Source organism: Rhodopseudomonas telluris, from assembly GCF_042432815.1.
GTDB lineage: Bacteria > Pseudomonadota > Alphaproteobacteria > Rhizobiales > Xanthobacteraceae > Rhodopseudomonas > Rhodopseudomonas telluris.
Map to the genome: position 1 here is coordinate 648,215 of NZ_JBHLWM010000008.1, position 54,003 is coordinate 702,217.

At 65.3% G+C, this 54,003-nt stretch carries 56 protein-coding genes (2 of these 56 only partly in view); 31 read left to right on the top strand and 25 right to left on the bottom strand.

Annotation, left to right across the window (positions count from 1 at the left end):
* On the top strand, positions 1 to 499 hold the 3' portion of the coding sequence (locus ACFFJ6_RS20425; protein ID WP_378391244.1) for an invasion associated locus B family protein. The gene continues 293 nt to the left of window position 1, outside the view; the window shows 499 of its 792 coding nt (coding positions 294-792); the start codon falls outside the window, past its left edge; its stop codon occupies positions 497 to 499.
* A 108-nt stretch (positions 500 to 607) separates the two neighbouring features.
* Here ACFFJ6_RS20425 and hspQ read toward each other — a convergent pair whose 3' ends face one another.
* Positions 608 to 940, bottom strand: a complete 333-nt coding sequence (hspQ, locus tag ACFFJ6_RS20430; protein WP_378391246.1) for a heat shock protein HspQ — start codon at positions 938 to 940, stop codon at positions 608 to 610.
* 219 nt (positions 941 to 1,159) lie between these two features.
* Here hspQ and ACFFJ6_RS20435 point away from each other — a divergent pair, with 219 nt between their 5' ends.
* Positions 1,160 to 2,113 carry an AEC family transporter gene (locus tag ACFFJ6_RS20435; RefSeq protein ID WP_378391248.1) on the top strand — a complete coding sequence of 318 codons (954 nt, stop codon included), beginning with the start codon at positions 1,160 to 1,162 and terminating at the stop codon, positions 2,111 to 2,113.
* Positions 2,114 to 2,116: 3 nt separating this feature from the next.
* Here ACFFJ6_RS20435 and ACFFJ6_RS20440 read toward each other — a convergent pair whose 3' ends face one another.
* Positions 2,117 to 3,313: a UbiH/UbiF family hydroxylase gene (locus ACFFJ6_RS20440; protein WP_378391250.1), complete on the bottom strand. Its 1,197-nt coding sequence runs from the start codon at positions 3,311 to 3,313 to the stop codon at positions 2,117 to 2,119.
* A gap of 131 nt (positions 3,314 to 3,444) precedes the next feature.
* Between ACFFJ6_RS20440 and pcsA the strand changes: the two genes are divergently transcribed.
* The 3 genes from pcsA (at position 3,445) to ACFFJ6_RS20455 (ending at position 5,974) form a co-directional block, all read left to right on the top strand.
* Entirely contained in the window at positions 3,445 to 4,179 is a 735-nt protein-coding gene (pcsA, locus tag ACFFJ6_RS20445) for a phosphatidylcholine synthase (protein WP_378391252.1), read from the top strand.
* The gene (locus ACFFJ6_RS20450; RefSeq protein ID WP_378391254.1) at positions 4,176 to 4,898 is read left to right on the top strand and encodes a TerC family protein; all 723 of its coding nucleotides are present in this window, start codon (positions 4,176 to 4,178) and stop codon (positions 4,896 to 4,898) included. The genes pcsA and ACFFJ6_RS20450 overlap by 4 nt, the downstream gene beginning before the upstream one ends.
* Positions 4,899 to 4,999: 101 nt before the next feature.
* Positions 5,000 to 5,974: a quinone oxidoreductase family protein gene (locus tag ACFFJ6_RS20455; RefSeq protein ID WP_378391256.1), complete on the top strand. Its 975-nt coding sequence runs from the start codon at positions 5,000 to 5,002 to the stop codon at positions 5,972 to 5,974.
* Between the two features lie 200 nt (positions 5,975 to 6,174).
* On the opposite strand, the gene rimO is transcribed toward ACFFJ6_RS20455, so the two are convergent.
* Positions 6,175 to 7,500 carry a 30S ribosomal protein S12 methylthiotransferase RimO gene (gene rimO / locus ACFFJ6_RS20460; RefSeq protein ID WP_378391258.1) on the bottom strand — a complete coding sequence of 442 codons (1,326 nt, stop codon included), beginning with the start codon at positions 7,498 to 7,500 and terminating at the stop codon, positions 6,175 to 6,177.
* 227 nt (positions 7,501 to 7,727) lie between these two features.
* Here rimO and ACFFJ6_RS20465 point away from each other — a divergent pair, with 227 nt between their 5' ends.
* Positions 7,728 to 7,883, top strand: coding sequence for a hypothetical protein (locus ACFFJ6_RS20465; protein WP_378391260.1), 156 nt, complete (start codon positions 7,728 to 7,730; stop codon positions 7,881 to 7,883).
* A 9-nt stretch (positions 7,884 to 7,892) separates the two neighbouring features.
* On the opposite strand, the gene ACFFJ6_RS20470 is transcribed toward ACFFJ6_RS20465, so the two are convergent.
* A complete protein-coding gene (locus ACFFJ6_RS20470; RefSeq protein ID WP_378391262.1) occupies positions 7,893 to 8,807 on the bottom strand; it encodes a LysR substrate-binding domain-containing protein in 915 nt (304 codons plus the stop codon).
* Between the two features lie 101 nt (positions 8,808 to 8,908).
* Here ACFFJ6_RS20470 and ACFFJ6_RS20475 point away from each other — a divergent pair, with 101 nt between their 5' ends.
* From ACFFJ6_RS20475 to ACFFJ6_RS20490, 4 genes are read left to right on the top strand one after another with little or no spacing between them, the layout of a single operon-like run.
* On the top strand, positions 8,909 to 9,865 hold the full coding sequence (locus ACFFJ6_RS20475) for an ABC transporter substrate-binding protein (RefSeq protein ID WP_378391264.1): 957 nt from the start codon (positions 8,909 to 8,911) through the stop codon (positions 9,863 to 9,865).
* Between the two features lie 7 nt (positions 9,866 to 9,872).
* Complete coding sequence (locus tag ACFFJ6_RS20480) at positions 9,873 to 10,760, top strand: ABC transporter permease (RefSeq protein ID WP_378391266.1); 888 nt, start codon at positions 9,873 to 9,875, stop codon at positions 10,758 to 10,760.
* Complete coding sequence (locus tag ACFFJ6_RS20485) at positions 10,753 to 11,571, top strand: ABC transporter ATP-binding protein (RefSeq protein WP_378391268.1); 819 nt, start codon at positions 10,753 to 10,755, stop codon at positions 11,569 to 11,571. The genes ACFFJ6_RS20480 and ACFFJ6_RS20485 overlap by 8 nt, the downstream gene beginning before the upstream one ends.
* 45 nt (positions 11,572 to 11,616) lie before the next feature.
* A complete protein-coding gene (locus ACFFJ6_RS20490; protein ID WP_378392231.1) occupies positions 11,617 to 12,423 on the top strand; it encodes an alpha/beta hydrolase in 807 nt (268 codons plus the stop codon).
* A gap of 14 nt (positions 12,424 to 12,437) precedes the next feature.
* Here the strand turns inward: ACFFJ6_RS20490 and ACFFJ6_RS20495 are convergent, their stop codons facing one another.
* Genes ACFFJ6_RS20495 through pxpB form a run of 3 tightly spaced genes read right to left on the bottom strand, consistent with a single transcriptional unit; the run spans position 12,438 to position 14,961 of the window.
* Positions 12,438 to 13,202: a LamB/YcsF family protein gene (locus ACFFJ6_RS20495; protein ID WP_378391270.1), complete on the bottom strand. Its 765-nt coding sequence runs from the start codon at positions 13,200 to 13,202 to the stop codon at positions 12,438 to 12,440.
* Between the two features lie 26 nt (positions 13,203 to 13,228).
* Complete coding sequence (locus tag ACFFJ6_RS20500; protein WP_378391272.1) at positions 13,229 to 14,236, bottom strand: 5-oxoprolinase subunit C family protein; 1,008 nt, start codon at positions 14,234 to 14,236, stop codon at positions 13,229 to 13,231.
* On the bottom strand, positions 14,233 to 14,961 hold the full coding sequence (gene pxpB, locus ACFFJ6_RS20505; RefSeq protein WP_378391274.1) for a 5-oxoprolinase subunit PxpB: 729 nt from the start codon (positions 14,959 to 14,961) through the stop codon (positions 14,233 to 14,235). The genes ACFFJ6_RS20500 and pxpB overlap by 4 nt, the downstream gene beginning before the upstream one ends.
* A 221-nt stretch (positions 14,962 to 15,182) precedes the next feature.
* Here pxpB and ACFFJ6_RS20510 point away from each other — a divergent pair, with 221 nt between their 5' ends.
* The 6 genes from ACFFJ6_RS20510 (at position 15,183) to ACFFJ6_RS20535 (ending at position 19,086) form a co-directional block, all read left to right on the top strand.
* A complete protein-coding gene (locus ACFFJ6_RS20510; RefSeq protein WP_378391276.1) occupies positions 15,183 to 15,896 on the top strand; it encodes a ribonuclease activity regulator RraA in 714 nt (237 codons plus the stop codon).
* Between the two features lie 18 nt (positions 15,897 to 15,914).
* Positions 15,915 to 16,322 carry a (R)-mandelonitrile lyase gene (locus tag ACFFJ6_RS20515; protein WP_378391278.1) on the top strand — a complete coding sequence of 136 codons (408 nt, stop codon included), beginning with the start codon at positions 15,915 to 15,917 and terminating at the stop codon, positions 16,320 to 16,322.
* A gap of 233 nt (positions 16,323 to 16,555) precedes the next feature.
* Positions 16,556 to 17,449: a 4-hydroxy-tetrahydrodipicolinate synthase gene (dapA, locus tag ACFFJ6_RS20520; RefSeq protein ID WP_378391280.1), complete on the top strand. Its 894-nt coding sequence runs from the start codon at positions 16,556 to 16,558 to the stop codon at positions 17,447 to 17,449.
* A gap of 55 nt (positions 17,450 to 17,504) precedes the next feature.
* On the top strand, positions 17,505 to 17,936 hold the full coding sequence (gene mscL / locus ACFFJ6_RS20525) for a large conductance mechanosensitive channel protein MscL (RefSeq protein WP_378391282.1): 432 nt from the start codon (positions 17,505 to 17,507) through the stop codon (positions 17,934 to 17,936).
* 33 nt (positions 17,937 to 17,969) lie between these two features.
* Positions 17,970 to 18,443: an SsrA-binding protein SmpB gene (gene smpB, locus ACFFJ6_RS20530; protein WP_378391285.1), complete on the top strand. Its 474-nt coding sequence runs from the start codon at positions 17,970 to 17,972 to the stop codon at positions 18,441 to 18,443.
* 67 nt (positions 18,444 to 18,510) lie between these two features.
* A complete protein-coding gene (locus tag ACFFJ6_RS20535; protein ID WP_378391287.1) occupies positions 18,511 to 19,086 on the top strand; it encodes a peroxiredoxin in 576 nt (191 codons plus the stop codon).
* Between the two features lie 27 nt (positions 19,087 to 19,113).
* On the opposite strand, the gene lexA is transcribed toward ACFFJ6_RS20535, so the two are convergent.
* A complete protein-coding gene (gene lexA, locus ACFFJ6_RS20540; RefSeq protein WP_378391289.1) occupies positions 19,114 to 19,821 on the bottom strand; it encodes a transcriptional repressor LexA in 708 nt (235 codons plus the stop codon).
* Between the two features lie 191 nt (positions 19,822 to 20,012).
* Positions 20,013 to 21,224, bottom strand: coding sequence for a molybdopterin molybdotransferase MoeA (locus ACFFJ6_RS20545; RefSeq protein ID WP_378391291.1), 1,212 nt, complete (start codon positions 21,222 to 21,224; stop codon positions 20,013 to 20,015).
* 210 nt (positions 21,225 to 21,434) lie between these two features.
* Between ACFFJ6_RS20545 and ACFFJ6_RS20550 the strand changes: the two genes are divergently transcribed.
* On the top strand, positions 21,435 to 21,782 hold the full coding sequence (locus ACFFJ6_RS20550) for a hypothetical protein (RefSeq protein WP_378391293.1): 348 nt from the start codon (positions 21,435 to 21,437) through the stop codon (positions 21,780 to 21,782).
* A 10-nt stretch (positions 21,783 to 21,792) separates the two neighbouring features.
* On the opposite strand, the gene ACFFJ6_RS20555 is transcribed toward ACFFJ6_RS20550, so the two are convergent.
* Entirely contained in the window at positions 21,793 to 22,275 is a 483-nt protein-coding gene (locus ACFFJ6_RS20555) for an acyl-CoA thioesterase (RefSeq protein WP_378391295.1), read from the bottom strand.
* 29 nt (positions 22,276 to 22,304) lie between these two features.
* Positions 22,305 to 22,934, bottom strand: a complete 630-nt coding sequence (locus ACFFJ6_RS20560) for an HAD family hydrolase (RefSeq protein ID WP_378391297.1) — start codon at positions 22,932 to 22,934, stop codon at positions 22,305 to 22,307.
* A gap of 243 nt (positions 22,935 to 23,177) precedes the next feature.
* Here ACFFJ6_RS20560 and ACFFJ6_RS20565 point away from each other — a divergent pair, with 243 nt between their 5' ends.
* Positions 23,178 to 24,032: an OmpA/MotB family protein gene (locus tag ACFFJ6_RS20565; RefSeq protein WP_378392233.1), complete on the top strand. Its 855-nt coding sequence runs from the start codon at positions 23,178 to 23,180 to the stop codon at positions 24,030 to 24,032.
* Positions 24,033 to 24,043: 11 nt separating this feature from the next.
* Here the strand turns inward: ACFFJ6_RS20565 and ACFFJ6_RS20570 are convergent, their stop codons facing one another.
* Together ACFFJ6_RS20570 and ACFFJ6_RS20575 are read right to left on the bottom strand one after the other, a co-directional pair.
* Positions 24,044 to 24,283, bottom strand: coding sequence for a PilZ domain-containing protein (locus tag ACFFJ6_RS20570; protein WP_378391299.1), 240 nt, complete (start codon positions 24,281 to 24,283; stop codon positions 24,044 to 24,046).
* 162 nt (positions 24,284 to 24,445) lie between these two features.
* The gene (locus ACFFJ6_RS20575; RefSeq protein WP_378392235.1) at positions 24,446 to 24,943 is read right to left on the bottom strand and encodes an Hsp20/alpha crystallin family protein; all 498 of its coding nucleotides are present in this window, start codon (positions 24,941 to 24,943) and stop codon (positions 24,446 to 24,448) included.
* Between the two features lie 230 nt (positions 24,944 to 25,173).
* On the opposite strand from ACFFJ6_RS20575, the gene ACFFJ6_RS20580 reads away from it, so the two are divergent.
* Positions 25,174 to 25,662: a hypothetical protein gene (locus ACFFJ6_RS20580; protein ID WP_378391301.1), complete on the top strand. Its 489-nt coding sequence runs from the start codon at positions 25,174 to 25,176 to the stop codon at positions 25,660 to 25,662.
* Between the two features lie 112 nt (positions 25,663 to 25,774).
* Here the strand turns inward: ACFFJ6_RS20580 and ACFFJ6_RS20585 are convergent, their stop codons facing one another.
* The 5 genes from ACFFJ6_RS20585 to ACFFJ6_RS20605 all read right to left on the bottom strand — a co-directional run bounded on the left by ACFFJ6_RS20585 (position 25,775) and on the right by ACFFJ6_RS20605 (position 32,817).
* Positions 25,775 to 28,348, bottom strand: coding sequence for a cation-translocating P-type ATPase (locus ACFFJ6_RS20585; protein WP_378391303.1), 2,574 nt, complete (start codon positions 28,346 to 28,348; stop codon positions 25,775 to 25,777).
* Between the two features lie 36 nt (positions 28,349 to 28,384).
* The gene (gene moaC, locus ACFFJ6_RS20590; protein WP_378391305.1) at positions 28,385 to 28,921 is read right to left on the bottom strand and encodes a cyclic pyranopterin monophosphate synthase MoaC; all 537 of its coding nucleotides are present in this window, start codon (positions 28,919 to 28,921) and stop codon (positions 28,385 to 28,387) included.
* Between the two features lie 8 nt (positions 28,922 to 28,929).
* On the bottom strand, positions 28,930 to 29,727 hold the full coding sequence (gene trpC, locus ACFFJ6_RS20595; RefSeq protein ID WP_378391307.1) for an indole-3-glycerol phosphate synthase TrpC: 798 nt from the start codon (positions 29,725 to 29,727) through the stop codon (positions 28,930 to 28,932).
* A 138-nt stretch (positions 29,728 to 29,865) separates the two neighbouring features.
* On the bottom strand, positions 29,866 to 30,882 hold the full coding sequence (gene trpD / locus ACFFJ6_RS20600; RefSeq protein ID WP_378391309.1) for an anthranilate phosphoribosyltransferase: 1,017 nt from the start codon (positions 30,880 to 30,882) through the stop codon (positions 29,866 to 29,868).
* A gap of 36 nt (positions 30,883 to 30,918) precedes the next feature.
* Positions 30,919 to 32,817, bottom strand: a complete 1,899-nt coding sequence (locus ACFFJ6_RS20605; protein ID WP_378391311.1) for a peptidyl-prolyl cis-trans isomerase — start codon at positions 32,815 to 32,817, stop codon at positions 30,919 to 30,921.
* Positions 32,818 to 33,072: 255 nt separating this feature from the next.
* On the opposite strand from ACFFJ6_RS20605, the gene tpiA reads away from it, so the two are divergent.
* The 3 genes from tpiA to pyrG all read left to right on the top strand — a co-directional run bounded on the left by tpiA (position 33,073) and on the right by pyrG (position 36,205).
* Entirely contained in the window at positions 33,073 to 33,849 is a 777-nt protein-coding gene (tpiA, locus tag ACFFJ6_RS20610; protein WP_378391313.1) for a triose-phosphate isomerase, read from the top strand.
* 175 nt (positions 33,850 to 34,024) lie between these two features.
* Entirely contained in the window at positions 34,025 to 34,408 is a 384-nt protein-coding gene (gene secG / locus ACFFJ6_RS20615; RefSeq protein ID WP_378391315.1) for a preprotein translocase subunit SecG, read from the top strand.
* 165 nt (positions 34,409 to 34,573) lie between these two features.
* On the top strand, positions 34,574 to 36,205 hold the full coding sequence (gene pyrG, locus ACFFJ6_RS20620; RefSeq protein WP_378391318.1) for a CTP synthase: 1,632 nt from the start codon (positions 34,574 to 34,576) through the stop codon (positions 36,203 to 36,205).
* Between the two features lie 184 nt (positions 36,206 to 36,389).
* Here the strand turns inward: pyrG and ACFFJ6_RS20625 are convergent, their stop codons facing one another.
* Both ACFFJ6_RS20625 and ACFFJ6_RS20630 read right to left on the bottom strand, forming a co-directional pair.
* Positions 36,390 to 38,996, bottom strand: a complete 2,607-nt coding sequence (locus tag ACFFJ6_RS20625; RefSeq protein ID WP_378391332.1) for a CHAT domain-containing protein — start codon at positions 38,994 to 38,996, stop codon at positions 36,390 to 36,392.
* Between the two features lie 124 nt (positions 38,997 to 39,120).
* Positions 39,121 to 39,432 carry a PAAR domain-containing protein gene (locus tag ACFFJ6_RS20630; RefSeq protein WP_378391334.1) on the bottom strand — a complete coding sequence of 104 codons (312 nt, stop codon included), beginning with the start codon at positions 39,430 to 39,432 and terminating at the stop codon, positions 39,121 to 39,123.
* A 218-nt stretch (positions 39,433 to 39,650) separates the two neighbouring features.
* On the opposite strand from ACFFJ6_RS20630, the gene ACFFJ6_RS20635 reads away from it, so the two are divergent.
* The 5 genes from ACFFJ6_RS20635 (at position 39,651) to ACFFJ6_RS20655 (ending at position 43,968) form a co-directional block, all read left to right on the top strand.
* On the top strand, positions 39,651 to 40,508 hold the full coding sequence (locus ACFFJ6_RS20635) for a hypothetical protein (protein ID WP_378391336.1): 858 nt from the start codon (positions 39,651 to 39,653) through the stop codon (positions 40,506 to 40,508).
* Positions 40,509 to 40,655: 147 nt separating this feature from the next.
* Positions 40,656 to 40,982 (top strand): NIPSNAP family protein, encoded by a 327-nt coding sequence (locus ACFFJ6_RS20640; RefSeq protein WP_378391338.1) that lies wholly within the window; start codon positions 40,656 to 40,658, stop codon positions 40,980 to 40,982.
* Positions 40,983 to 41,012: 30 nt separating this feature from the next.
* Positions 41,013 to 41,882, top strand: coding sequence for a VOC family protein (locus tag ACFFJ6_RS20645; RefSeq protein ID WP_378391340.1), 870 nt, complete (start codon positions 41,013 to 41,015; stop codon positions 41,880 to 41,882).
* Positions 41,879 to 42,742, top strand: coding sequence for a 3-deoxy-8-phosphooctulonate synthase (gene kdsA / locus ACFFJ6_RS20650; protein ID WP_378391342.1), 864 nt, complete (start codon positions 41,879 to 41,881; stop codon positions 42,740 to 42,742). Before ACFFJ6_RS20645 ends, kdsA begins: the two co-directional genes overlap by 4 nt.
* Positions 42,742 to 43,968, top strand: a complete 1,227-nt coding sequence (locus tag ACFFJ6_RS20655; protein WP_378391344.1) for an MFS transporter — start codon at positions 42,742 to 42,744, stop codon at positions 43,966 to 43,968. The genes kdsA and ACFFJ6_RS20655 overlap by 1 nt, the downstream gene beginning before the upstream one ends.
* Positions 43,969 to 43,986: 18 nt before the next feature.
* On the opposite strand, the gene ACFFJ6_RS20660 is transcribed toward ACFFJ6_RS20655, so the two are convergent.
* Positions 43,987 to 45,084: an excisionase family DNA-binding protein gene (locus ACFFJ6_RS20660; RefSeq protein ID WP_378391346.1), complete on the bottom strand. Its 1,098-nt coding sequence runs from the start codon at positions 45,082 to 45,084 to the stop codon at positions 43,987 to 43,989.
* 151 nt (positions 45,085 to 45,235) lie between these two features.
* Here ACFFJ6_RS20660 and ACFFJ6_RS20665 point away from each other — a divergent pair, with 151 nt between their 5' ends.
* From ACFFJ6_RS20665 to ACFFJ6_RS20675, 3 genes are all read left to right on the top strand, one after another.
* Positions 45,236 to 45,472 (top strand): hypothetical protein, encoded by a 237-nt coding sequence (locus tag ACFFJ6_RS20665; RefSeq protein ID WP_378391348.1) that lies wholly within the window; start codon positions 45,236 to 45,238, stop codon positions 45,470 to 45,472.
* Between the two features lie 87 nt (positions 45,473 to 45,559).
* On the top strand, positions 45,560 to 47,131 hold the full coding sequence (locus ACFFJ6_RS20670) for a GMC family oxidoreductase (RefSeq protein WP_378392237.1): 1,572 nt from the start codon (positions 45,560 to 45,562) through the stop codon (positions 47,129 to 47,131).
* 255 nt (positions 47,132 to 47,386) lie between these two features.
* The gene (locus tag ACFFJ6_RS20675) at positions 47,387 to 48,949 is read left to right on the top strand and encodes a L,D-transpeptidase (RefSeq protein WP_378391350.1); all 1,563 of its coding nucleotides are present in this window, start codon (positions 47,387 to 47,389) and stop codon (positions 48,947 to 48,949) included.
* Positions 48,950 to 48,959: 10 nt separating this feature from the next.
* Here the strand turns inward: ACFFJ6_RS20675 and ACFFJ6_RS20680 are convergent, their stop codons facing one another.
* The 4 genes from ACFFJ6_RS20680 to queF all read right to left on the bottom strand — a co-directional run bounded on the left by ACFFJ6_RS20680 (position 48,960) and on the right by queF (position 53,611).
* On the bottom strand, positions 48,960 to 49,301 hold the full coding sequence (locus ACFFJ6_RS20680) for a hypothetical protein (protein WP_378391352.1): 342 nt from the start codon (positions 49,299 to 49,301) through the stop codon (positions 48,960 to 48,962).
* Between the two features lie 84 nt (positions 49,302 to 49,385).
* Positions 49,386 to 51,542 (bottom strand): glucans biosynthesis glucosyltransferase MdoH, encoded by a 2,157-nt coding sequence (gene mdoH / locus ACFFJ6_RS20685; protein WP_378391354.1) that lies wholly within the window; start codon positions 51,540 to 51,542, stop codon positions 49,386 to 49,388.
* The gene (locus ACFFJ6_RS20690) at positions 51,530 to 53,041 is read right to left on the bottom strand and encodes a glucan biosynthesis protein G (RefSeq protein ID WP_378391356.1); all 1,512 of its coding nucleotides are present in this window, start codon (positions 53,039 to 53,041) and stop codon (positions 51,530 to 51,532) included. Before ACFFJ6_RS20690 ends, mdoH begins: the two co-directional genes overlap by 13 nt.
* A gap of 93 nt (positions 53,042 to 53,134) precedes the next feature.
* The gene (gene queF, locus ACFFJ6_RS20695) at positions 53,135 to 53,611 is read right to left on the bottom strand and encodes a preQ(1) synthase (protein WP_378391358.1); all 477 of its coding nucleotides are present in this window, start codon (positions 53,609 to 53,611) and stop codon (positions 53,135 to 53,137) included.
* A 180-nt stretch (positions 53,612 to 53,791) separates the two neighbouring features.
* Here queF and eno point away from each other — a divergent pair, with 180 nt between their 5' ends.
* On the top strand, positions 53,792 to 54,003 hold the 5' end (the start) of the coding sequence (gene eno, locus ACFFJ6_RS20700; RefSeq protein ID WP_378391360.1) for a phosphopyruvate hydratase. It continues 1,072 nt past the right edge of the window; only the first 212 of its 1,284 coding nucleotides appear in the window; the start codon lies at positions 53,792 to 53,794; its stop codon lies beyond the right edge, outside the window.

The following is a 54,003-nucleotide window of genomic DNA, read 5'->3' on the forward strand; positions in this document are numbered from 1 at the left end:
GCAGGATGCAAACGCCAAGCAGGTCTGCTTTACCGGTAAGGACGGCCGCATCGAATCCGGCCAGCCGGTGATCGCCGCCGTGATCATCGAGCCGGAAGGCGAGCCGAAGAAGATCCTGCGCGTGACGCTGCCGCTCGGCATGCAGCTCGTCCACGGCACCCGCATCATCGTCGACAACAACCCGCCGCAGCAGAGCCCTTATGTGATCTGCTTCGCAAACGGCTGCATGTCCGACTACGAAGCCACGCCCGAAATGATCGCCAACATGAAGAAGGGCCAGAACCTGGTCGTTCAGGCGATCAACTCCAACGGCGCGCCGCTGACGCTGCCGCTGCCGCTGGCCGAATTCGCCAAGGCCTATGACGGTCCGCCGACCGACCCGAAGCAGTTCGAAGAGACGCAGAAGAAGCTGCAGGAAGAGCTGCAGAAGCGTGCCGAAGAGCAGCGCAAGAAGCTCGAGGCCCAGGCTCCTGCGGGCAGCAATCCGGCGGCGAAGTAACCGCGGATCATTCGCAAACGAAAAGGGCGCCCATGGGGGCGCCCTTTGTCGTTCTGGCGGGCCGGCCGGCGGAACGTGATCGCGTTCACGCCGGTGTAAGCGCCCGAACTAATTCAGCGAGGAATTGCGCGGGCGATAGCCGCCGGCCTTGTCCTTGATGAAAATCTCCGCCACCTGCGAATGCCGGATCGGCTCGCCGGAATCGTCGGGGAGCAGATTCTGCTCGGACACATAGGCGACGTACTCCGACTCGGCGTTTTCCGCGAGCAGGTGGTAAAACGGCTGGTCCTTGTGCGGCCGGACCTCTTCGGGGATCGACAGCCACCATTCTTCGGTGTTGTTGAACTCCGGATCGATGTCGAACACCACGCCGCGGAACGAAAAGATCCGGTGGCGGACGATCTGCCCGATCTGAAATTTGGCGGTTCTCGTCTTGATCATCAGAGTCGCATAAACCAGGATTGCGGCCGATGCTAGGGCCTCGGTCCGGACGATCTTGAAACTGACCCCATAGATTATTGTTTTCGTGCGTTTTCTTGCCGCCGGCGCAAGCCTTTTCGGCGTTCGGCCGGTTCGACGGCCAGCCATGTCACGTTCCCGTGGCTGGGGCGCCAATTCCCTGTTACCGGTCATTTCCCTCCTGACCGTGATCCCTGTCGCATGATCGATATCCTCAACCTGGCGCTTCCGTATTTCGGGCTGATCTTCGTCGGCTTCGCCTGCGGCCGGCTGAAGCGGTTGCCGGAAAACGGCCTCGCCTGGATGAACTTCTTCCTGCTGTACGTCTCGTTGCCGGCGCTGTTCTTCCGGATCATGTCGAAGACGCCGTTCGAGGAACTCAACAACCTGCCGTTCGTGCTGGCGACCACGCTGGGCACCGCGATCGCGTTCTTCCTCTCGGGCGCGATCGGGCGGATGATTGGCGGGCTGTCGGTTCGGGAGGCCACGATGGCGAGCCTCGCTGGCGGCTACGGCAACATCGGCTACATGGGGCCGGGGCTGGCGTTGGCCGTGCTGGGGCCCAAGGCAGCTGTCCCCGTGGCGCTGATCTTCTGTTTCGACAGCATCTTCCTGTTCTCGATCGTGCCGGTCGCGATGGCGCTCACCGCGGGCCATCGTCGGCCGCTGCTGCCGACGATTCTCCATGTCGTTCGTGAGATCGTGCTGCATCCGCTGATCGTCGCGGCCTATCTCGGCGCTGCCGCAGCGGCCCTGCATCTGCATCTGCCCGCCGCGGTCGATAATACGCTGCAGTTTCTACAGAACGCCGCCGCGCCGGTGGCGCTGTTCACGCTCGGCGTCACCGTCGCGCTGCGCCCGTTCGGGCGGGTGCCGTGGGAGATCCCGAGCCTGATTGGCGTGAAGCTTCTGCTGCATCCGGTAATCGCGCTCGGCCTGATGCTGGCGTTCGGTCCGTTCACGCCGGAATGGGCCGGGACCGCCGTGCTGATGGCGTCGCTGCCGCCCGCGCTCAACGTGTTCGTGATTGCGCGTCAGTACAACACCTGGGTCGAGCCGGCGTCTGTCGCGGTGCTGATCGGCACCTTCGTGTCGGTGGTCACGCTGACGACGGTGATGTGGCTGATCAAAACCGGCCACATGCCGTTGCTGTGAGCTTCAGAGCGATCGCCAGAATGGCGACAGGCCTTCGCGCATCGCGATCCGTCGCAGCGGCCCCACAGAGCTGAGCAGCTGCATCCCGGCGGCACGCATCGCCTGCGCCGGCAACAGGTCGCTGAGCAGCGTACGGTTGGCCATGTCGATCGCGAAGGTGCGGCTGGCAACGTCGGCGCCGCGCGCCCGGCCGAAGCGCGCGATCACGGCGTCGCTTCCGGGATCCTGGTCCCGTGCCATCGCGTCCTCGACGATCTCGGCGACGTCGCCGGCATCACGCAGGCCCATGTTCAAGCCCTGGGCGCCGATCGGTGGCACCACATGCGCGGCTTCGCCCACCAAGATGATTCGATTACGGCCGTAGGCGCTGGGCTTCTCGATTGCGAGCGGAAACAGGTTGCGGCCGGGCGCGACGCTGACCTTGCCGTAGATTGAATGGGACTGTTTTTCAGCGGCCGCCGAGAGTTCTTCGTCGCTCAGCGCCATCAGCCGTTGAGCCTCTTTGGGCGATGCGACCCAGACGATGCTCATGTGGCGGCCGGGCAAAGGCACGAAGACGCACGGCCCTTCGGCGGTGTGAAATTCAGTCGAGACCTCGTTGTGCGGACGCGACGTGGTGATGTTGAAGGTGAGGGCGGATTGGTTCAGGGCGCGGCTGCGTACGGTGATGCCAGCGGCCTGCCGGCACTGCGACTGGCGACCATCGGCGCCGATCACCAGCCGTCCCGCCAGGGTCTGGCCCTGCCGGGTGCGCACGATCGCGGCTTCTTCGCTGGGCATAATCGACTCTGCCTCGTCATCGAAGCGATCGAGATTGCCGACCTCGGCCGCAGCGGCTTCCAGCGCGACCATCAGTTTGCGGTTTTCGATGTTGTAGCCGAAGGCGTCCATGCCGATTTCGCTGGACGCGAACCGCACCTCGGGCGCCCGGATCAGCCGATCTGTGACGTCGACCAGCCGCATCGTCCGAAGGGCGGCCGCCTGACCTGCGCAGCGCGCCCAGACGCCGAGTTTCTCCAGCAGGTCGATCGAATCGCCGAGCAGGGCCGTGGTGCGGTTGTCCGCATAGGGCACCTTGCGGGCGACGAGGGCGGTGAGCGCCCCGGTGTTGGCCACCGCGATTGCGGCTGCCAGACCGGCGGGGCCGCCGCCGACCACGATGACGTCGTAACTGTTGGGTTCGAGCAGGGTCTGGGTCATGGCCAAGACAATCGTCAGTCGCAGCCCCGATTTCAAGTCCGCATCGGAACATTAACGCTGCCGCGGCTCGGGCAGGCCATTCCAGTCGCCGGATATGCAAAGTTGCGCCGGACCTGATATGTCGGAGGCCGATGATCCCGCTGGACCAGACGTCGCTGCCGCCGGCTTCGCGCTCCCGTCGCCTGGCCGCGTTTGCCGTTCACCTGCTGACCGCCGCCGGCGCCGGAGTCGCGCTGCTGGCGATGCTCGAGGCGGTTCGCGAGCACTGGGCGGCGATGTTCGGCTGGCTCGGCCTTGCGCTCCTGATCGACGGCATCGACGGGCCGCTCGCACGTCGGCTTGATGTCGGCCGGCTGCAGCCGGACTGGTCGGGCGACGTACTCGACCTCGTGGTCGACTTCCTGACCTACGTGTTCGTACCAGCCTACGCGATAGCCGCCAGCGGACTGCTGTTGCCGATTGCCGCCCCGTTGCTCGGCGTCGGCATCGTGGTCAGTTCGGCCCTGTATTTCGCGGACCGGCGGATGAAGACCGCCGACAATCACTTTCGCGGCTTCCCGGCGCTGTGGAACGCGGCGGCGTTCTACTTGTTCTTGCTGCACCCGCCTGCCGTCGTCGGAAGCCTCGCCATCGCCGCCCTGATCGTGCTGACCTTCGTTCCCGTGCATGTGCTGCATCCGGTTCGGGTAGCGCGGTTGCGCGGATTCAACCTGACGATGATGGCGGTCTGGAGCGTGCTGGCGGCTTACGCCCTCGTGCGACACTTCGCCGTGCCGGCTCCGGTGACTATCACGCTTTGTGCGATAGCGATCTATATAGTCGCAGCCGACGCTGCCATCCGATTGATCCAACGAGCGAGACGATGATCGACCTGATCTACAGCCCGGAAGCCTGGGCTGCCCTGCTGACCCTGACCGCGCTCGAAATCGTGCTCGGGATTGACAACGTCATCTTTCTCTCCGTCCTCGTTTCCCGCATCCCCGAGCCGCAGGCGACGCGCGCTCGGCGGATCGGCCTGGCGCTGGCGCTGGTGTTCCGACTGATCCTGCTCAGCCTGCTGGTGTGGCTGACGGGCCTGACCGCGCCAGTGTTCACCATCGCCGAGCAGGCGTTCTCGTGGCGCGACATCATCCTGATCGTCGGCGGTCTGTTCCTGATCGCCAAGGCGACGCACGAGATCCACGCCGAGGTTGAAGCGCGCGAGACCGAGCACAAGGGCTCGGATGTGCAGAAGGCTTTCTTCTGGGTAATCGTGCAGATCGTGATCGTCGACCTGGTGTTTTCGGTCGACTCGATCATCACGGCGATCGGCATGGCCGAGCACATCGAGATCATGGTCGCCGCGGTGCTGATCGCGATGGCGGTGATGTACATCTCGTCGGGGCCGGTGGCCCATTTCGTTTCCGAGCATCCGACCACCAAGATGCTGGCGCTTGCCTTCCTGGTGCTGATCGGCGTCGCGCTGGTCGCGGACGGCTTCCAGTTTCACATTCCGCGCGGCTATATTTACTTCGCCATCCTGTTCTCGGCGGCGGTGGAGCTGTTCAACGTGCTGGCCAAACGCAACCGCAGCAAAACGACTTAACGCTTTGTTGCCGAAGCAGGCGAACCGCGTGGCGGTCGGTTGACAACGTCGCGCGGATGGCATTCGGTTGCCTCCACGCGTAAACTCCCGAGGGAATGAGAATGACGAAAGCGGTGCGGGTGCATCAGGTTGGCGGCCCGGAAGCCCTGGTCTACGAGGCTGTCGAGCTGCCGCCGCCGGGCGACGGCGAAGTCCGCATCCGCCAGCATGCCGTCGGTCTCAACTACATCGACGTTTACTATCGGACCGGCTTGTACAAGGCCCCGACGATGCCGTTCGTGGCCGGCAACGAGGCCTCGGGCGAGGTGGTCTCCGTGGGGCCGCACGTCACCAATTTCCATCCCGGCGACCGCGTCGCCTATTACTCCAACCTCGGCGGCTACGCGACCGAGCGCAACATCGAAGCCGCCAAGCTGGTGAAGCTGCCCGACCACATCACCTACGAGCAGGGTGCCGTGCTGATGCTCAAGGGCCTGACGGTGTGGTACCTGCTGCACAAGACCTTCAAGGTCGAGCCCGGCCATCGCGTCCTGATCCACGCTGCCGCCGGTGGCATCGGCCTGCTGGCCTGCCAGTGGGCGCGGGCGCTCGGCGCCCATGTGATCGGCACCGTTGGGTCGAAGGCCAAGGCCGATCTCGCGCTCGCCAATGGCTGCGATCACGTCATCCTCTATAACGAGGAAGACTTCGTTGCGCGGGTCAAGCAGATCAGCCGCAACGAGCTGTGCGATGTCGTCTATGACGGCGTCGGCAAGACGACGTTCCCCGGCTCGCTGAAGTGCATCAAGCCGCGCGGGCTGTTTGTGTCGTTCGGCAATGCCTCGGGTCCTGTGCCGCCGTTCTCGCTCGCCGAACTGAACGCTCACGGCTCGCTGTTCGCCACCCGGCCGAAGCTCAACGACTACATCGGCACCCGCAAGGAACTGATCGAAGGCGCCGACACGCTGTTCTCGGCAGTGATCGAGGGCAAGCTCCACGTCCCGATCAACCACGCCTACGCGCTGAAGGACGCCGCCAAGGCGCATATCGATCTGGAAGGGCGCGTGACGACCGGCGCGTCGATTTTGAAGCCGTAAACACGGGCGTCGAGAGCACAGCGACCCCTCTCACACCAGCCGTCATCCCCCGCGAAGGCGGGGGACCCAGTATTCCAGAGCTCCCATTAGTTCATGCGAACGCTCTGGAATACTGGGTCGCCCGGTCAAGCCGGGCGATGACGTCCGAGCATGTAGCAGCGCTTGAGACCTTGCGCTGGGCGGTGCGAGGCTTGTATTGCTCAGAACCCCGCTACCGTCCCGTGCAGATCGTACGCGTCAGCCCGGTCGATCTTGGCGGTGACGATTTCGCCGACGCGGAGCGGGCGGCGGCTCGACAGGTACACGCTGCCGTCGATCTCGGGCGCGTCTGACTTTGAGCGGCCCTTTGCGACAGTCGGGCCGATCTCGTCGATGATCACCTGCTGCCGCGTGCCGACCTTGCGCTTGAGCCGCCGCGCGGAGATCGCCTGCTGCCGCGCCATCAACCGGTTCCAGCGTTCCTGCTTGACCTCGTTGCTGATCTGATCGGGCAGGGCGTTCGACGGCGCGCCCGCGACCGGCTCGTATTTGAAGGCACCCAGGCGATCGATCTCGGCTTCATCGAGCCAGTCGAGCAGGAATTCGAAATCGCGCTCGGTCTCGCCGGGGAAGCCGACGATGAAGGTCGACCGCAGCGTCAGATCGGGACATTCGGCGCGCCAGCGCTTGATGCGGTCGAGCGTCTTGTCCTGCGCGGCCGGGCGCTTCATCAGCTTGAGCACATCGGGGCTGGCGTGCTGGAACGGGATGTCGAGATACGGCAGCACCTTGCCCTCGGCCATCAAGCCGATGACTTCGTCGACGTGCGGATAGGGATAGACGTAGTGCAGCCGCACCCAGGCGCCGAGGTCGCCGAGTTCGCGGGCGAGGTCGATGAACTTGGCGCGGACTGCGCGGTCCTTCCACGCGCTCTCGGCGTATTTGAGATCGACGCCGTAAGCCGAGGTGTCCTGCGAGATGACCAGCAGTTCCTTGACGCCGGCCGCCACGAGCTTCTCCGCTTCGCGCAGCACGTCGGCGGCGGGCCGTGAAGCAAGGTCGCCGCGCAGCTTGGGGATGATGCAGAAGCTGCAGCGATTGTTGCAGCCCTCTGAAATCTTCAGATACGCGTAGTGCCGCGGCGTCAGCCGGATGCCTTGCTCCGGCACGAGATCAAGGTGCGGATTGTGCAGCGCCGGCTTGGCGCGGTGCACCGCGTCGAGCACGCTCTCGTATTGCTGAGGGCCGGTGATCGACAGCACGCCCGGATAGGCCTGCTCGATCTGCTCCGGCTCGGCGCCCATGCAGCCGGTGACGATCACCTTGCCGTTGGCGGCCATCGCCTCGCCGATCGCCGCCAGAGACTCCTGCTTGGCACTGTCGAGGAAGCCGCAGGTGTTCACGATCACGAGGTCGGCGCCATCGTGCTGACGCGCGAGTTCGTAGCCTTCGGCGCGCAGGCGCGTGATGATCCGCTCGGAATCCACCAGCGCTTTGGGGCATCCCAGCGAGACAAAACTGATTTTAGGCGCGGCGGCCTGCTGCATCGGTCCAAAACTGCCTGATTGAAGGCCCCGAGCTAAACCTGATTGGGCGTCCTGACAAGCCTGCCGGAATGGGACAGGCGAGAACGGACGTCTCTTACGCCGACGCGCGAGAGAGAATTCGTCTTCCGACGGGGACCTGTACGGCAGCTTCGTTGTTATTTTCCCGGCCGCCTTGCGGGAGGAGGCGTTCAGGCTTTTCTGTTCCCCGGAACACAGGAGTGCGGACGATGCGCCGGCAGGTTTCGACGACCCAAAGCAAGACAGCCGAGCATGCGCGCGCGTGGCCAGCGTTTCTCGTCAATGCCGAGGTGCTGATGCTCAGCGCGGCCTTTGGCCTGATTGCAGCCGTCGTCATTGGTGCACCGCACCTCCGGCTTCCATAACGCGTCACTCTAGTCGTGGGAGCCGCTTCCCGCCTGTGTGCGAACGACGCGCGCGGCGGGCGCAAGAGCCGAATTGGCGAAGTGTCGAACGATCACGCTGGCAAGGGCTTCCGCAGCCGCATTGGAACTTCGAGCCGACCGATACAGCACCAGATCGACCTTCGGTAGCGCCGGAAACGTGTCTCCTCGGCCCAATATACGCATCCCCGGCAACACTGAACTCTTCCCCACCACGCTGACGGCAATGCCTGCAAACACCGCGGCCTGAATGCCGCTGATGCTTTCGCTCACGCAGCTGAGCCGCCAGGTTCGGCCGATGCTTTCGAGGGCGGCCAATCCGAAATCACGAAAGATATTGCCGGGTGGCAGCATCGCCAGCGGAACCGGATTGTCGAGGTGCACCGAGCCGCGTTCGGAGGCCACCCACACCAAGGCCTCCTGCGCCACCAATTCTCCGACCTTGAACGCCGGCATGCCCGTGACGATCGCGAGATCGATCTCCGCGCGCTCGACCGATGCCATCAGCTTGCTCGACAGAGCGCATCTGAGTTCGACGTCGACGTTCGGATAGGCACTGCGAAACTCGGCCAGAATCCCGGGTAGCAAATAGGCCGCGTAGAGGTCCGGCATCCCGAGAACGACGACGCCGTCGAGCTTGGGCGCCGCGAGCCGTGCGCGCAGCTCGTCCTGAAGCCCCATGATCGTGCGCGCGTAGCCGAGCACCAACTCGCCATGGTTGGTCAACACCAGCCTGCGGCCGACCTTCGAAAACAGCGGCGCGCCGGTCGCTTCCTCGAGCCGGTTGAGCTGCAGGCTGACCGCCGGCTGCGTTCGCCCGAGGCGGCGCGAGGTTTCTGAAAAGCTGCCGGTCTGGACCAGGACGATGAACGTCTGAAGGAGGCGAAGATCGAGGGGCGCGAGCATCGTTCTATTAAGCTCGCTTATCAAAACGATATAAACAATAAATTTCGTCTGTTGTTGCGTCGCACATACAGTGGCTTTGCCGGTCCATCAGCGAGGAAGCCATGTACACCACCAGCCGACGCCACTTCATCCGCCTCGCGGCCAGCGCGACCGCACTGGCCGCCACGCGACTTCCAGCCATTGCGGAAGAGCGTGTCATCAAGGTGGGGACGCTGAAGCTGATCCACGGCATCACGCCGTATTTCTACGAAAAGTTCGTGCCGGCCGGTACCAAAGTGGTCGTGATTCCGTTCGAGAGCCCGACGGATGGCAAGAACGCGGTCGTCACCGGCTCGGTCGATTTCGGTATCTTCGGTCTGGCGGCGGCAACTCTCGGTGGCGCGAATGGCGAGCCGGTGGTGGTGGTTGCTGCGGCTTGCAACCGCGGCATGGCGGTGGTTGCCGGCAAAGACTCGGGCATTTCCAGCATCAAGGATCTCAAGGGCAAGCGGGTCGCGATCTGGCCCGGTTCGACGCAGGAGGTCGTGATCCTCGACAGGTTGGCCGCCGAGGGGATGACGGTGAAGGACGTTCAGGCGGTTCGCGTCTCGTTCAGCGACATGGCGCCGGCGCTCGCGCGCGGCGACATCGATGCCTATGTGGGCGCCGAACCGGCGGCCGGGATCAGCCTCGCCAGCGGCGTCGGCAAGATCGTCGAGTATCCGTATTCGACGCCGACCGGCTCGCTCAACATGGTGCTCAGCATTCGGCGCGAGTTGATCGAGAAAGATCCGGAGTTGATCCGGTCGCTGCTCAAGGTCCATCGCAAAGCCAGCGAATTCGCCATGGGCAATCGCGACGCTTTCGTCGAGATGGCCATGCAGAAACTCGGTCAGCAGAAGCCGTCGATCGAGGCCGCCGCCCCGAACGTCGAGCTCACCTGGAATATCGACGATCAGTTCATGAAGCAGGCGCAGTACTACGGCGCGCAGATGCTCGACAAGAAGCAGATCCGGCAATTGCCCGACTACAAGACCTTCATCGATCCGAGCTTCGTCCGAGCGATCTCGGCATCGTGAGCCCGCGATGAGTCTGGAAAGCACAGTGTCCAGTCCGTCGATCAGCAGGCCCGCGGTCAAGCCGGCGGCGGGTGTGAGCCGCGCCGGAACGCGCAATCACGCACGAAAACTGACGACGCGGCTGCGCACGATCGCGCTTGCCGCGATCGTGCCGGTCGGCCTCCTGCTGCTGTGGGACGTGATGGTGCGATGGACCGGAACGCGGCTGATCCCGTCGCCGTCCGGCGTCGCCATAATGATGTGGGACTTCGCGTTCGGCGGGATCTACGACGATGCCTATAGCGGCAGCCTGCCGATCCATTTCTGGAAATCAGTGCAGCGGGTTTACGGCGGGTTCTTTCTAGCCGCGTTGGCCGGCATTCCGCTCGGCCTGATGCTCGGGCGAATTCCGGTGCTGCGCGCGATGCTGGATCCGACGCTGTCACTGCTGCGGCCGATTCCGGTCACGGCGTGGCTGCCGCTGTCGATGATCTTTTTCGGGCTCGGCCCGAAATCCGCGGTCTTCCTGGTCTTTCTCGGCGCCTTCTATCCGATCCTGCTCAATACGGTGTTCGGCGTGAAGTCGGTCGATGTGCGGCTGTTCGAGGCCGCCGGGATGCTCGGCTGCAGCGGCCCGCAGCTGTTTCGCGCCGTCGTGTTGCCGGCGGCGCTGCCCAGCATCTTCAACGGCCTGCGGCTCGGCGCGTCGTTCGCCTGGATCCTGATCGTGGTCGGCGAGATGACCGGCGTTCCGGAAGGTCTCGGCGCGGTCATTATGGACGGCCGCACGCTGTCGCGCACCGATCTGGTCATCACCGGCATGATCATTATCGGCATCACCGGATTTGTCTCGGATCGGCTTCTGGTTTTGCTCAGCAATCACTTCCTGCGCTGGAGCCCACAGCATCATGCTTGACGTCACCACTCATCGCAGCGCGGCTCCGGAGATCCTCGAAGTCGCCGGACTTAGCAAAGTCTACGAGGCTTCGAATGGCCCGGTCGAAGCTCTGCGCAGCGTCGATCTCACGGTGCGCAAGGGCGAGTTCATCTGCTTGCTTGGGGCTTCCGGCTGTGGCAAGTCGACCCTGCTGCGGATCATCGCCGGCTTCGAAGAAGCCACGCAGGGGGAGGTCTCGGTCTATGGCTGCGACGTGAAGGGGCCTGGTCCCGATCGCGGCATGGTGTTTCAGGACTACGCGCTGTTTCCATGGCTGACGGTGCGCGACAACATCGGGTTCGGTCCGAGCCACCGTCGCGTTGCGCCGAGCGAGGTCGCCAAGCTCACCGACAAATTCATGGCGATGGTCGGCCTCACGGCCTTCGCCGACCGCTATCCACATCAGCTCTCCGGCGGCATGAAACAGCGCGTGGCGATCGCGCGCGTACTCGCCAATGATGCGGACATCCTGCTGATGGACGAGCCGTTCGGCGCGCTCGACGCGTTGACACGGAGCGCGCTGCAGGAGGAGCTGATCGAGATCTGGCGGACCACGAAATTGACCGTGATCTTCGTGACGCATTCGGTGGAGGAGGCGGTCCTGCTCGCCGACCGCGTGGTGGTGATGAGTTCGTCGCCCGGGCGGATCGATTGCCAGGCCGAAATCGATCTGCCGCGTCCGCGCGATGTGGCGTCGGCCGAATTCAATGCGCTTCGCCGCAGCATCACGCAAAAGCTCACCAGTCATGTCGGCGGCGGCCGGCCGGTTGCGGCAACGGCGGATTCGTAAGTGAACATTTCGGTACCGAGCAAGGCCGTTGCGATCTATCGGGGGATGGATCGGAGCGCGCTCGACGCGGCCTACAATAACAGTGCCGCCGTCGCCGACAGCCCGCAATGGCTCGAGCGCTGGCGTGAACGCAGCGCGGTGCGCCGGGCGGGGCCGGGCGCCTGTCTCGATATCGCCTACGCCGATCGCGAGCGGACGTCGTTGGACTATTTCTCCGCGGGCGTCGCGGGTGCGCCGCTATTCGTGTTCCTGCACGGCGGTTACTGGCAGCGCAATGCCAAGGAGATGTTCTCCTTTGTCGCGCAGGGGCCGAATGCACGCGGCATCAATGTTGCGGTCGTCGGCTACACGCTGGCTCCTGCGGCGCGGCTGTTCGAGATCGTCGACGAGGTCGATCGGGCGATCGACTTTCTCGCCGCCAATGCGCTGCAGTTTGGCTTCGACCCGACCCGGCTGGTGGTCGGCGGCTGGTCCGCCGGCGGCCACCTCGCGGCGATGGCGTCGGCCCGCCCGCCGGTCCACGGCGCCTTGTGTATCAGCGGTATCTTCGATCTCGAGCCGATCGCGCTGTGTTATCTCGACGAACTGTTGCGGCTCGACCAGCGGGAGATCGAATTGCTCAGTCCGATCCGCCGGACCCATCTGTGCTCAGCGCCGCAGTCGCTGGTGGTCGGCGGTGATGAACTGCCCGAGTTACGACGGCAATCCGCGGTGTATGCGGATGTGTCACGTCGCGCGGGCCTGAGGGCCCGCCAGCGGACGCTGCCGGGTCATCATCATTTCTCCATCCTGGACGAACTGAGCGCCGACGGCGCGCTTACGGCCGAACTGCTGACGTTAATCCAGGTGTGAGCGCGCGGGATTGATTAAGCGCGGGCGAACGGTGCGACGGTGATGCCGCTGGCCTCAAGCCGGGTCCGCACGCCACGGGCGATGTCCACCGCGCCGCGGGTATCGCCGTGGATACAAACGGTGTCCGTACGCATCTTGATGACTTTCCCCGTCACCGACACCACCGCGCCATCCTGCGCCATCCGCAGCACACGCTCGGCGATTTCGGTCGGCTCGTGCAGCACGGCGCCGGGCTTGCGCCGTGACACAAGGTTGCCGTCGTCCTCATAGGCGCGATCGGCAAACACCTCATGGACCAGCGGCAGGCCCGCGGCTTCGCCGGCGGTGACCAGCTTGGAGTTGGCCAGCACGACGAAGATCAGGTTCGCATCGACCGCCTTGATCGCCGCAGCGATCGCGCGCGCCGTCATGTCGTCCTCGCAGGCGACGTTCGACAGCGCGCCGTGCGCCTTCACATGGGTGACCTTATGGCCCGCCAGCGCCGCCACCGCCTGCAGTGCGCCGATCTGATAGGCGACCAGGTTCTCGATCTCGGCCGCGGTGATCCCCGGCACCGGGCGGCGACCGAAGCCGTGCAGGTCGCGGAAGCCGGGATGAGCCCCGATCGCCACGCCGTGCTGCTTCGCCATCGCTACGGTCTTGTGCATGATGTCGGGATCGCCGGCGTGGAAGCCGCAGGCGACGTTGACGCTGGTCGCGATGGTCATCATCGCTGCGTCGTCGCCCATGGTCCAGGCGCCGAAGCCTTCGCCGAGGTCGCAGTTGAGGTCGATCTTCATCTTCATTCCCTTTGACAACTCGTTGCTCAGCCGTCGAGCGCATCGATCGCTGCGCCCGCGACGTTCGCAGTCGCTAACGCGTCGAGATCGAGCGTGACGTGACGCGCTTCCTGCAGGCGATCGGGCAGGGTCCGGATCAGCTTCGCCATCGCACGATACGCCGCCTGAGCGTCGTCCATGCTCACCGCGGCAAAACGGAACGGTTTGCCAGGCTGACGCTGCGCCAGGCGGCCGAGATCCGCTGTGATGACGGTCGCGATCTTCGGATAGCCGCCGCTGGTGCCGCGATCGGACATCAGTACGATCGGCTGCCCGTTGCCGGGGACCTGGATGCTGCCGTCGACCGTGCCATCGGAGACGATGTTGTGGCCGTGAAGATGGCGGATCGGCGGACCCTCGAGACGATAGCCCATCCGGTCGCTGGTCGCGGAGATCTTCCACTCGCCGCCGAGAAAGGCCGCGACGGCATCGCCGAACTCATAGTCCTGCGGCCCGAGTACGACTCGGATCGGATCGTCGGCCACCTTCGGCAGATCGAGCCGGCGTTCGTCGCCGGGCATCGCCGATCGCGCAGGAATGATATCGCCAGCCTGCAGAGCGCGCGGGAAGGGGCTTCCGAGGCCGGCGCGTGCATTGACGGCGAGGCTGCCGAACATCGGCTCGCCGTCGATGCTGCCGGCGATCGCCAAGTAACTGAACACCTGACTGCGCGCGATACCGAGCGTCAGCGTCTTGCCTTCGCCAAGCAGGAAGGACTCATTCAGCACGACCGCTTTGCCGTCGATGGCGGCAGGCCGTTCCGCGCCGGTGAGGGCGAGGCGCAGCGCACCATCGCGAGCCGTCAAGGTCGCGCCGAGCGGTCCGAGTTCGATCGCGGCCGCGAACGGCGCATTGCCGACCAGCACGTTTGCGGCTGCCAGCGACAGCCGGTCCATCGCGCCGCTCGGCGTCAGCCCATAGCGTTGCGCGCCATGCCGACCGGCATCCTGCACCGAGGTCGCTGGTCCGACGCTGTCGATGACGAGCCGGCTCATGCGATCACCAGTTCGGCGACCATCTCGCCGGCTTCGGCAGCGCGATCCTGCTCGGCGAATTGTTTTGCGTCGATCGGGGTGAAACTGATCGCGTCGCCTGGCTCGAGCAGGAAGATCGGATCGCGATGCAACTGATAGGTCCGCACAGGCGTGCGGCCGAGCAGATGCCAGCCGCTCGGACCGGGCAGGCACTGTACGCCGGTCTGCACGCCGCCGATCGAAATCGTGCCGGCGGGAGTCAGCAGCCGCGGCGCTTGCCGCCGCGGAATCGCCAGCGCCGGATCGAGGCCGGACAAGTAAGACCACCCCGGTGTGAAGCCGATCATCGCGACGCGATAGTCACCGCCGGCATGGCGGGCGATGAGTTGGTCAGTCGTGATGTTCAGCGTCGCCGCAGCGTCTTCCAGGTCGATGCCATGTTCGCCGCCATAGCAGACCGGGATTCGCCACCGCCGCTGCGCCGTCGCCGCGGTCTCGATCGGCGCCTGTGCCAAATGCGTCAACTGCTCGGCAAGCGCGCCGAAGCCGATCTGCTCCGGATCGTAGTGTACCAGCAGCGACCGATAAGTCGGCACCGTTTCCCGCACGCCGGAGATCGGAGCGGAAGTGAGAAGGCGATCCAGCGCGAGCACGCGGCGGTTGGAGTCGTCGCTGATCTCGCGGCCGAAATCGACGGTGATGGCAGAGTCGCCGCTGGGCAACATACGTGGAGTCGTGAACGCCATGTCCCTCTGATCTCATCGGCAGAGACCTAGCCATAGCGTGTTTTCGGGATGCGTGAAAATCACTTCGTGAACCGTTCCCACGCGATAACTGATTGCTGGAACAAGCGATAAGCCAAGGTGATCAGGCGTTGAGCGAAGGTCAGCCGAGCGCGTGTTGCGGCTTGACGGCGAGGGGCGCGCCCGCAAGATGCGCCACCGATCTCTTGAGGAGCTGCGTGCACATGTCACTGACCCCGGAAGCCATGGCCACCCTTGCGCGTGTCTCGACCGCGACCATCACCACGGTCTTGCTCAAGAAGGGACTGCGCAACGTCTGGCTGCGCGGCGCACGGCCGCTGCGACCGGGGCAGCCGCGGCTGGTGGGCGAGGCGTTCACGCTGCGCTTTGTGCCGGCGCGCGAAGATCTCGCCACGCCGGAGTCGTGGGCGTCGCCGATCTCGACCCGGGCCGCGATCGAAGCGATGCCGGAAGGCTGCATTGCGGTGATCGACGCGATGGGCGTCAGCGATGCCGGCGTGTTCGGCGACATCCTCTGCGCCCGGATGGTCAAGCGCGGCATCACCGCGCTGATCACCGACGGCGTGGTGCGCGACCTCGAAGGCGTCCTCGGCACCGGCCTGCCGGTGTGGTGCAACGGCGCAGCGGCGCCGCCTTCGGTGGCCGGGCTGACCTTTGTCGGCTGGGGCGAGCCGATCGGCTGCGGCGGCGTGGCGGTGTTCCCGAAGGACATTATCGTCGCCGACCAGGATGGTGCGGTGCTGATCCCGCAGGCGCTGCTCGACCACGTGCTGGCCGAAGGCCCGGAGCAGGAGCGGATGGAAGGCTGGATCGTCGAGGAGGTCAACAACGGCGCCGTGCTGCCGGGGCTCTATCCGATGAACGCCGAAACCAAGGCCCGCTATGCGGCGTTCAAGGAAAAGGCGGGCAAGGCGTAGCGCCGGGGAGACCGACATATGGATATCTTCGCAGCTGGCTCGCGTCCGACGCAGCGTGCCTCCAAGGACTATTTCACCGGCACGGTTTGGCAGGACCCGATCGTGTCGGCCCCGGCTCCGGCGCGGCTGGCCGCGACTCGCGTCGCGTTCGAGCCGGGCGCCAGGACTGCTTGGCATACCCATCCGCTCGGCCAGACGCTTTATGTCGTATCCGGCGTGGGGCGGATCCAAACGCAAGGCGGTCCGGTGCGAGAGATTCGCGCCGGGGATGTCGTCTGGATCCCGCCGGGCGAGAAGCATTGGCATGGTGCGTCCCCGACCAACGGCCTGACCCACATCGCCATGCAGGAAGCGCTCGATGGCAGCTTCGCGACCTGGATGGAACAGGTCAGCGAAGCTGATTACGCAGTTTATCCAACAGCTTAAGCCGGGCAGTTCCATCAAATTCCGAGTGGTGGATATGGGGTTGCCAGCGAGCTTCAATGGAACTTGAGCTGGCTCCAGTAAGACCTTCTGATGTCTCGTTTTGGCGTGCGGCGGTTTAGACTTGCGAGTGCCGTTCGCCGCTGTTTCTCTCGTAATCTCAGCTCTTTCGCCGCTGTCTTGGACTCGTTATGAAGGCGGTTCGTTTGCAGGCGATGCGCGTCAGGAGAATACCAATGGCAGCCAAGGCGAATTTCCGGGGATCGTTTACCGCCATGGTCACGCCGTTCAAAAAGGACGGGTCGCTGGATGAGCAGGCGTTTCGCGATCTGGTGAACTGGCAGATCGAAGAGGGCACGCACGGTCTCGTGCCGGTGGGGACGACCGGCGAAAGCCCGACGCTGAGCCATGACGAGCACAACAAGGTGGTGGAATGGTGTGTCCAGGAAGCCAAGGGCCGAGTGCCCGTGATCGCCGGGGCCGGTTCGAACTCGACGCGGGAAGCCGTTGAACTCGCCAAGCACGCCGAGAAGGCGGGAGCCCAGGCGGTGCTGGTGGTGACGCCCTACTACAACAAGCCGACCCAGGAGGGCATGTATCACCACTTCAAGGCGGTGAACGACGCGATCGGCATCCCGATCATCATCTACAACATCCCGCCGCGGTCGGTGGTCGACATGTCGGTCGAGACCATGAGCCGGCTGTACGAGCTGAAGAACATCGCCGGCGTCAAGGATGCCACGGCCAATCTCGGCCGCGTTTCGCAGCAGCGCCATGCAATGGGCGCCGACTTCCTGCAGCTCTCGGGCGAGGACATGACCGCACTGGCCTATATGGCGGCGGGCGGCCATGGCTGCATCTCGGTGGTGTCGAATGTGGCGCCGAAGCTGTGTTCGGACCTGATGGGTGCGGTGTTCGCGGGAGACTACGCGGGCGCACTGAAGATCCAGGACCGTCTGGTGCCGCTGCACGATGCCGTCTTCAAGGAGCCGGGCGTCGCCGGCGCCAAGCATGGACTGACGCTGCTCGACCGAATCCAGGAAGAGGTCCGGCTGCCGCTGATGAAGGTGACCGAGCCGACCGGCAAGGTGATCCGGGCGGCGATGATGCACGCCGGCTTGCTGAACTGATCTCCGCCGCCCGCAGCAGTCGGGCGCCGTCAACAAGAAGCTCCGGGGAAGCGCGATGCTGAAGGAATTCCGTGAGTTCGCGATGAAGGGCAATGTCGTCGACCTCGCGGTCGGCGTCATCATCGGCGCCGCATTCGGCGCGATCGTCTCTTCGCTGGTCGGCGACGTGATCATGCCGGTAATCGGCGCGATCACGGGCGGCCTCGATTTCTCCAACTACTTCACGCCGCTGTCGAAGGCGGTCACCGCGAACACGCTGGTCGAAGCCAAGAAGCAGGGCGCGGTGCTGGCCTGGGGCAGCTTCCTTACGCTGACGCTGAACTTCCTCATCGTCGCCTTCGTGCTGTTTTTGGTGGTGCGGGCGATGAACCGGCTGAAGCGGAAAGACGAGGCGAAGCCGGCCGAGCCGCCGAAGCCGACCCGGGAGCAGGAACTGCTCACCGAGATTCGCGATATCCTGAAGAGCGGCAACCGCCCGCAGGTCTGACCTGCGGGGCGGCGATTACGAGGTTCAGCCGCAATGGCCGACAAGAACGAACGTCCGATCAAGGTGGTGGCCGAGAACCGCAAAGCACGGTTCAACTACGCGATCGAGGATACGATTGAGGCCGGCATCTCCCTAACCGGCACCGAGGTGAAGTCGGTGCGCGGTGGCAAATCGACCATCGCCGAATCCTATGCCGACTCGCGCGGCGGCGAGATTTGGCTGATCAACGCCACCATTCCCGAATATTTGCAGGCCAACCGCTTCAATCACGAGCCGAAGCGGCCGCGCAAACTCCTGCTGCACCGCAAGCAGATCAACAAGCTGATGGGCGCGGTCGAGCGCCAGGGCATGACGCTCATCCCGCTGAAGCTGTATTTCAACGAAAAGGGCCGCGCCAAGCTGCTGCTGGCGCTGGCCAAGGGCAAGCAGCTCCACGACAAGCGCGAGACCGAGAAAAAGCGCGACTGGAGCCGCGAGAAGGGCCGCCTGCTGCGCGCGCGGGGCTGATCGCTCACCAGGCAAGGTGAACCGCGGCGCGCCGGAGCGCGGGCGAGGGACAGCAGAGGGAATGACGATGTCGCAGCCGAACTTGCAAGACGTCGACTGGTCCTTGATCCCCGCACCGGACGATGACGGCGCCGCCGCGCATCTGCCCGGCATGACGCTGCCGTCGCTGGCGCTGCCCGCCACCAGCGGCGAGACCGTCGATCTGTCGAAGCTGCCGGAACTTACGGTCGTGTTCGGCTATCCGCGCACCGGGGTCCCAGGCCAGATCTCGCCGGTCGATGACTGGGATATGATCCCGGGTGCGCGGGGCTGTACACCGCAAACCTGCTCGTTCCGGGATCTGTTTGCGGAGTTGAAGGCAGCCGGTGCTGCCCAGGTGTTCGGCCTATCGACGCAAAGCACTGACTATCAGCGCGAGATGGCGACACGGTTGCATTTGCCATTCCCGGTGCTGTCCGACGAGGCGCTTGCGCTGGCGACCGCCGTGAAGCTGCCGACGATGCGGGTCGCGGACCTGACGCTGCTGAAGCGGATCGCGTTGATCATCGACAGCGGCCGCATCGTCCACGTGTTCTATCCGGTGTTTCCGCCGGACCGGAATGCCGGAGACGTGCTGGCGTGGCTAAAGGCCAATCAGCGCTGAGATCGTCGCTGCCCTGATCGATCGCGATTAGTACTTGCGGTACAGCCCAACCAGCTTGCCCTGAATCCGGACGCGGTTGGGCGGCAGGATGCGAACCTCATAAGCAGCGTTGGCGGGCTCGAGCGCGATGGAAGCGCCGCGGCGACGGAAGCGCTTCAACGTGGCTTCTTCCTCGTCGATCAGCGCCACCACGATGTCGCCGGTATCGGCGCTCTCGTTGCGCTGGATCAGCGCCATGTCGCCGTCGAGGATGCCCGCCTCGATCATCGAATCGCCACGCACTTCCAGCGCGTAGTGTTCGCCAGCGCCCAGCATTTCCGGTGGCACGCTGATGGTGTGGCTGCGGGTCTGTAGCGCCTCGATCGGTGTACCGGCCGCAATCCGTCCCATCACCGGAACGGCGACATTGCGATCCGTCTCGTGCTCCACCGGCTGCGGGCTCGGCGGGCGGACCTTGCCGAGATTGCCTTCGATTACGCTCGGGGTGAAGCCGCGCCGCGCGCCGCCCGCGTTGCCGCCGAGATCAGGAAGCTTGATCACCTCGATGGCGCGCGCGCGGTTTGGCAGACGGCGGATAAAGCCGCGTTCTTCGAGTGCCGTGATCAGGCGGTGAATGCCGGACTTTGAGCGCAGGTCCAGCGCGTCTTTCATCTCGTCGAAGGAGGGCGGCACGCCGGCTTCCTTCAGCCGTTCGTTGATGAATTTCAGCAGCTCGAATTGTTTGCGCGTCAACATCCCGACCATTCCCCAATTTGGCGACGATCGCCATCTTGTCCGTCATCACCGTGCGTCATCACCGTGCGTCATTGCGTCGTGAAGCTTGAGCCAATGAGGCGACATGAATCGAAACAAATCATGAACGAACACTATATGTTCGGTATGTGTTCCGCAACCTCTTAATTTGAGGTCAACAAATTCATCGATCGCTATAGGGGGAGCTTAAGGATCTGACAGTTCGCTCCGGCCTCTGCGGCCGGGGCATGGGGCGGCCGGATGATCAGCGCTTGTGCAGCCGACAAGCGCGCCAGCAGCGACGAATCCTGGTGGTCGACCGGTGTGGCGACCAGACGGCCGGCGTCGCTCGAGCTGACGTAGGCACGCAGATAGTCTTCGCGCTGATCGTTGGCGGAGAGTGGTGAGCCAAGCGAGGCCGTTTCGGGGTGATGCATGGCGTTGCGCATTCCGGACAGCGCGCGCAAGAGTGGCACCATGAACAGGAAGGCGCAGACATAGGACGACACCGGATTGCCGGGGAGGCCGATCACCCGCATCGCGCCGAGCCGCCCGTGCATCATCGGCTTACCGGGCCGCATCGCGATCTTCCAGAACGCAATCTCGGTGCCCTCGGCTTCGAGAGCTTGTTTGACGAGGTCGTGGTCGCCGGCGGAGGCCCCGCCGGTGGTGACGAGCAGGTCGACGCCGAGATCGCGGGCCCGCCGAATGGCGGCGGTCGTCGCGTCCATCGTATCGGCGGCGATACCCAGGTCTGTGACGTCGGCCCCTTCGCTGCGGGCGAGAGCGCGTAGCGCGTAGCCGTTTGAGTAGACGATCTGTCCGGGTTGCAGGCTGCTGCCCGGCATCACCAGCTCATCGCCAGTGGCAAGCATGGCCACACGCGGGCGGCGATACACGGGGAGAGCCGGGTGGTTCATACCGGCGGCGAGCGCCAGGTCACGGTCGCTCAGTCGAGCCCCCGCGCGCAGCAGGATGTCTCCCTCGCTGAAATCAACGCCGGCCGGCCGGATGTGGCGGCCGCGGCGCGCGGCCTCGGTGATGGTGACCTGGTCGCCATCGCGCACCGTGTCTTCCTGGATTACCACGGTGTCGGCGCCTTCGGGAATCACGCCGCCGGTGAAGATGCGCAGCGCCTGGCCAGGGCCGACGGATTGGGCCGCCGGCCGGCCCGCGGCGATCTCGCCGATCACGGTGAGCCGCGCCGGCGCGGTTGCCACGTCTTCGGCGCGCACCGCATAGCCGTCCATCGCCGACATCGCCTGCGGCGGCTGCGTCCGCAACGCCGCGAGATCGTGCGCCAGCACGCGCCCGTGGCCGTCCTCAAGCGCGACGGCCTCCGTGGCGAGTCCGCCAGCGCTGTGGAGGACGGCGGCGAGGGCGTCGGCAACCGGCATCAGCGCCATCGGGCGGCTCCGGACGGGGTGAGGAAAGACTGCTGGGGTACAGGTGCGGAACGGCTCATGCTTCGGCTTTAGGTGCGCTGCGCCGCTTGCGCAAGATGCGGCAAGCCGATCGATCCGGCAGCGCGCCCAACGAAATCCTAATTGTCGGGCGGGGGCACCGGGCGGTAGGACCATCATCTTGCAGGGACGTGCCAGCGGTGGAGCGCGCAGATGGGTGATGATTTCGCGAAATGGCTGCTGCGGATCGTCGGCGTGATCGGCCTGATCGCCTTCGGAACCACCTATGCGGTCCGGCACGATTGGAGCAAAGGCTGGATGCCGTCGGCCAATCCGGACTATGCGCCGCCGGCGGCGAGTGCACCGGAGGAATCGCCGGCTGCCCGGGTGCCGGCACCGGTGCCCGCCGCCAGCGCGCCGGTGGCCGCGCCTGCTACGGCCCCATCCGCAGCTCCAGCACCGGGGGCGCCCCGCGCCTACGTGCCGTGTCAGCCGATCGGCCGCACCGCAAAGGGCGAGCTCGTGTATTCGATGGACTGCCGCGCACTGCCAGCGCAGTAACGATGAGTCATCACGCTTGGTCGGAGGCCGGCTCGTCCTTCGGCCGCACCATCACCGGCAGGTAAACCGCGGCGAATTCCGGGGGCAGGCGGCGTGGGCGGCCGCTCGACATTTCGATGCAAACCAGTTGCCAGCGCCCGCGCATGACGGTGGCGCCGTCGCTTGGGCGGATCAGCTGGAAGCGCCGCTCCATCACCAGTTTGCCGTCACTGCCGTAGATCCAGGTCCCGAGCAGCAGCTCGTCGCCGAGATGGCTCGGCAGCAGGTAGTCGTATTCGCCCCGTCGGATCGCCATCGCACGGTCGATCCGCTGCCAGTCGGCAAGCGCGAGTCCGAGCGCCTCCGAATGCGCCCAGCCGACGCTGTCGCACCAGCGCACATAGACCGAGTTGTTGGTGTGATTGAGCCCGTCGATGTCGGCCGGGCCGGGCACCATGGTTAGTGTGAACGGGCTCGGGTGATCCCAGGCTAAGTCGGTCGCAGCAACGGTCATGGCCATTCGTCAGGTGCGGTTCGGGCAGGTCACGACAGCCCCAGTTGATCGAGCGCCTGCGCGACGTCCGCGCTGGAGCGGACGTGCACGGCCTTGAGGCCATGCTCGCGCGCGGCTTCGATGTTTTCGGCCAGATCGTCGAAGAACACAATGCGGTCGGGGCGCACGCCGATCTCCCTCACGACGAAATCGTAAGCTGCGGCGTTTGGTTTGCGCAGACCGATCCGCGACGACAGGAACAGTTCGCGGAAGTGGACCAGCAAATGCGCGTAGTGCTCGGTGAAATGCGCGACGTGGGCATCGTTGGTGTTGGAGAGCGCGTAGAGCGGCAAATGCTGCGCGGCGCGCGCAAGGAGGGGCCCGATGCCCGGCATCTCGCCGATGAAGATCGCATTCCAGCCTTCGCGCAACGCGTCGTCGGAAAGCCGTAGTCCCAGAACGTCCCGGACTGCCGCAAAGAATTCCGCATCGGTGACGTGTCCGGTCTCGTAGCGATGAAAGGTGTCGTTGTTCGCAAGGCGCATCATCATCGCCGATGGATCGCTGCCAAGTTCGACGGCCCAGGCCTTCAGTGTTCGCGCCAGATCGAAGTCGATCACCACGCGGCCGATATCGAACAACAGTGCATCAGCCGCGCCGGGAGACAGGGAGGTTTTCATACCAGAGACCTAGCAGGATCGAGGCGCCGGGGCGAGATGCCGACGGAAGTCTAGTATGGTGCGGAAACATTGAGGAACAACGACAACCGTTTTTTCACGCGTGCCATTCTAGAACCTTGAAGCTGCGGGGCGATGCTTGGTTCGAGACTCGACATACGCGGCGCCGGATCCATCAGCAGCGATCGCCATGCGCGTCGGACGTCACCACTCGTTTGCCACGTGCTCGATGTCGGATCATTACCGATGTTGAGTGGAAGTGGCCGCGCGGGCGGCAAGAAGAAGGTCGAGGAAGAGCATCCCGGCGGGCACGGGTGGTTCGTGACCTTCGCCGATCTGATGGGCCTCCTCGTTAGCTTCTTTCTCGTCCTGGTGTCGTTCTCGACCCAGGATCTGCACAAGATGCAAATCGTCGCCGGCTCGATGCGCGACGCGTTCGGCGTGCAGCAGGAGTCGCGCTATTCAGGGGTGCTGGAGACCGACGGCGTGCCGGTCCAGGGCAAGGTTCGCAGCAAGATGAACGTGGCGCCCGACCAGTCGAGCGCAACCCCGCAACTGCAGGACGCCGGCGGTGCCGGCAGCGGCGCCTCGCAGGCGAAGTCCGAGCGCGAGTTCGCGCTCGCATCGGCATCGCTGCGGCAGGCCTTGCAGGACTCTCCCGAACTCGCCGAATTGTCGAAGAACGTCGTTTTCGAGGAATCCCCGGCGGGACTCAATCTGGAACTGACCGATCAGGACGGCCGGCCGATGTTTCCGGATGGGTCGGCGGTGCCCTATGAAAATGCACGGCTGCTAATCGCCCGCCTCGCCGGACCGTTGCGCGCGACGGCGCTGCGGATTTCAATCGTCGGACATACCGCCGCCGTGGCGGTTGCTGGCAACGAAGACTACGACGCTTTCGACCTCTCCACCGGCCGCGCCAATGTGGTCCGACAGATCCTGAAGCGCGAGGGACTGCCGGCGAACCGGGTGATGTCAGTGGCCGGGAAGGGCGACGGCGAGCCTCTCTTTCCGGAGGCGCCCACGATCGCCGCCAACCGGCGCGTGACCATCATCTTGCTGCGCGAAAACCCGCCGCTGCCGCCGGACTTGCAACGCTGACGCGCCTGACGTCAGAATGCGACGCCGACGCGTCGGTCGCGCTTCCAGACCATGCGACACTTCTTTTTCGTGCCGCCGTGCAGCAGTTCGAAACGTTGGGGCAGGGTGATGTTGGCGTTCAACTCGACGCAGGCGCCACCAGCCGAGTAATCGACCACATTGCAGGCCACGACCGGCAGCTTTGGACCGACGATCAGGCTCGCTGCACTTGCGTTCGGGCGTACACGTGCAAATCGGCGCTCTTGTCTCATCACCCAGTCTCGCGCTGCCGGTGAAAATACCTTCGCGCAGAGATTGCACCCCGAAGTTGTTAAATTCTGTTTGCGCCGAAATCCGACACGCCGGGACAATGCAGGATTGTCCCGGCGTAGACGGCTTGATGATAAACAAATCGTTTAGGCCCGGACTGCCGCTTACTTGCCGGGCTGGATCGCGATCCGCTTGGCCGAAGACGGCGCGGGGCCGTTCTTCGGCAAGGTCACCGAGAGAACCCCGTTCTTGAAAGAGGCGCTGACATTATCCGCCGCAATGACCGCGTCGATCGGGATACGGCGCTCGAACTTGCCATAGAAGTGCTCGCTGAACCGCTTGTCCTTATCCTCGGTAGCCGACGTCTTCTCGCCACGGATCGTCAGCGCGCCATCGTCGAGCAGGACTTCGATATCCTTCTCCTCCATGCCGGGGACTTCGGCCGAGATCGTCAGCTCTTTCTCGGTGTCGGCAATTTCCAGCTTCGGCCATGAGCCGCTCAGCGCCGGGAAGCGGTTCGCCAGCCCCGGTGCATCGAAGCCGCGGAAGACGTCGTCGAACAGCCGGTTCATTTCGCGGTGCAGCGACAGAAACGGATCGCTGGTCAAGGACGGGACAGCGGACTGACTACGCCCCCAGGGAATCATCTCGCGCACATTCATGGATGCCTCCTCATTCCGATCTTGCTCATTCGAACTGAGAAACCAGAAGCGCACCCGCGCCGTCGCGGGCGCGCCTTCGATCTGGGAACGCTCTCGATGGCGTCAAGAGGGGAGCTGGTACACGGATGCGCAGGTCCGCAAAAATTTCGTGGTGGGGTCTTGAAAGGGCGGCCGACTTTTCTAATTTTCGAACCGTCCCGTTCTGAAAGGAGTAGCTCGGGAGGATAGCAATGCAGATGACGACCGATACCATCCCGGAGATCCGCGGTGTTCCGGGCATCCTCGACCATCCCGCTCTCGACCGTCCCGCAACGGGGTATGACCACCCCGATCAGGTGCTGCGCGACGACGCGCTGGGCACCGCGGACAAGCGGGCCATTCTCTCCTCATGGGCGTCCGACGCCAACGCGATCGAGCAGCGGCCGTGGCTGCGCGCGGTGCCGGGTTCAAACCGGACCGTTCCGCTCGCCGCGATCCTGGCGGCGCTGCGCCGGCTCGACGACGACGAGCCGCCGCCGAAAGGCGGAGCTGCGATCAGGCTGAACAGTGTGGACCACCGCGACGACGGTCTGCCGTTCGAGCACAGCGAGCCAGTGGGGAGGAGGCACTATGGTCTGGCGCAACAATCAAACCACGTTCGATCCCGCGTGCTGCCCCGTATGCGGCGCGACGATGCGGCTCGCGCGCGTCGAGCCGCGACCGGTCGGGCGCAGTTTTGAATTCGAACGCCATACTTATCGTTGCGAGGACTGCGCCAATACCAGCCGCTTCGTGATCGACCGTCAGGCGGTTCAGCGAATGTCGGCGTAGCTTAGCTGACCGTCGCGGCGATCAGGCCTCCACCGGTCGCCGCGACGGCGCACCACCGAGCCGGCCGCGCCACAGCGGCTTGATCAGCTCCAGCAGGATCAGCACCGCCAGCGCTGCACCGGCGGTGAGAGCCAGATCGTCACCGTGCAGCGGCCCAAATCGGAAAAGCTCACGCAGCCACGGCCAGGCAAGGCTGAGGCCGAGCACTCCGGCGACGATGGCCAGCACCACGCCGAGCATTGGATTGGGGCGGCGCAGCGCCGCCAGGATCGAGGTCGAGAATGAGCGATTGACGAAGATCAGGCAGACGAAACTCAGCACCAGCGCGAAGAACGTCAGGGCACGGAGTTCGGTCTCCGGCATCGCGCGGAACTGGCCGATCACGAACACGCCGGCGACCAGCGCGAACACCAGCAGGCCTTGCACGAGCCCCCAGCCGATCAGAGCGCCGCTGAACAGTGGCTGCTCGGGGGCGCGGGGCTTGCGCAGCATCACGTCGTCCTCGGCTGTCTCGGCCTCGAACACGATCGAGCACACCGGATCGATGATCATCTCGAGAAACGCGATGTGGATCGGGCCGAGCAGGATCGGCAGACCGAACAGCAACGGCAGGATCGCGAGGCCGGCGATCGGGACATGCACGGCAAAGATGAAGGCCATCGCCTTGACCAGATTGTCGTAGATCCGCCGGCCCAGCCGGATCGCCTTGACGATCGAGGCGAAGTCGTCGTCGAGTAGCACGATCGAGGACGCCTCGCGGGCGACGTCGGTGCCGCGGCCGCCCATCGCGATGCCGATATGCGCGGCCTTCAGCGACGGGGCATCGTTGACGCCGTCGCCGGTCATCGCGACGACTTCCCCGTCTGCCTTCAGCGCCTCGACGATGCGCAGCTTCTGCTCCGGCATGATCCGGGCGAACACGGTGGTGCTCTTCAGGCGTTGCGCCAGCGTGGCGTCATCGAGCCGCGCGATCTCGTCGCCGGTGATACTCGTTTCGGACGCGATCCCGGCCTCGCGCGCGATCGCGCGCGCCGTCGCCGGATAGTCGCCGGTGATCATCACCACGCGGATGCCCGCGGTGCGGCAGTCGGCGACCGCGGCCGGCACTGCCTCGCGCAGCGGATCGGCGAGGCCGACGAGGCCGAGAAACGCAAAGCCGAAGCCGAGCTGCGTCTCCGGCCAATCGTCGTTCGGATGCGCCGCGCGGGCCACGCCGAGAACGCGCAGCCCGTCGGCGGCCATCGCATCGACCATGCCGGATAGTTGTTGGAGGTCTGCATCGCTGAGACCGCACATCCGCGCGATCGCCTCCGGCGCGCCTTTGGCCGCCACGACGAAATTGCCGATGTCGTCCGGATCCCGCCAGACCTGGGTGATCGCCAGCAGGTCGCGGCGCAGCCCGTAGGAGTGCACGAGACTTCTTGCGCCCGCGCCGCCGGGGAGATGCTCGTCGGCGAGGCGGTGCAATGCGCGGTCCATCGGGTCGAACGGATCCGGTGCGGCGGCGAGCAGGCCAGTGTCGAGCAGATTGCGAAACGCCGGCGGCAGATCGCCGTCGGCGCGCGGGCGGAAGGTTTCGCCGGTCGGCGAACGCAATTCGGCCACCGACATCCGGTTCTCGGTCAGTGTGCCGGTCTTGTCGGTGCACAGCACCGTGGCGGAGCCGAGCGCCTCGATCGCGGCGGCGCGGCGCGTCAGCACGCGGGCCTGCGAGATCCGCCAAGCACCCATCGCCATGAACACGGTGAGCACGACCGGAAATTCCTCCGGCAGCATCGACATGCCGACTGTGATGCCGGCCAGCACCGCGTCGAGCCAGCCGCCACGCAAGGTGCCGTACAGCACGACGACGAGGATACTGAACGCGCCTCCGATCAGGCCGAACACGCGGACCAGTTTGCGCGTTTGCGTCTGCAGCCGTGGCGGCTCGGTCTGCATGGTGCCGAGCGTCTGACCGATCTTGCCGATCTCGCTGCGCGCGCCGGTCGCGATTACTTCGGCGATGCCGCTGCCGCGGACCATCAGCGAGCCGGAATAAACGACCGGCTGATCGTCGCCGCCGGGGCGTTGTGCGAGGGCGTCGCCGGCCTCGTTCCGCGCGATCTTGCGGACCGGCAATGACTCGCCGGTCAGCAGCGACTCGTCGGCCTGGATGTCGTCGGCCTGCAGCAACATCGCGTCGGCGGCGACGCGGTCGCCTTCCGATAGCACCAGGAGATCGCCGCGCACCACGTCGCGACCGGCGATGCGCTTGCGGTCTCCGTCGCGGATCACCAGCGCGCGCGGGCTGGTGAGGTCGCGCAGCGCTTCCAGCACGCGTTCGGTGCGGCTCTCCTGGACAACGGTGATGATCACCGACAGGCTGGCGAATACCAGCAGGATCAGCGCTTCCTTGAAGTCGCCGAGCACGAGGTAGATTGCGCCGCCGCCGAGCAGCAGTGCCAGCATCGGCTCGCGCACCACCTCCAGCACGATGCCGAACACCGTGCGCCGGTCCGAACGCGGCAATTCGTTGAAGCCCTCGTCCTTCAGCCGTGCGCCGGCTTCGACCTCGCTGAGGCCAATCAGGAGCGGAGAGGCTGAGTCTGTGGGCATCGGCGCGCTCCCTGCGGGTCGGCGCCGAGCTTACGCCTATTTGGATCGCGCGTCCGCGACGTAATCACCCGACTTTCCGCCGGTCTTGGCGAGCAGATGAATGCCTTCGATCCGCACGCCGCGTTCAGCGGCCTTGATCATGTCGTAGATCGTCAGGCACGCGACCGAGACCGCGGTCAGCGCTTCCATCTCGACGCCCGTCGGTCCGCTCACCTTGGCGGTGGCGCGGACGATGCAGCCCGGCAGCTTGTTGTCCGGCGTGATGTCGATGGTGACTTTGGATAGCGCAAGTGGGTGGCATAGCGGAATCAGCTCCGAGGTGCGCTTCGCCGCCATGATGCCGGCGATCCGCGCCGTGCCGAGCACGTCGCCCTTCTTGGCATCGCCGCTGAGGATCAGATCGAGCGTCGCCGGCTTCATCACCACGCGCCCCTCGGCGACGGCGACGCGCTCGGTCGCCGGCTTGTCCGACACATCGACCATATGCGCCTCACCACTGGCGCCGATGTGGGTGAGGGCGGGGGCTGCGGCTCTGGCTTTAGCCGTCTTCGAGGTTTTTGAGGTCTTCGCCATCGCTCGCCTCAGGCCGCTTTCGCCAGCAGCGTCCGCGTGGCGGCGGTGACGTCGTCCTGGCGCATCAGGCTTTCGCCGACCAGGAAGGTCGACATGCCGACGCGGGCGAGCCGGGCAAGATCGGCCGGGGTAAAGATGCCGCTCTCGCCGACCATCAGGCGGTTCTGCGGGATCCGCGGCGCCAGCGCTTCGCTGGTCGCGAGCGTGACTTCGAACGTGCGCAGATTGCGGTTGTTGACGCCGATCATCGGCGAGCGCAGCTTCAGCGCACGGTCGAGTTCGGCGCCGTCGTGGATCTCGATCAGCACGTCCATGCCGAGATCGAACGCGGCGTCCTCGATGTCCTTGGCTTCAGCGTCGTCGAGCGCCGCCATGATGATCAGGATGCAGTCCGCGCCATAGGCGCGGGCCTCGACGACCTGATACGGCTCGTACATGAAGTCCTTGCGCAGCGCCGGCAGCGACACAGCCGCGCGCGCCGCCACCAGATAGTCCAGGCTGCCCTGAAACGACGGTGTGTCGGTGAGTACCGACAGGCACGCCGCGCCGCCGTCTTCATAAGCCCTGGCGAGCGCCGGCGGATCGAAATCAGCGCGGATCAGTCCCTTCGACGGTGAGGCCTTCTTGATCTCGGCGATCAGCGCGTAGTCGCCGGCCGTATGCTTGGCGCGCAGCGCCCGGACGAAACCACGCGGCGGCGCCCCTTCGCGTGCGATCGCCTCCAGTCCGGCGAGCGGGCGCTCGCGCTTGGCGACCGCGATTTCCTCGCGCTTGTAGGCCTCGATCTTGGTCAGGATGTCGGACACGGCTCTGCTACCTACTGCTTGATCGGGTTATTTTCTCGTCATGGCCGGGCTTGTCCCGGCCATCTACGCCTTCACCGTTGCGCCGGCCCGAAGGCGTGGATGCCCGGGACAAGCCCGGGCATGACGGCCACTGGTATTTCAGGCCGCCGCGGAGACAGCGATCAGCTTCTTCAGCCGTGCTTCCGCGGCGCCGCTGTCGATCGACTGCGTGGCGAGGGCGACGCCTTCCTTCAGGTCCTTGGCCTTGCCGGCAACGATCAGCGTCGCCGCGGCGTTGAGCAGCGCAACATCGCGGTACGGCCCGGGCATGCCTTCCAGCACGGCGCGCAGCGCGACCGCGTTGGCCTCGGCGTCGCCGCCCTTCAGCGCTTCGGCGGGCGCGCGCGCCAGGCCGGCATCTTCCGGGCTGATTTCGAAGCTGGTGATCTCGCCGTTCTTGAGCTGCGCGATGGCGGTCGGGCCGGAGAGGGTGATCTCGTCGAGGCCGTCGGAGCCATGCACCACCCAGATCGACTCGGAGCCGAGATTCTTCAGCACCAGCGCCAGCGGCTGCACCCATTGCCGCGAGAACACGCCGATCATCTGGCGCTTGACGCCGGCCGGATTCGACAGCGGGCCGAGCAGGTTGAAGATCGTGCGGGTCGCGAGCTCGACCCGTGTCGGACCGACGTTCTTCATCGCCGGATGATGCGTCGGCGCGAACATGAAGCCGATGCCGGCCTCGTGGACGCAGCGGCCGACCTGGGCGGGCGTGATATCGATCTTGACGCCAAGCGCACCCAGCACGTCGGCGGCGCCGGATTTCGACGACAGCGCGCGGTTGCCGTGCTTGGCGACCGGCACGCCACAGCCGGCGACGATGAAGGATGTGCAGGTCGAGACGTTGACCGAGCCGGAGCCGTCGCCGCCGGTGCCGACCACGTCGACCGCGTCCGCCGGCGCGTCCACGGTCAGCATCTTGGACCGCATCGTGGTCACGGCGCCGGTGATCTCGTCGACGGTCTCGCCGCGGACCCGCAGGCCCATCAGCAGGGCGCCCATCTGGGAGGGCGTGGCGTCGCCCGACATCATGGCGTCGAACGCGCTCGCGGCCTCGTCCCGCGTGAGCGTTGCTCCGGTCGCGACCTTGCCGATTACTGCTTTGAAATCAATCATGTCCCCACCCGGCGACACCGACGCAAGACAGCTGCGTCAGTTGCTTGCCGCCCCCGTCGCCTGCGCCACCGCCTGCTCGTTGATCTTGGTGCCGAGGTCCTTCTCGAGCCAAGCGATATATTCGCCGACCTGCTCGTCGGTGATCCGCTGGACCAGGGCGTCCTTCAGCTTGGTCACATCGGCGGACGCGAGGTCGACCGGCGGCACCGTGATGTCGGTGACGCGGAAGACGAACCATTCGGTGCCAGTGCCGCCCTGGCTCTGGCCGGTGCCGTCCTTGGCCGTCTTGAAGACGGCCTCGACGACGCTTGCCGGCACGGTGGTGGTGCCCTCGCGCTTAAGGCCGGTGGCAGTCTCGACCTTGACGCCGGCCGGGGCTACGTCGGCGAGCTTACCGTCGGTGCCGAGCTTCTGCACCAACTCGGTCGCCATCTTGCGCAACCGCTCGGTGATCTGTTCGGCGCGCCAGCGGGCTTCGACCTGATCCTTGACCTCGTCGAGGTTGCGCTCGTGCGACGGCGTGACGCCGAGCACGTCGAACCAGACATAACCGTTCTGATAGCTGATCGCGTCGGTGTCGACGCCGACATCGGCATTGAAAGCCTGGGTCGCGAGGTCGAGACCCTGCGGGATGTCCTTGACCGGCTGGCCGTCGGGGCCGCGGCCGGAGCGATCGACGGCCTCGATCGTCACGGCGGTCAGGCCCAGCGTCTTGGCCGCTTCGACCACGTTGGCGCCGCCGGCGCGAGCGTCTTCCATCTTGTCGTGCTGAGTCTGCACTTCGGCGCGCGCGCGGTCGAGAGCAATCTCACGCTTGATGGTCTGCGCGACGCTTTCATAGCTCGGCTGCACGCCCGGCTCGATCTTGGAGACCCGGACCAGCGCCGTGCCGAATGCGCCCTTGATCGGCTGGCTGACTTCGCCCGCTGGCAGCGAGAACGCGGCGTTCGCCACGGCCGGATCGAGCATGTCGGCCTTGCTGACGAGGCCGAGCTCGACATCGGCAGGCTTCAGGCCGCGCTGCGTCGCGATGTCGTCGAACGAGGCGCCGTCGGCGATCTTTTTGCGAGCGGCCTCTGCCTCTTCGGCATTCGGGAACACCATTTGCGATACCTGCCGCCGCTCCGGCGTCGACAGCTTGTCCTTGCGCTCCTCATAGACCTTCCGGGCGTCGGCGTCCGACACGTCGGTCCACTTCGCCACCGAGTCGGGCGTCATCACGACGTACGCGATCTTGCGATACTCGGGAGCGCGGAACTGCGCCTTATGCTGCTGGTAATAGGCCGCGAGTACTTCGGCGGAGGGCGGGTCGATGGTGCCGACCTGCCCTTCGGTGAGCTTCAGGTAGTCGATCGCGCGTTGCTCGTTCTGGAACTGGCTTGCCACCTGCAGCATCGTGTTGGGGACCGCGAGGCCCGCCGTGACAGTGCCGGCGATCTGACGGCGCAACGCGACCTTGCGCTGTTCGGTCATGTAGCGTTGTTCGGTGAAGCCGAATTGACGGATCACCTGCTGGAAGCGGTTCGGGTCGAACGCTCCGCCCACGCCTTTGAAGTTCGGATCCGCCAGGATGCTCTTCATCGTCTCTTCGTCCGACTGACCGAGGCCGAGCCGGCGCGCTTGTTCGTCGAGCGCGGCTTCGGCGATTACCTGCTGCAGCACCTGGCGGTCGATGCCGAAGGAGCGTGCCTGGTCGGGCGTGAGCGGTCGGCCGAATTGGCGGCCGATCTGCTGCAGCCGGTCGTTATAGGTCTGGCGGAATTGCTCCGTGCTGATCTCGGTGCTGCCGATCGTGGCCAGTGTCGACCGGCCGAATCCGCGGAAGATGTCGGCAATGCCCCACACACCGAAGCTGATGATCAGCACGCCCATCACAATGGTCATGATGGTCTTGCCGACCCAGTTGGATGAGGCGTTGCGAATTCCGCGAAGCATGGAGCCACTTTTTTGCAGGAGGGAACCGGCCGCGCTCTGGCGCGCGGAGGCGCAAATTAGCGTCGCCGGCTTGGAAATCCATCATAAAATGGCGGAGAAAGCGTCGCAACCGACCGCGGCGACGCACGACTCCCGCCACGGCTACCGTTCTCGAAGCGGTTTTCCCGCTCCGCGTGGCTGCGCGATCACGCGGCCTTGAGCATCGCAAACGGCTCTGCTAGCGACATTGTGCAACCCTAAAACGTGAGAGTGTCCATGCCGGTCCACGCCGTTCGTCCGTTGATTGCCGGAAACTGGAAGATGAACGGCCTCAAGGCGTCGTCATCCGAATTCGAGGCGATTTTGGCGGGCGCGGCGCAGCTCTCGTCGGGAATCGACCTCTTGGTGTGCCCGCCGGCCACCCTGATCTCCGCCTTTGCGGATACGCTCGCGGCCGCCAATGCGGACGGCAAGCTGAAGGTCGCGATTGGCGCTCAGGATTGTCACGTCAACGCGTCTGGCGCGCATACGGGCGACATTTCGGCCGAGATGCTGGCCGATGCTGGCGCACGCGCCATCATCGTCGGTCACTCCGAGCGCCGCGCCGACCATGCCGAAACCGACGCGATCGTGCGCAGCAAGGCCCAGGCGGTGTGGCGGGCAGGGCTGGTGGCGATCGTCTGCGTCGGCGAGACGCAGGGCGAACGCAATGCCGGCCACACGCTCGACGTCGTTGCCGGTCAGCTCGCCGGCTCGCTGCCGGACGGCGCCACCGCGGCGAATCTCGTCGTCGCCTACGAGCCAGTCTGGGCGATCGGCACCGGCATGACCCCGACGGCCGAGGATGTCGAGGAAGTTCATGGCTTTATCCGCCAGACGCTGACGCAGCGCTTCGATGCGGAAGGCGCACAGATGCGGCTGCTGTACGGCGGCTCCGTAAAGCCCTCGAATGCGCGCGAGCTAATGGCCGTGCCGCACGTCAATGGCGCGCTGGTGGGCGGAGCCAGCCTGAAGGCGTCGGACTTCCTTGCGATCGCCGCCGGCTGCCCCTAACTGTGAGCGAACCGAACGCTTTATCGGCGTGGGTCTGGGACCGTCCGGGGGTGACAATGCCCCCATCGATCGTGTAGACACCGCGCGACTTCGTTGATCCCGCAAGCCTGTCGAGCAGCTCGCGCCGGCGCCCAGCTGGCCTTTCGGCGGTCCGGGCTTGTGATGGAAGGGTGCTATGCAGACTGTCATTATCGTCATCCACCTGATGTTGGTCCTCGGCCTGATCGGCGCTGTGCTGCTGCAGAAGTCCGAAGGCGGCGGCCTCGGCGTCGGAGGAGGTGGCGGATTCATGTCCAGCCGCGGCACTGCGAATCTGCTGACCCGCACGACTGCGATTCTGGCGGCCGGGTTCTTCATCACCAGCCTGTCGCTGTCCTGGCTGGCGACCTACAACCGCAAGCCGACGTCGATCCTGCCGACCTCGGTTCCGGCCCAGCAGGCGCCTGGCGCCCCGGCGGCGCCGATGCCCCAGGGCGGCGGTCTGCTCGACAGTCTGAAGCAGTCGGACCAGCAGCAAAGCCAGACCCCGGCGGCTCCCGCTCCGCCGCAGTCACAATAAGCATTGCCGGCATGCGTTAGCGGCAGCTCGGGAATTTCTGAGCTGCCGCTCGTAATCGTATGAAGGCGCTGAGCTTTCAGCGTCACCCACAGGCGTTTGGAAAACTGCCCGCGGGGAACGAATCGCTTTTGCGAATCGGACCTAGGGCCTTAAAGGTAAAGTCCCATGGCGCGGTATATCTTCATCACCGGCGGCGTGGTTTCCTCGCTCGGCAAGGGTCTGGCATCAGCGGCACTCGGTGCTCTGCTGCAGGCGCGGGGCTACAAGGTCCGCCTTCGCAAGCTCGACCCTTATCTCAATCTCGATCCGGGAACGATGTCGCCGTATCAGCACGGCGAAGTGTTCGTGACCGACGACGGCGCCGAGACCGATCTCGATCTCGGCCACTACGAACGTTTCACCGGGCGGCCTGCAACCAAGCAGGACAACATCACCACCGGCCGGATCTATCAGGACATCCTGACCAAGGAACGTCGCGGCGACTACCTCGGCGCCACCATCCAGGTGATTCCGCACGTCACCAACGCCATCAAGGACTTCGTCCTCAGCGACAATGACGGCTACGACTTCGTGCTCGTCGAGATCGGCGGCACGGTCGGCGACATCGAGGGCCTGCCGTTCTTCGAGGCGATCCGCCAGATCAAGAACGACCTGCCGCGCGGCGATGTGATCTACATCCACCTGACGCTGCTGCCCTACATCCCGAGCGCCGGCGAGCTGAAGACCAAGCCGACCCAGCATTCGGTCAAGGAACTGCGCTCGATCGGCATCCAGCCCGATATCCTGCTGTGCCGCACCGATCGCGAGATCCCCAAAGAGGAGCGGCGCAAGCTCGGGCTGTTCTGCAACGTCCGCGAAAGCGCCGTGATCGAAGCCCGTGACGTCGACAATATCTACGCGGTGCCGGAGGCGTATCACGCTGCCGGGCTCGACGACGAAGTGCTGGCGGCCTTCGCGATCGCCGCCAAGGAGCCGCCGCAGCTCGCGCGCTGGCACGAGATCAACGAACGCGTCCGCAATCCGGAAGGCGCCGTGACGATCGCCATCGTCGGCAAGTACACCGGCATGAAGGACGCCTACAAGTCGCTGATCGAGGCGCTCAGCCACGGCGGCATCGCCAACAAGGTGAAAGTCAATCTCGACTGGATCGAGAGCGAAGTATTCGAGAACGAGGACCCGGCGCCTTTCCTCGAGCACGTCAACGGCATCCTGGTCCCGGGCGGCTTCGGCCAGCGCGGCGCAGAGGGCAAGATCGAAGCGGCGCGTTTCGCCCGCGAGCGCAACGTCCCGTATTTCGGCATCTGCTTCGGCATGCAGATGGCGGTGATCGAATCGGCGCGCAATCTCGCCGGCATCGAGCATGCCAATTCGACCGAGTTCGGCCCGACGCCGGAGCCGCTGGTCGGCCTGATGACCGAGTGGGTCCGCGGCAACGAGTTGGAAAAGCGCTCGCAGGCCGGCGACCTCGGCGGCACGATGCGGCTTGGTGCGTACCCGGCGGCGCTGAAGCGCGGCAGCCGGGTGTCGGAGATCTATGGCGGCGCAACGGAGATCTCGGAGCGCCACCGCCACCGCTACGAAGTCAACACCGCCTACAAGGATCGGCTGGAGCAGCATGGCCTGCGCTTTTCCGGCATGTCGCCGGATGGCGTGCTGCCGGAAATCGTCGAATACGAGGATCACCCCTGGTTTATCGGCGTGCAGTTCCATCCCGAACTGAAGTCGCGCCCGTTCGATCCGCACCCGTTGTTCTCGTCCTTCATCGGTGCGGCATTGGTGCAGAGCCGGCTGGTTTAACCAGCCGACCCGATGTCGAGCTGCGGCAACGGAATATCATCTGATGAGTCGGGAGTTCACTTCGTCTGGCCGGGCTTGTCCCGGCCATCTACGATTTGGACCGCGGCAGCCTCCGTACGAACGCGGCACACGGGGCCGTGGCATGACGGGCGGTGTTGCTTGGGATCGGCAATGCACACGCTGATCAATTCTCGAACAGCACGAACGCTGCCCACACCGACGGGTCTTCGGCGGCTTTGATCTTGCCATGGATCGCTTCGATGCGAACTTTGCGCAGTGCCGACGCGTAGTCGAGGTTCTCGTCGGCGAGCACCTGGTACAGCCGCGCCATGAAATTCGCCGTGCCTTCGTCGCTGACTTCCCACAGCGTCAGCAGCGAGCGTCGGGTTCCGGCGATGGCGAGCGCGGTGGGGAGGCCGCGGACGCTGCCGATCCGGCTCGGATCGCCGAGCGCGGTCTGGCAGGCGGATAGCACCACGAGGTCGGCGGCCGATAAATTCCAGTCCATCAGCTCGCGGGCGTAGATCACGCCGTCCTCGCCGTCGCGCCGGGGCGGTCGGTCGAGCTGAGGACGCGCGGCGACCAGCCCGCTACGCCACATCGCGTCGGTGCGGTCGGTCGCGGCTTTGTAGAAGCCGTGGGTGGCGAGATGAACCAGAGCAGCGCCCTCGGCCTTGTCGCGGATTGCGGTTTCTCCGGCGTCACCGGTCATGGTCACGCGGGCGATGTCGCGGCGTTGCAGGTCGGGCGCAATGCGATCGATCTCGGTCTTGGTCGAAGGGAGCTGACTGGCTGCGCCAGCGTAGTCGAGACCGCCGACCAGCACCGCCCTGGTACCTGCGATCAGTCTGTCGTCCTGGCTTGCGAACATGATGGCGTCGGCGCGAGTCAGGAGTCGAGTCTCATAGACCTCGTCTAGATAATGGCCGTTGCCGTCCCGTAACATCGCGAAGGGCAGGCTGTAGAGGTCGGCGTCCGGTACGAGAAACAACCTCGTCACTCCCGCGAGGTGCGGCTTCAGCGGCCCGATCAGCATGTCGTACAGGCGACGGAACGGCTGGGTGCGATCCGCCTCACTAACGTCAGGGGCGGTGAAGCCATCAAGCTCACCGAGATCGATCACCTGCGGCGGTTTGCCCGCGCGGCGAACCACGGCCTGCAGCCTCGCCGCTGGCTTGGGTTCGGTCGGATTGATCCGGCTGCCGCGACCGCTGACGAAGAAGTCCACGAGCGCGTCGCTCGGCGCGAGCTTGTCCTCGACGGAGGGCAACTGGACGCCGGCGGGCGGTTTCGTGGCGGCGCGCGCGGCCAATTGCTGCCGCGCTTCTTCAAGTCGCTTCAGGACGTCGCGGGCATCGTCGTCGAGTTTGCCGGACGACAGCATCTCCTGCCGCTGACCGGACAGCCGCAATACGGTCCGCGCCAGATCGCGGGTGGGCTGATCGTGCAGGCGGTCGAGCGTGAGCCGCAGCAGTGTGCGTTCACCGTCTTCCATGGTTTTCCAACGGGACACCTCATCCGCATAGGCCACGGCAGCTGCCGGATCGACCAGCGCGTAGCGGCCATATTCGTAGAGGATGTCATCGGCGAGCTTGCGCATCGTTTCGGCGACATAGCGGTTGCCGGCAGTGCCGACCTCCCGCAGCATCCAGTTGAACGATTGCTGCTCGACATCCTTGAAGGTCGCTAGCGCATCGGCGTCGCCACGCTTCAGCCGGGTGACCGCGACGCCGAGCAGCGCGTCGAATGTCATCGGATGCTGCCGCGCGATCGTTTCCTGCGAGCGGTGATAGGCGTCGATCCGCAGCGCCAGTGCGCGGCTGGTGTCGCCACGGCGCTCGTAGTGATCGGCGGCGAGTTGAGCGGATTTGATCCGCAGCAGGTCCGGCGCGCCGTTCCAGTCCTTGACCCGCGCCATCGCTTCCAGTTCCAGAGTACTAAGCGCGCGGTCGGGATGAAAGTAGGCCTTGGCGTAGGCGATCCAGGTGTCGGCCTGGGCGACGTGTTCGGAGGTCGGATCGGCGAGCTCGGCCGCGCAGCGTTTCTGCAGCGCCAGCGCCTGCATGGTCTCGGCCTCGTTGCCCATCGCCAGATGATCGAGCGCAAGGTTGCTGGCGCTGACCAGCGCCTGGATGCTTCCGACACCATAATGGGCGATCCGCTTCTTGAGCAGCGGGGCGTCGATTTTGGCGGCAAGGTCGGGATGGCCTACCATGCGTAGCGCTTCGGCGTAGTTGTTCTCAGTGCGCCAGGTCAGGGGCTCTTTGTCACCGAGCGCCCGGCGAGCGCCGAGATAAGTCTCTTCGGACAGATTGAGGCCCGCCGCCACGGCACCGTTGTTGGTCAGCAGCGTCGCGAGGATGTCGCTACCGGCGATATCCTGCGCGCTGTTCGCCCCGTAGCTCGCGCGCATCCGCTTGCGGGCCTCGACGGCGACCGGAATGCCGCGCTCGTATTGGATCGTGCGCTCGAGGAAGCGGGCGTATTCGAACCACAGCGTGGTTGCGTCAGGGCTGCTCTCGCGTGCGGCGCGTGTGTTCGCGGCCTCGGCGAACAGCTCCGAAGCGGTCGTCGTATCGCGGCGGCGCTCGAAGAAGGTGACAGCGTTCAGATAAGCCTGGATGGTGAGCGCGGGGTAGTTGCTGTCACGGACCGCGCGCAGTGCTGCAGTGAGGCGCTGTCGGCCGCCGTCGCGGTCGCCTGCCTGCAGCGTGCGAAAGGCATCGTTGATTTTCGCCACCAGTTCCCGCTCGGTCGGCGCACCGCGCTGCTGCGCGCCCGCATCGGACATCGTGAAAATCGGGAGCGCCGGGGTGATGGCGAGGGCGACGACGACAAGAGGTGCAAAACGCGCGCGGGTGGCGGGGCGTGGCCTGAACGGAACTGACATTGCGGATCTGGGCGACGCGGAGACGTTACTTGCAGCCGGACGTTGCGTCGCCCGCGCGTGCCATCGGTTTGCCATTGATGAACACGTTGGTGCCGCCGCCGACAACAGCGCCGCCGCAATTGGTCTTGCCGCCCATCACCGCGGCGGGCTTGCCGTTGATGAAGACGTTGCTTGAGCCTTCCACGATCGATCCATCGGATGTCGTATCGCCCACGCGCCCAGCCGGCTTACCGTTGACCGTCACGTTGTCGCTGCCGCCCGTGACGACGCCCGGCGTTTGTGCGGCAGCTGGCGCCGCTGCGAGGATCAGCAGGGCGAGGACAAGGGGAATTCTCATTACGGCGTCTCCATCGACACTCGAGCACGGATGTCTGCAGTCTTCAACGCAGCGGCGGGCCTGCGGTTGTGTCGCCTCGTCGTGAACCGGTTCGAATTTTCACGATATTGGAACGTATCTGTGTCGCTTCCCGGACAGACATTCGATTAACGGTAGTTGATGCTCGCAACGTCAACCAACGCGTGCTTAGCAACGATCCAGCGATCGAAGGTCCCGAAATGGTACAGCCGGTCACGCTATTCGCATGGGCGATTCCCGCCTGGGACTCGGAATCGCCCGTCGACCATACGTGGGTCACCAGCTACGACAATCGCATACACGCCTACCCGACGATCACCGAGGTGGTCGGAGACCACCAATTCTTCTGGTACTGCTGGGGCTCGTTCCATGCGGTAGGCGGAACGCCGGTGAACAAGAGCGGCGCGCTGGGGCAGCAAGCCGGCGACCTCGCCGTGGCGCAATGTCTGGTGCGGCCCAATCTGGACTCGCGGACTACGTCGTTGGCACGCGGGACCATCTATCACTATGGCGTCGACGGCGTTTGCCACCAATTGGCCAATCAGGTGTTGTATGCGAGCGGGGGAGGCGGTTCGACGCCGCTGACGGTGCATAACGCCCGCGGCTATCCGTTGAGTAGCTTCATCTACGGCACGTATGGTCTGCAGCAGACGGCTTGGTCGGCCAAGATTGCGTCCTGTACTGCACAGCAGCTGGTGGCAGGGCCGGGCCGCCCAGAAGGACTGACGATGGCGCGCGACGAACCTGTGCCGGAGCCTGATGAATTCGAGAAGCGTGCCGTTGCGTTGCTGGCCGGCGACCCGGCCAAACTTGGTCGGCTGCTTCAACTCCGAGCCGAGGTCCAGCAATTCGCGGCTCGGGCCTGGCCCGGCCATGGTCAACCGAGCGCGCTGGCGTTGAATGCCCGCAATCAGGATCTGATCGACGAAGCGGCGAGACTGCTCGGTCCGGACACGTTTCGGCAGCTGTTCGGGGCCGATCCGGCTGCCAAAGTCAATCTGGTCGATTCACACATTGCCCTATCGGCGGGCGAAATTCCGCCGCCGAAGCTGCGCTAGCGCTTCCCCCGAACTCCGCTACGGCGGCCATCGTGCGCTCTTGCCATGCGGCGGACGCGGTGCTGTGCGCGTCCGGTTGCTTTGACCTTCCCGCCAATTGTTGCCACAACACGGCAGCCGCCGCGCGGCCGCAAGGGGAGGCTTCGCATGATTTACGAGTCCAGGACATATCGCTGCGTGCCCGGTCGTCTGCCCGCGCTGCTGAAGCGGTTCGAAACGGTCACGCTGAAGCTGTTCGATAAGCACGGCATCCGTCCCGCCGGCTTTTTCACCACGCTCGTCGGCGCCTCGAACCAGGAGCTCACCTATTTCCTGCTGTGGGAAAGTCTCGCCGAGCGGGACCAGAAATGGACTGCTTTCGTGACGGACCCGGAATGGCTGACGGCGCGGGCCAAGAGTGAGGAAGATGGCCAGATCGTCGAGAACATCGCCAATCAGCTCCTGACGCCGACGGCGTTCTCGGCGATGAAGTAGTCGTTGCCTGCGGATGAAAGTCGCACACTGATGTCCGGTGGCCTCGACCACTTCGTCCATGCCGTACGCGACCTCGACGCGGCGGCCGATGCGTATCAGCAGCTCGGCTTCAACGTCGGTGCGCGCAATCGACATCCCTGGGGCACGCATAATCGGATCGTGCAGCTCGACGGGTTCTTCGTCGAACTTCTCACGGTCGCGGAGCCGGAGAAAATCGCGCCTCACCGTCCGGATGCGTTTTCGTTCGGCGCCTTCCAGCGCGACTATCTGTCCGAACGCGAAGGGCTGTCGATGCTGCTGCTCGCCAGCAGCGATGCGGCTGCAGATGCCCACAACTACGAGGCCGCCGGCATCGGCGGGGGCGGTGTCTTCACATTTGCGCGTCAGGGGCAGCGACCGGACGGAAGCATTGCCGAACTCGGCTTTTCGCTGGCATTCGCCCGCGATCCACTGTCGCCGAATGCAGGCTTTGCGGTCTGTCAGCATCTGCATCCTGAGAATTTCTGGAATCCGGCGTTTCAACTTCACCGCAATGGCGCGCGCTCGGTTCGCGGAGCCGTAATGGTCGCGGACAGCCCGACGGATCATCATATCTTTCTCACCGCCTTCACCGGGCTGCGCGATCTGCATGCCTCGTCGATCGGCATCACCGCGCGGACACCACGCGGCGATCTCGCGATCGTGGAACCGGTGTCGTTCCGCGATCAGTACGGCGTGGATGTCGCCGCTGACATTACGGGGGCACGGTTCTCCGGATTGCGGATTGCGGTGGAAGACCTGGCCGTGGTTGAACCCCTGATGCAGCAAAGCGGCATCGCGGCGACGCGTCATATGGGCCGGCTGGTCGTCCCGGATGTGTACGGCGCGACGTTGATCTTCGAACAAGGAATGGTCCGTTGAACAAGAGCATTGCGCCCGCGTCAGTCGTGTCTGCGGGCAACGTCAAATTCGGCAACGCGCTGCCGCTATCGGTGATCGCGGGGCCGTGTCAGCTCGAGAGCCGGGCGCATGCGCTGGAAGTCGCTGGCGCGCTGAAAGAGATCGCGGACCGGCTTGGCATCGGGCTCGTCTACAAGACCTCGTTCGACAAGGCCAATCGCACCAGCGCTGCCAGCGCGCGGGGCATCGGGCTCGACGCGGCGTTGCCGATCTTCGCCGAGATCCGCGAGAGCACCGGACTTCCCGTCCTGACGGACGTGCACGAGAACGAGCACTGCGCGCGTGCTGCGGAGGCGGTCGATATCCTGCAGATCCCGGCGTTCCTCTGCCGACAGACCGATCTGCTACTCGCCGCGGCGGCGACCGGCAAAGTCGTGAATGTCAAGAAGGGCCAGTTTCTAGCGCCTTGGGATATGGGCAACGTGGTGGCGAAGATCACGCATGCGGGCAATCCGAAAGTGCTCGTCACCGAGCGGGGCGCTTCGTTTGGCTACAATACGCTCGTCTCCGACATGCGCGCGCTTCCGATCATGGCCAAGACCACGGGCGCGCCGGTGATCTTCGACGCGACGCACTCGGTGCAGCAGCCGGGAGGCAAGGGAACGTCCTCGGGCGGCGAGCGCGAATACGTGCCTGTGCTGGCGCGCGCCGCCGTCGCGGTCGGCGTCGCCGGGGTGTTTATCGAGACTCATCCGGACCCCGATCACGCGCCGTCTGACGGGCCCAATATGGTGCCGCTGCGCGACTTCGAGGGCCTGCTGCGGACGCTGATGGAGTTCGACGCGTTGGCAAAAAGGCGTCCCGGCGTCGGCGCTGTGTGATGTGGCAAACTGGTGGCAGGGACGCTCGGGCGGGCCTGCCGCCGGCGCTCAACATCATCGCGCTGTCAGGGTTCGCCGCCAGCCTGTCGACACGGGCGCTCGATCCGGTTTTACCGCGCATCGCCGCTGAATTTACCGTTCCGATCACGACGGCTGCCGGGCTCGCGGCGGTCTCCGCTTTTACCTTTGCTGTCGTGCAGCCGGCCATCGGCGCGCTCGCCGACATATTCGGCAAGGCGCGACTGATGATCGTGTGCCTGGCGCTGCTCGGCCTTGCGAGCCTGCTCGGCGCGATGGCGACGTCGTTCGAACTGCTGTTCCTGTGCCGCATCCTGGCTGGGATCGGTTCGGGCGGGGTGTTTCCGGTGGCGCTGGGGCTGACCGGCGATCTGGTCGAACCCGAGCGGCGGCAGGTCGCGATCGGCCGGGTGCTCGGCGGTTCGATGACCGGCAATCTGCTGGGCGCGACGGCGTCCGGCGTGATCGGCGACGTGATGGGCTGGCGCGGCGTACTCACCGTGCTGGGACTGCTGGTGATCGTCGCCGCGCTGGCAGTGGCATTCGGCTTTCGCGGCAAGCCGATCAGTGCCGGGGCGCCGATGGATTTCGCCGGCTTGCGTCGCAGCTATCGGACCATCTTCAGCAATCCGAACGCGGCGATCTGTTTCACCGCGGTGCTGATCGAGGGCACCTGCGTGATGGGCACGTTCCCTTACGTCGCCGCGTTTCTGCACGAGCTCGGTCAGGAATCTCTGGCCGTGGCGGGGCTGGTGATCGCCGGCTTCGCGGTCGGCGGGCTGATCTACACGCTCACGGTCGGAAGTCTGCTGCCGCGGCTCGGCGTCAACGGCATGATGATCGCCGGCGGCGCGCTGGTCGGCCTGCAGCTCGCCATCATCGCCTTCGGCCCGTCCTGGCAGGCGCAAGCGGCATGCTTCGTCGCCATGGGCATGGGATTCTACATGCTGCACGGCTGCATTCAGGTTTTCGCGAGCGAGCTCACCGAGACGGCGCGCGGCACCGCGATGTCGCTGCACTCGTTCTTTTTCTTCATCGGTCAGACGACCGGGCCGATCGCCTATGGGTTCGGGCTCGGTCATCTCGGCAAGGTGCCGACGCTGCTGATCGCGGGCGCGACCATGCTCGCGCTCGGGCTGGTCCTGGCGCGAATTCTGAAGGCGCGGCCGCCGGCGGATGCGAGCGTCGGCGAGCCGCGGTTGTCTTGAGCTGGTGTCGCCGATGCCTCAGGGCTTACGCGTGCGACCCAGCTCGGTCAGAGCCCAACGAAGCTCGCGGTCGGCGGCACGCAGGCGGACCTCGTCCGACGCCAGCGCGGCCAGTGCGCTGAGCGTTTGTGTCTGCTCCGAATTGAGCTTGCGCGGCTCGTAGTCAATCACGCAGATCGAGCCCAGTGGAAATCCATTGCGATCGAGCACCGGCGCGCCGGCGTAGAAACGAAAATGCGGGTCGCCCGCTACCGCCGGATTGCTCGCGTAGCGCTTGTCGACCGCCAAATTCTCGACGCTGAACACCCCCCGCTGCAGGATCGTCTCGTTGCAGAACGCCCAGCTACGCGGAGTCTCACGCATGCCGAGCCCCTGACGGGATTTGAACCATTGCCGGTCCGGGGTCAGCAGCGTCATCAGCGAGATTGGCATCCCCAAATTCCGACTCGCGAGCCAAGTCAAACGATCGAAGGTTTCCTCCGGTGCGGTGTCGACGAGGCCAGTGCGCTCCAAGGCGATCAACCGCTGGCCCTCATTCGCAGGCACTGGGAAGCCCTGTGACATTCCAATTGGAGCCACCTCGGGGGCGTCCATTAGTATCTTCCTCAGCGCCTCGGGGAGGTCCTGCGGCGAGTCGATGCGCGCCGGTCCGCTGTTGGCATCCGCTTCGCGCATTGCCGGACCGCCCACGACAATGATCCGCGCGGGCCCAACGGCCGGATTGGCCGTGAGATTGCCGAGAAACGCGCGGCGCTCGGCGTTGTCCTCACTCAGATCGACCACGACAGCGGCTGGAAGTCGTGCACCGACGGCAAAGGACGCCGATAGAGCCTCACTATGCAGGTCACCGGAGCATTCGGCGGCGGAAGACAGTTGCCGTTCGTAAAGCGGGAGCCGGGCAGTCGGAGCCAGGACGACTACCACCGCAGATGCAGCCGCGACGGCGGGATTCGTCTGCTTCATCAGCGCGATCACATCGGCGCGGGATACGCGTCGATGGCCGCCCGGGGTCTTCCACGAGGTCAGCGATCCGCTTTCGACGAGCAATTGCGCGGTACGCACCGAGATTCCGAGCAGTTTCGCCGCTTGTGAGGTGGTCAGAACGTCCGGTTCCATCGATCGCTGTCCCTTGGGCCTCCCGCCCGTCATCGTAACCGCGAGGCATTGAGCGACATCTAATTATCATACCGGCGGAATCAAATAAAAGTGATGTAATTGCTAAATTTGATAGATTTGATACTTTGAGGCTCTGATCAAGGAGACTCGAATGATCAAATCTCGCGTCCATTTCCAGGCTGCCCGGACAGCGCGGTCGCTGCACTCCTTGTCGCTGCTGTTCAGTGGCCAAGCGTCCGCGCCGGTCGGGCTTGCTCTCGTGCACCTCGGCAAAGCCCCGACCATCCTCGTTGCTGCTGTCATTGTGATCGGACTGGCAATCGCCTGCACGAAGCAGATGCGAGTTCGGCGTCCCGCCGACGATGCAACAAGCGCTCCGGACGCTTAGGGCCGCCAATTCAGTCAACCTCACGTTCCCCACTCATCTCCACACAATCCAACGGAGTGCTCCCGCATGACGATTTCCAGTCTCGCAATGGATTCAGCCGGACCGCTTGGCGCCGGCCAAGCCGAAGGCCACTATGATTTCATCGTTTGCGGTGCCGGTTCTGCCGGGTCGGTGGTCGCCTCACGACTGGCGGAGAACTCCGAGGTCCGCGTGCTGTTGATCGAGGCGGGCGGAAGCGACGATGTGTCGGAGGTGATGGACCCCGCCCAGTGGCCACTCAATCTCGGCTCGGAGCGCGACTGGGGCTTCGTTGCCCAAGCGAACCCGCACCTCAACGGCCGTTCGATCCCGCTCAGCATGGGAAAGGTCCTCGGCGGAAGTTCAAGTATTAACGTCTCGGTGTGGGCACGAGGTCACAAGAACGATTGGGAGTATTTTGCGCAGGAGGCGGGCGATCCCGCCTGGGGCTACGAGTCGGTGCTGGGCATTTATCGCCGGATCGAGGACTGGCAGGGCGCGCCCGATCCGCTGCGCCGAGGCCGCGGTGGACCGGTCCATGTCAAATCGGCGGCGAATCCGCAGCCGGTTGCCTTGGCGATGGTCGAGGGCGCGGCATCGTTGGGCGTACCGGCGTTCGACTCGCCCAACGGCGAGATGATGGAAGGTCGCGGCGGCGCTGCGATCTCCGAACTGACTGTTCGGGACGGACGGCGCGCGTCGATCTTCCGCAGTTACGTGCAGCCGCGTCTGGGACAGCCCAATCTCACGGTGCTGCCGCATGCCACGGTCAGCAAGCTGGTGTTTTCGGGCACGACGGTCGTCGGCGTAGAGGTCGTCGCCGGCTCGCATCGACGCCGCTACTACGCCGATCGGGAAGTCATCCTGTCGCTTGGCGCGATCAACACGCCGAAGCTGCTAATGCAGTCCGGCATCGGAGCGGAGGACGAACTGAGGCGGCACGGCATTCCTATCGTCGCTCATCTTCCCGGAGTCGGCCAGAACCATCAGGATCACGTGTCGTTCGGCTGCATCTTCGAGTATCGCGAGCCGCAGCAGATCGGGCACGGCGGCTCGGAAGCGACCTTGTATTGGACCAGCGATCCCGCACTCGACCGGCCGGACATGTTTCACTGTCAGGTCCAGTTTCCGGTGCCCAGCGCCGAGACGGCTGCGCTCGGCGTGCCGAAGCACGGCTGGACGATGTTCGCAGGATTGGCGCAACCCAAGAGTCGTGGAACGCTGCGACTGTCGGGACCCGATGCAGGCGATCCGGTTCTGATTGACGCCAACACGCTGTCGCATCCCGACGACCTCGCGATGGCGCGGTTGAGCATCGAACTGTGCCGCGACCTCGGCAACAGCGCGGTGTTCGGCGGTCTGGTGACGCGCGAAGTCTTGCCGGGGAAATGTGACGCCGCAGGGCTGCAGCAGTTCGCGCGAAGCGCCGCCGTCACCTATTGGCACCAGTCCTGCACCGCGAAGATGGGGCGCGATCGGATGTCGGTGGTCGACCATCGCCTGAAGGTCTACGGCATCGAGCGGCTTCGGATCGCCGATGCGTCGATCATGCCTCAGGTCACCAGCGGCAACACGATGGCGCCCTGCGTCGTGATCGGTGAACGCGCCGCAGACATGATCAAGGCGGCGCACCGCGTCTAGAATGAGCCGGAGTGCAATGTTCCGGTTTGCCGTTTGCGGTCGAGTCTGACGTCAAACTGGAGGGTCCGACATGGCTTGGTTGCTCGAGGCGACAGCCTCGGTCAGCCATGGCATCCGGAGTTTCCGGTTCCGCGGAATAGCCGCAAGACCGCCGCATCGTGCTTGCGGCGATGCCACGAATAACGGCTAGTATGCGCCGCATTCCAACATCGAATCGCGTCGGCACGGCACGATTTCCAGCGGAGCAGGGCGTGAATGACTAAGCGGACCAAGCCACTCACGTCCGGCACCCGCCGTCTGCGAACTGCGGCGCTGGGCGCTTTCGCGGCGGGCTTGGCGTTGACGCTGCCGGTCGCCGATGCCGTGGCGAAGAAGACGAAGGCCCCTGTCGAAGCCGTCGCCCCGCGCGAGGCGGGCGAGCCGATCATGGCGATCGTGTCGATCAAGTCGCAGCGGGTCACCCTCTACGATGCCGACGGTTGGATCCTGCGTGCGCCGGTGTCCACCGGCACCACTGGCCGGGAAACGCCGGCGGGCGTGTTCGCGGTGGTCGAGAAGGACAAGGATCATCATTCGACCATGTACGACGACGCCTGGATGCCGCACATGCAGCGCATCACCTGGAACGGCATCGCGCTGCATGGCGGGCCGCTGCCCGGTTACGCGGCCTCCCATGGCTGCGTGCGGATGCCGTTCGGTTTTGCCGACAAGCTGTTCGACAAGACCCGGATCGGCATGCGGGTGATCATCTCGCCATACGATACCGAGCCGGTCGAGATCAGCCATCCGGTTCTGCTGCAGCCGAAGCCCGATGCGATCGCCGCCGCGCCGGGCCGCGTGGCGACACTCGCCCGCGAAGCCGAAGAGGCGGCGACCGCCGCCGACGAAGCCAAGAAGGCGTCGGCCGCCGCGGCGCGCGAACTCGGGCCGCTGAAGGCGACGCTCGCGAAACTGCAGAAGCAGAAGGCCGCAGCCGACGCCGGGCTGAAACGCGCCGACCGGCAGCTCGCCGGCGCCAAGACCGACGACGCGAAGGCGCGCGCCGAAGAGGCGCAGCAGAAGGCGGCGCAGCAGGCCGGCGAGGCGGCGGCGCAGCTCGAGACGGCGAAGGCCGATGCCGAGTCGAAGCGCGCCGTCGCGGACGCATCCAAGGACGCGGCCAAAGCCGCGCTGTCCAGGAAGGCCGAGGCGGCACGGCTCGCAACCGATGCCAAGCTCGCACTCGAACCGATGTCGATCTACATCAGCCGCGATACCCAGAAGCTCTATGTTCGCCGAAATACGCACAAGCCCGCGCCGGACGGCGGCGGCGAAGTGTTCGACACCAGCATCGAAGTTCCGGTCACGATCCGCGATGCGGACCGGCCGATCGGCACGCATATCTTCACCGCGATGGCACGCAGCGGCGACGGCCTGCGCTGGAGCGCGGTGAGCATCGACGGCCCCGGTACGGCGACCGAGGCGCTCGACCGCATCACCATTCCGCAGGAGGTGCTCGACCGGATTGGACCGACCGCGCTGCCGCGCAGTTCGATCGTCATTTCCGACGAGCCGCTGAGCGCCGAAACCAACTACCGGACCGAATTCGTCGCGGTGCTGAGCCATCAGCCGCAGGGCGGCTTCATTACCCGCAAGCCGACCGCGCCCGCCAATCCGATGGTCGCGGACGGTGACGACGGCTGGGGTGGCGGCGGGTTCGGCTCGTTTTTCTTCGGCCAGGAGCCCGAGCCGCAACCGGTCACCCCGCGCTCGCGCAGCCGCGGCAGCCGCGTGTATTCCCCGCAGCCGCAGCCTTATCCGGGCTGGCAAAGCTGGTAGTTGCCGCCGATCAATGGCTGGAGCCATCCGCGACACAGCGATCCAGGGGCGCCGGCCAGAGGGTGAAGTTCGCGACGCGGTTGATGTCCTCGAGGCGGCGCTCGGGGGCGCCGTTCAGATCCAATGTCGACAGCAGGTGAGCAAGCCGGCGGTGCACGTTGTCCGCGACGTCGACCGGGACCGGCGATTCCTCGAACGTCTCGATATAGTCCTGGACGAGACATGTGAGCACGCGGCACAGACCACGTTGCTTCGGCTCAGTGTCGCCGAACTGCTCGAGCATGTGCTGGAAGGATTTGAAGGTCCACAGGCCGTGGTGTTGTTGCTCTAACCACGCTTGGAACTCGTTCATGTCAGCCTCTTCGGTAAGCGGAAGAAGCTGCGAGTTAATAGCCTGCGAGGTGCGCTGGCGCAACCCTGTCTGCGCGCCGCCGTGCTACCCGGACGATAGGGCGCTTGCCGGCGGCATCGCGACGACGCGGCTGACGAGATCGCGGTCGCCCATCAGGGCCCGCTTTTCCGGCTTGGTCAGCCACGCCACCACTTCGTTGAACGATGCAGCGTCCTCGACCTTGGCGCGGGCGACCGCGTAGTCGGTGTCGACACGGCCACGCGCACGGGGCGCTTGGCGCGCCAGACAGGCGAGATGCAGGTCGAGCAACCGGCGATCGTTGCGCAGCATGACCAGCGGGTCCTCATCGCCGGAGCCAGGCAGCGTTACGGCGATCTGGTGCACGCGTGCGAGGATCGGCGGCGCCGCGAGATCTTCCGGCGTCGCCAGCAGCGCCGGCCGCGCCGAGGCCGAGCGGTTGGTGAACATCGCCACCGGGACGGCCAGCACCAGCCCGAGGATCACCGGCGTCATCCACCAGAACAGCGGCCACGACACCAGCAGCGCGCTGATCGCCATGGCGGCGCCGATGGCTGTCGGCAGCGCGTAGCGCCGCGCGACGTCGCGGAACGGAATGGAGCCGTCACCGCGATGCTGCAACTGCCAGCCGGAATCCTGACCCATGAGGATGTGCGCGACCGCCGTCGATTGGAAGATCATCATCACCGGCGCGGTCAGCGCCGACATGAATGTCTCGACGACCAGACCGGCCGACGCGCGCAAACCGCCGCCGAACCCGCGCCTCGTGTCGCGGCGTACCAGCACGAGGAACAGCGCCAGCAGCTTCGGCAGGATCAGTAGCCCCATGGTCGCGGCGAACACCCAGGCGGCGCGGACGGGATCCTGCGCGGGCCAGATCGGAAACAGCGAGAAGTCCTTGGGGAAGTATTCGGGGCGGACAAACTGTGCCTGCAACGAAATCAGGATGCCGGCCACCAGGAAGGTCAGCCACATCGGCGCGGTGATGTAGGCGCCGATGCCGGTCAGGAAATGCAGCCGCGACACCCAATGCAGGCCGCGGGCCGGCAGGATCTTGGCATGTTGCAGATTGCCCTGGCACCAGCGCCGGTCGCGCGCCGCGAAATCCAGCAGCGTCGGCGGCACTTCCTCGTAGCTTCCGCGCAAGGTGGGCGCCATGTGGATGCGCCAGCCGGCGCGGCGCATCAGGGCGGCTTCGACGAAGTCATGGCTGAGAATGCTGCCGCCGAACGGCTTTCGTCCGGACAGGATCGGCAAGCCGGTGCAGGCTGCAAAGGCCTCGACCCGGATGATCGCGTTGTGGCCCCAGTAGTTACTTTCCGAGCCGTGCCACCAGGCGACGCCGGCGGCGATCATCGGGCCGTACATGCGTCCGGCGAACTGCTGCAGCCGCGCGAACAACGTCCGCGCATTCACCACTACGGGCAGTGTTTGGATCAGCGCGACGTCGGAGTGCTGCTCCATCGCCGCGGCCATGCGGACGAGCGCGTCGCCGGTCATCACGCTGTCGGCGTCGAGGATGACCATGAAGTCATTGCTGCCGCCGAACCGCTTGACCCAGTCTTCGATGTTGCCGGATTTGCGGGCGTGATTATCGGCACGATGGCGATAGAACAGCCGCGGGGTGTAGCTCGCGACCGCGAGAAAGCACGTCTCTTCGTGCGCCCACACGGCGGGATCGGTGGTGTCGCTAAGGATGTACCAGTCGAACTGCGCGCCGCTGCCGGTCGCGTCGGTCGACTCGCGCGTCGCCTGCAACCTTGCGAACACGGTTTGCGGATCTTCGTTGTAGGTCGGAAGCAGCATGGCCACTCGCGCTTTGACGGTCGGCAGCGGGCCATCGGGATCGAGATCGAGATTGTCGCGCCAGCCACGGAGCAGGGCGGCGAACCCGGCAAGGCCCGAGACGAACGAGAGCGCCACCCACGCAAAGAGCGCCGCGAACAGCACCAGCACGATGCCTTCGAGGATGGTGACGCCGCCGACCTTCAGAACCTCGTACATCTCGTCGACGCCCGCATAGGTCAGCACCGCGGTCGCGACCATGACCAGCGCGCGTCGCCATCGGCCGGTGCGGACCGGCGTGTCGATCGCCGCCGCTGGCGCTTCGGCGAAGGATTGCACCGGCATCGCCAGCGGGGCTTCGGCGGGCAGCGGGTCGGGCAACCGATCCGGATGATCTGTCCCGGGCGCGTCCGCCGTCGGCCGGATCACGGGACCCATCGATAGACCCAGACTTCGGTCAGCGCGGTGTCACCGGTCATCAGGATCGCACGTAGTTCGATCGGCGGCTGGTCGGTCATCAGATTGAAACTGAGCCGCCAGCCGTCGATCAGCGGATTGGGGACGCTGACGACGTTGCGGATCTCGCCCTTGTTGGTCGTCACCTCGGCGCGAACAGAGGCGGGGTCGAGCCCCTTCAGCCTGTCGCCAGTGATGTCGAGCACGAACAGTCGGTCGTTGTCACCGCGCGCGCTGACGCCGGTGCGGGTGAAGCGCGCCAGCGCGGAGGGCTTCGGCGTGTCGGGTCCCCAATGCAGGCGATACGTGTAGATGTGCTCGCCCTTGGCCTTGAGCGGTCCCTTGGGCTCCCAGAACGCCGCGATGTTGTCGTGCACTTCTTCCCTGGTCGGAATCTCGACCAGCTTGACGACACCTTCGCCCCAGTCGCCGATCGGTTCGGCCCACAGGCTCGGCCTCATTTCGAAGCGCGATTCCAGATCCTGATAGGCGTCGAACTTGCGCTCGCGCTGCATCAGGCCGAAGCCGCGCGGGTTCTGGTCGGCGAACGAACTGATCTGCAGGTCGCGCGGATTGCACAGCGGACGCCACAGTTGTTCGCCGCGGCCGTTGAAGATTCCGAGCCCGTCGGAATCGTGCACCGCCGGACGGAAGTCCGCCGCGTCGGCCGGATCGTTCGGCCCGAAGAAGAACATGCTGGTCATCGGCGCGAGCCCGGCATGTTGCAGATCGACCCGCGGATAGATCGCGGCTTCGACATCGAACACGGTGGTGTCGCCCGGACGGATGGTGAAGCGATAGGCGCCGGCGACGCTCTTGCTGTCGAGCAGGGCGTGTACCACCATCGACGACGCGTCGAGCGACGGCCGCTCGAGCCAGAACGCCTTGAACAGCGGGAATTCCTCGCCGCTGCTTTGTCCGGTGTCGACAGTCAGAGCGCGTGCCGAAAGACCGTATTGCTCGCCCTTCGCGACCGCGCGGAAGTACGAGGCGCCGAGGAAAACGCAAAGCTCGTCGTAGTAATCGGGCTTGTTGATCGGCGCGTGAATCCGGAAGCCGCCGAAACCGAGATCGGTGTCGGGCGAGGGCGGAGGCGTGTCGCCGAACGAGAAATCTTCGGGACGATACCGGATGGCTTTCGCCTGACCGCCTGCGACTTCGAAGATGTTGACTCGGTTGGCGTAGAGAAAGCCGCGATGAAAGAACTGCACCTGGAAGGGCAGGTGCTCGCTGCGCCACAGCGCCCGCTCCGGATTGAAGCGGATGGCGCGATAAGCGTCGTAACCGAGATCGGCCAGCGGCGACGGCAGCTTGCCGTCGGGGGCCTGATACGGCTTGCCGGCGAGGTCACGCGCAAGCTGGCGCACGACCGATGGATCGAAGGGTTGGGGCTTGTCAGCGGCCTGCGCGAAAGATGTCGCCGCCTGTGACTGCAACAGCGGAATCGCTGCAAGGCCTGTGAGAACTTGCCGACGATTCAATGTGACGCTCCGGGTATCGGGAAAGTTCCGAGCCAACGTTCCCGACCTCGTGAAGTTCCCCCGGCAAATGTCGCAGGACCGCGGTGTGTCCCCTCAGCCACGCCCGCGATAAGGCGCGACGCCCTGATCCGGCACCCACAAGCCCTTCGGCAGCTTGCCGGTCTGCCAGAATACGTCGATCGGGATGCCGCCGCGCGGGTACCAATAGCCGCCGATGCGCAGCCATTTCGGCTTGATGGCCGCGACGATACGCTTGCCGACCGACACCGTGCAGTCCTCGTGGAAGCCGCCATGGTTGCGGAAGCTGGCGAGGTAGAGCTTCAGCGCCTTGGATTCGATCAGCCACGCGCCGGGCGCGTAGTCGATCACCAGATGGGCGAAATCGGGCTGGCCCGTCACCGGGCACAGCGAGGTGAATTCCGGGGCGGTGAAGCGCACCAGGTAATCGGTATCCGCCTGCGGGTTGGGGACGCGGTCGAGCTGGGCGGCATCCGGGCTGGTCGGCCATTCGACGGCGCGACCGAGTTGCAGGTCGGCGGGCTTGGGAGGCTTGCGCGGGGCTTTGGACATGATCTCAGACAGAACTCCGTTTGGGTCGTCGTCCTAAAGCATTTTCCGAGAGAGGGGAATTCGCGGGGGAATGCCGGCTTCTCAGTTCGTCTGGAGCGCCCCGGCGGCCTTTTCCGAGCCCGTCCCATGCTGTAGAAGCGGCGCCAAATCCTGTTCCCCCACACATTTCAAGAGGCATCCATGACCGCCATCGTCGACATCATCGGCCGCGAAATCCTCGACAGCCGCGGCAATCCGACCGTCGAGGTCGATGTCGTGCTGGAGGACGGGTCGGTCGGCCGCGCCGCGGTGCCGTCGGGTGCCTCCACCGGCGCCCATGAGGCGGTCGAGCTGCGCGACGGCGACAAGGCCCGCTATCTCGGCAAGGGCGTGCTGAAGGCGGTGGAGGCGGT

Coding starts and splice junctions, on each gene's coding strand:
- hspQ (WP_378391246.1), bottom strand. CDS start 940: ATGATCAAGACGAGAACCGCCAAATTTCAGATCGGGCAGATCGTCCGC.
- ACFFJ6_RS20435 (WP_378391248.1), top strand. CDS start 1,160: ATGATCGATATCCTCAACCTGGCGCTTCCGTATTTCGGGCTGATCTTC.
- ACFFJ6_RS20440 (WP_378391250.1), bottom strand. CDS start 3,313: ATGACCCAGACCCTGCTCGAACCCAACAGTTACGACGTCATCGTGGTC.
- pcsA (WP_378391252.1), top strand. CDS start 3,445: ATGATCCCGCTGGACCAGACGTCGCTGCCGCCGGCTTCGCGCTCCCGT.
- ACFFJ6_RS20450 (WP_378391254.1), top strand. CDS start 4,176: ATGATCGACCTGATCTACAGCCCGGAAGCCTGGGCTGCCCTGCTGACC.
- ACFFJ6_RS20455 (WP_378391256.1), top strand. CDS start 5,000: ATGACGAAAGCGGTGCGGGTGCATCAGGTTGGCGGCCCGGAAGCCCTG.
- rimO (WP_378391258.1), bottom strand. CDS start 7,500: ATGCAGCAGGCCGCCGCGCCTAAAATCAGTTTTGTCTCGCTGGGATGC.
- ACFFJ6_RS20465 (WP_378391260.1), top strand. CDS start 7,728: ATGCGCCGGCAGGTTTCGACGACCCAAAGCAAGACAGCCGAGCATGCG.
- ACFFJ6_RS20470 (WP_378391262.1), bottom strand. CDS start 8,807: ATGCTCGCGCCCCTCGATCTTCGCCTCCTTCAGACGTTCATCGTCCTG.
- ACFFJ6_RS20475 (WP_378391264.1), top strand. CDS start 8,909: ATGTACACCACCAGCCGACGCCACTTCATCCGCCTCGCGGCCAGCGCG.
- ACFFJ6_RS20480 (WP_378391266.1), top strand. CDS start 9,873: ATGAGTCTGGAAAGCACAGTGTCCAGTCCGTCGATCAGCAGGCCCGCG.
- ACFFJ6_RS20485 (WP_378391268.1), top strand. CDS start 10,753: ATGCTTGACGTCACCACTCATCGCAGCGCGGCTCCGGAGATCCTCGAA.
- ACFFJ6_RS20490 (WP_378392231.1), top strand. CDS start 11,617: ATGGATCGGAGCGCGCTCGACGCGGCCTACAATAACAGTGCCGCCGTC.
- ACFFJ6_RS20495 (WP_378391270.1), bottom strand. CDS start 13,202: ATGAAGATCGACCTCAACTGCGACCTCGGCGAAGGCTTCGGCGCCTGG.
- ACFFJ6_RS20500 (WP_378391272.1), bottom strand. CDS start 14,236: ATGAGCCGGCTCGTCATCGACAGCGTCGGACCAGCGACCTCGGTGCAG.
- pxpB (WP_378391274.1), bottom strand. CDS start 14,961: ATGGCGTTCACGACTCCACGTATGTTGCCCAGCGGCGACTCTGCCATC.
- ACFFJ6_RS20510 (WP_378391276.1), top strand. CDS start 15,183: ATGTCACTGACCCCGGAAGCCATGGCCACCCTTGCGCGTGTCTCGACC.
- ACFFJ6_RS20515 (WP_378391278.1), top strand. CDS start 15,915: ATGGATATCTTCGCAGCTGGCTCGCGTCCGACGCAGCGTGCCTCCAAG.
- dapA (WP_378391280.1), top strand. CDS start 16,556: ATGGCAGCCAAGGCGAATTTCCGGGGATCGTTTACCGCCATGGTCACG.
- mscL (WP_378391282.1), top strand. CDS start 17,505: ATGCTGAAGGAATTCCGTGAGTTCGCGATGAAGGGCAATGTCGTCGAC.
- smpB (WP_378391285.1), top strand. CDS start 17,970: ATGGCCGACAAGAACGAACGTCCGATCAAGGTGGTGGCCGAGAACCGC.
- ACFFJ6_RS20535 (WP_378391287.1), top strand. CDS start 18,511: ATGTCGCAGCCGAACTTGCAAGACGTCGACTGGTCCTTGATCCCCGCA.
- lexA (WP_378391289.1), bottom strand. CDS start 19,821: ATGTTGACGCGCAAACAATTCGAGCTGCTGAAATTCATCAACGAACGG.
- ACFFJ6_RS20545 (WP_378391291.1), bottom strand. CDS start 21,224: ATGGCGCTGATGCCGGTTGCCGACGCCCTCGCCGCCGTCCTCCACAGC.
- ACFFJ6_RS20550 (WP_378391293.1), top strand. CDS start 21,435: ATGGGTGATGATTTCGCGAAATGGCTGCTGCGGATCGTCGGCGTGATC.
- ACFFJ6_RS20555 (WP_378391295.1), bottom strand. CDS start 22,275: ATGACCGTTGCTGCGACCGACTTAGCCTGGGATCACCCGAGCCCGTTC.
- ACFFJ6_RS20560 (WP_378391297.1), bottom strand. CDS start 22,934: ATGAAAACCTCCCTGTCTCCCGGCGCGGCTGATGCACTGTTGTTCGAT.
- ACFFJ6_RS20565 (WP_378392233.1), top strand. CDS start 23,178: ATGTTGAGTGGAAGTGGCCGCGCGGGCGGCAAGAAGAAGGTCGAGGAA.
- ACFFJ6_RS20570 (WP_378391299.1), bottom strand. CDS start 24,283: ATGAGACAAGAGCGCCGATTTGCACGTGTACGCCCGAACGCAAGTGCA.
- ACFFJ6_RS20575 (WP_378392235.1), bottom strand. CDS start 24,943: ATGAATGTGCGCGAGATGATTCCCTGGGGGCGTAGTCAGTCCGCTGTC.
- ACFFJ6_RS20580 (WP_378391301.1), top strand. CDS start 25,174: ATGCAGATGACGACCGATACCATCCCGGAGATCCGCGGTGTTCCGGGC.
- ACFFJ6_RS20585 (WP_378391303.1), bottom strand. CDS start 28,348: ATGCCCACAGACTCAGCCTCTCCGCTCCTGATTGGCCTCAGCGAGGTC.
- moaC (WP_378391305.1), bottom strand. CDS start 28,921: ATGGCGAAGACCTCAAAAACCTCGAAGACGGCTAAAGCCAGAGCCGCA.
- trpD (WP_378391309.1), bottom strand. CDS start 30,882: ATGATTGATTTCAAAGCAGTAATCGGCAAGGTCGCGACCGGAGCAACG.
- ACFFJ6_RS20605 (WP_378391311.1), bottom strand. CDS start 32,817: ATGCTTCGCGGAATTCGCAACGCCTCATCCAACTGGGTCGGCAAGACC.
- tpiA (WP_378391313.1), top strand. CDS start 33,073: ATGCCGGTCCACGCCGTTCGTCCGTTGATTGCCGGAAACTGGAAGATG.
- secG (WP_378391315.1), top strand. CDS start 34,025: ATGCAGACTGTCATTATCGTCATCCACCTGATGTTGGTCCTCGGCCTG.
- pyrG (WP_378391318.1), top strand. CDS start 34,574: ATGGCGCGGTATATCTTCATCACCGGCGGCGTGGTTTCCTCGCTCGGC.
- ACFFJ6_RS20625 (WP_378391332.1), bottom strand. CDS start 38,996: ATGTCCGATGCGGGCGCGCAGCAGCGCGGTGCGCCGACCGAGCGGGAA.
- ACFFJ6_RS20630 (WP_378391334.1), bottom strand. CDS start 39,432: ATGAGAATTCCCCTTGTCCTCGCCCTGCTGATCCTCGCAGCGGCGCCA.
- ACFFJ6_RS20635 (WP_378391336.1), top strand. CDS start 39,651: ATGGTACAGCCGGTCACGCTATTCGCATGGGCGATTCCCGCCTGGGAC.
- ACFFJ6_RS20640 (WP_378391338.1), top strand. CDS start 40,656: ATGATTTACGAGTCCAGGACATATCGCTGCGTGCCCGGTCGTCTGCCC.
- ACFFJ6_RS20645 (WP_378391340.1), top strand. CDS start 41,013: ATGTCCGGTGGCCTCGACCACTTCGTCCATGCCGTACGCGACCTCGAC.
- ACFFJ6_RS20655 (WP_378391344.1), top strand. CDS start 42,742: ATGTGGCAAACTGGTGGCAGGGACGCTCGGGCGGGCCTGCCGCCGGCG.
- ACFFJ6_RS20660 (WP_378391346.1), bottom strand. CDS start 45,084: ATGGAACCGGACGTTCTGACCACCTCACAAGCGGCGAAACTGCTCGGA.
- ACFFJ6_RS20665 (WP_378391348.1), top strand. CDS start 45,236: ATGATCAAATCTCGCGTCCATTTCCAGGCTGCCCGGACAGCGCGGTCG.
- ACFFJ6_RS20670 (WP_378392237.1), top strand. CDS start 45,560: ATGGATTCAGCCGGACCGCTTGGCGCCGGCCAAGCCGAAGGCCACTAT.
- ACFFJ6_RS20675 (WP_378391350.1), top strand. CDS start 47,387: ATGACTAAGCGGACCAAGCCACTCACGTCCGGCACCCGCCGTCTGCGA.
- ACFFJ6_RS20680 (WP_378391352.1), bottom strand. CDS start 49,301: ATGAACGAGTTCCAAGCGTGGTTAGAGCAACAACACCACGGCCTGTGG.
- mdoH (WP_378391354.1), bottom strand. CDS start 51,542: ATGGGTCCCGTGATCCGGCCGACGGCGGACGCGCCCGGGACAGATCAT.
- queF (WP_378391358.1), bottom strand. CDS start 53,611: ATGTCCAAAGCCCCGCGCAAGCCTCCCAAGCCCGCCGACCTGCAACTC.